The 56,619-nt window shown below is 73.9% G+C and carries 48 protein-coding genes and 2 pseudogenes (1 of these 50 cut by a window edge); 16 read left to right on the forward strand and 34 right to left on the reverse strand.

The annotated features are described in order from the left end of the window. Positions 1-142 precede the first annotated feature (142 nt). On the reverse strand, positions 143-1,036 hold the full coding sequence (locus ACFV6E_RS18350; protein ID WP_385174903.1) for an MEDS domain-containing protein: 894 nt from the start codon (positions 1,034-1,036) through the stop codon (positions 143-145). A gap of 138 nt (positions 1,037-1,174) precedes the next feature. Between ACFV6E_RS18350 and ACFV6E_RS18355 the strand changes: the two genes are divergently transcribed. Continuing rightward, on the forward strand, positions 1,175-3,247 hold the full coding sequence (locus ACFV6E_RS18355; protein WP_385462765.1) for an ATP-binding protein: 2,073 nt from the start codon (positions 1,175-1,177) through the stop codon (positions 3,245-3,247). Between the two features lie 782 nt (positions 3,248-4,029). Then, positions 4,030-4,851 (forward strand): alpha/beta fold hydrolase, encoded by an 822-nt coding sequence (locus ACFV6E_RS18360; RefSeq protein ID WP_385462768.1) that lies wholly within the window; start codon positions 4,030-4,032, stop codon positions 4,849-4,851. Positions 4,852-4,913: 62 nt separating this feature from the next. On the opposite strand, the gene ACFV6E_RS18365 is transcribed toward ACFV6E_RS18360, so the two are convergent. Further along, a complete protein-coding gene (locus ACFV6E_RS18365; RefSeq protein WP_385462771.1) occupies positions 4,914-5,669 on the reverse strand; it encodes a class I SAM-dependent methyltransferase in 756 nt (251 codons plus the stop codon). 55 nt (positions 5,670-5,724) lie between these two features. Between ACFV6E_RS18365 and ACFV6E_RS18370 the strand changes: the two genes are divergently transcribed. Next, positions 5,725-7,323 (forward strand): alpha-amylase family glycosyl hydrolase, encoded by a 1,599-nt coding sequence (locus ACFV6E_RS18370; protein WP_385462774.1) that lies wholly within the window; start codon positions 5,725-5,727, stop codon positions 7,321-7,323. Positions 7,324-7,342: 19 nt separating this feature from the next. Here ACFV6E_RS18370 and ACFV6E_RS18375 read toward each other — a convergent pair whose 3' ends face one another. Further along, positions 7,343-8,539 (reverse strand): flavin-dependent monooxygenase, encoded by a 1,197-nt coding sequence (locus ACFV6E_RS18375; protein ID WP_385462777.1) that lies wholly within the window; start codon positions 8,537-8,539, stop codon positions 7,343-7,345. Between the two features lie 422 nt (positions 8,540-8,961). Between ACFV6E_RS18375 and rho the strand changes: the two genes are divergently transcribed. Together rho and ACFV6E_RS18385 are read left to right on the forward strand one after the other, a co-directional pair. Continuing rightward, complete coding sequence (gene rho, locus ACFV6E_RS18380) at positions 8,962-10,101, forward strand: transcription termination factor Rho (RefSeq protein ID WP_385160193.1); 1,140 nt, start codon at positions 8,962-8,964, stop codon at positions 10,099-10,101. 148 nt (positions 10,102-10,249) lie between these two features. Continuing rightward, positions 10,250-11,449, forward strand: a complete 1,200-nt coding sequence (locus ACFV6E_RS18385) for a D-alanyl-D-alanine carboxypeptidase family protein (protein WP_385160195.1) — start codon at positions 10,250-10,252, stop codon at positions 11,447-11,449. Positions 11,450-11,721: 272 nt separating this feature from the next. On the opposite strand, the pseudogene ACFV6E_RS18390 reads toward ACFV6E_RS18385, so the two are convergent. From ACFV6E_RS18390 to ACFV6E_RS18435, 10 genes and pseudogenes are all read right to left on the reverse strand, one after another. Further along, positions 11,722-12,333, reverse strand: a pseudogene (locus ACFV6E_RS18390) (glycosyltransferase family 87 protein); the annotation flags it as partial. Positions 12,334-12,554: 221 nt separating this feature from the next. After that, positions 12,555-13,943, reverse strand: a complete 1,389-nt coding sequence (mptB, locus tag ACFV6E_RS18395) for a polyprenol phosphomannose-dependent alpha 1,6 mannosyltransferase MptB (protein WP_385160197.1) — start codon at positions 13,941-13,943, stop codon at positions 12,555-12,557. A 110-nt stretch (positions 13,944-14,053) separates the two neighbouring features. Next, a complete protein-coding gene (locus ACFV6E_RS18400; RefSeq protein ID WP_385160199.1) occupies positions 14,054-14,986 on the reverse strand; it encodes a glutaminase in 933 nt (310 codons plus the stop codon). Between the two features lie 97 nt (positions 14,987-15,083). Beyond that, the gene (locus ACFV6E_RS18405; protein WP_385160201.1) at positions 15,084-15,917 is read right to left on the reverse strand and encodes an undecaprenyl-diphosphate phosphatase; all 834 of its coding nucleotides are present in this window, start codon (positions 15,915-15,917) and stop codon (positions 15,084-15,086) included. A gap of 102 nt (positions 15,918-16,019) precedes the next feature. Continuing rightward, positions 16,020-16,388: a fluoride efflux transporter CrcB gene (gene crcB, locus ACFV6E_RS18410; protein ID WP_385160203.1), complete on the reverse strand. Its 369-nt coding sequence runs from the start codon at positions 16,386-16,388 to the stop codon at positions 16,020-16,022. A 9-nt stretch (positions 16,389-16,397) separates the two neighbouring features. Continuing rightward, the gene (gene crcB, locus ACFV6E_RS18415) at positions 16,398-16,925 is read right to left on the reverse strand and encodes a fluoride efflux transporter CrcB (protein WP_385462780.1); all 528 of its coding nucleotides are present in this window, start codon (positions 16,923-16,925) and stop codon (positions 16,398-16,400) included. A gap of 202 nt (positions 16,926-17,127) precedes the next feature. Next, positions 17,128-18,105, reverse strand: a complete 978-nt coding sequence (locus tag ACFV6E_RS18420; RefSeq protein WP_385462783.1) for an SMP-30/gluconolactonase/LRE family protein — start codon at positions 18,103-18,105, stop codon at positions 17,128-17,130. A gap of 141 nt (positions 18,106-18,246) precedes the next feature. Next, a complete protein-coding gene (locus tag ACFV6E_RS18425; RefSeq protein ID WP_385160209.1) occupies positions 18,247-18,534 on the reverse strand; it encodes an ArsR family transcriptional regulator in 288 nt (95 codons plus the stop codon). Between the two features lie 257 nt (positions 18,535-18,791). Then, positions 18,792-19,076, reverse strand: a pseudogene (locus tag ACFV6E_RS18430) (glycosyl hydrolase 53 family protein); the annotation flags it as partial. 138 nt (positions 19,077-19,214) lie between these two features. Continuing rightward, positions 19,215-21,236, reverse strand: a complete 2,022-nt coding sequence (locus ACFV6E_RS18435) for a beta-galactosidase (RefSeq protein WP_385462786.1) — start codon at positions 21,234-21,236, stop codon at positions 19,215-19,217. Between the two features lie 209 nt (positions 21,237-21,445). On the opposite strand from ACFV6E_RS18435, the gene ACFV6E_RS18440 reads away from it, so the two are divergent. From ACFV6E_RS18440 to ACFV6E_RS18460, 5 genes are all read left to right on the forward strand, one after another. Then, complete coding sequence (locus ACFV6E_RS18440) at positions 21,446-22,762, forward strand: extracellular solute-binding protein (protein ID WP_385160213.1); 1,317 nt, start codon at positions 21,446-21,448, stop codon at positions 22,760-22,762. A 119-nt stretch (positions 22,763-22,881) separates the two neighbouring features. Then, positions 22,882-23,748 (forward strand): carbohydrate ABC transporter permease, encoded by an 867-nt coding sequence (locus tag ACFV6E_RS18445; protein ID WP_385160362.1) that lies wholly within the window; start codon positions 22,882-22,884, stop codon positions 23,746-23,748. Further along, positions 23,745-24,662, forward strand: a complete 918-nt coding sequence (locus tag ACFV6E_RS18450) for a carbohydrate ABC transporter permease (protein WP_385160215.1) — start codon at positions 23,745-23,747, stop codon at positions 24,660-24,662. The genes ACFV6E_RS18445 and ACFV6E_RS18450 overlap by 4 nt, the downstream gene beginning before the upstream one ends. Next, entirely contained in the window at positions 24,659-25,690 is a 1,032-nt protein-coding gene (locus tag ACFV6E_RS18455; RefSeq protein WP_385160217.1) for a LacI family DNA-binding transcriptional regulator, read from the forward strand. Before ACFV6E_RS18450 ends, ACFV6E_RS18455 begins: the two co-directional genes overlap by 4 nt. A 108-nt stretch (positions 25,691-25,798) precedes the next feature. Then, a complete protein-coding gene (locus ACFV6E_RS18460; protein WP_385160219.1) occupies positions 25,799-26,200 on the forward strand; it encodes a MarR family transcriptional regulator in 402 nt (133 codons plus the stop codon). Between the two features lie 219 nt (positions 26,201-26,419). On the opposite strand, the gene ACFV6E_RS18465 is transcribed toward ACFV6E_RS18460, so the two are convergent. The 4 genes from ACFV6E_RS18465 to ACFV6E_RS18480 form a co-directional block, all read right to left on the reverse strand. Next, a complete protein-coding gene (locus ACFV6E_RS18465) occupies positions 26,420-26,851 on the reverse strand; it encodes an SseB family protein (RefSeq protein WP_385160221.1) in 432 nt (143 codons plus the stop codon). A gap of 145 nt (positions 26,852-26,996) precedes the next feature. Then, entirely contained in the window at positions 26,997-27,812 is an 816-nt protein-coding gene (locus tag ACFV6E_RS18470) for a hypothetical protein (RefSeq protein WP_385462788.1), read from the reverse strand. Then, a complete protein-coding gene (locus ACFV6E_RS18475; protein ID WP_385462791.1) occupies positions 27,737-28,003 on the reverse strand; it encodes a hypothetical protein in 267 nt (88 codons plus the stop codon). The genes ACFV6E_RS18470 and ACFV6E_RS18475 overlap by 76 nt, the downstream gene beginning before the upstream one ends. A 221-nt stretch (positions 28,004-28,224) precedes the next feature. Next, entirely contained in the window at positions 28,225-28,575 is a 351-nt protein-coding gene (locus ACFV6E_RS18480; protein ID WP_385160227.1) for a helix-turn-helix transcriptional regulator, read from the reverse strand. A gap of 278 nt (positions 28,576-28,853) precedes the next feature. Between ACFV6E_RS18480 and ACFV6E_RS18485 the strand changes: the two genes are divergently transcribed. Continuing rightward, positions 28,854-29,705 carry an STAS domain-containing protein gene (locus ACFV6E_RS18485; protein WP_385462794.1) on the forward strand — a complete coding sequence of 284 codons (852 nt, stop codon included), beginning with the start codon at positions 28,854-28,856 and terminating at the stop codon, positions 29,703-29,705. A gap of 94 nt (positions 29,706-29,799) precedes the next feature. Here ACFV6E_RS18485 and ACFV6E_RS18490 read toward each other — a convergent pair whose 3' ends face one another. The 5 genes from ACFV6E_RS18490 to ACFV6E_RS18510 form a co-directional block, all read right to left on the reverse strand. Then, the gene (locus ACFV6E_RS18490) at positions 29,800-30,174 is read right to left on the reverse strand and encodes a DUF6479 family protein (RefSeq protein ID WP_385160231.1); all 375 of its coding nucleotides are present in this window, start codon (positions 30,172-30,174) and stop codon (positions 29,800-29,802) included. Positions 30,175-30,473: 299 nt separating this feature from the next. Continuing rightward, positions 30,474-31,679, reverse strand: coding sequence for an aromatic acid exporter family protein (locus ACFV6E_RS18495; protein ID WP_385160233.1), 1,206 nt, complete (start codon positions 31,677-31,679; stop codon positions 30,474-30,476). A 22-nt stretch (positions 31,680-31,701) separates the two neighbouring features. Then, the gene (locus tag ACFV6E_RS18500; protein WP_385160235.1) at positions 31,702-32,610 is read right to left on the reverse strand and encodes an SDR family oxidoreductase; all 909 of its coding nucleotides are present in this window, start codon (positions 32,608-32,610) and stop codon (positions 31,702-31,704) included. 50 nt (positions 32,611-32,660) lie between these two features. Further along, positions 32,661-33,686: an SDR family oxidoreductase gene (locus ACFV6E_RS18505; protein ID WP_385462797.1), complete on the reverse strand. Its 1,026-nt coding sequence runs from the start codon at positions 33,684-33,686 to the stop codon at positions 32,661-32,663. 147 nt (positions 33,687-33,833) lie between these two features. Next, positions 33,834-34,847, reverse strand: a complete 1,014-nt coding sequence (locus ACFV6E_RS18510; protein WP_385462799.1) for a DNA topoisomerase IB — start codon at positions 34,845-34,847, stop codon at positions 33,834-33,836. Positions 34,848-35,616: 769 nt separating this feature from the next. Here ACFV6E_RS18510 and ACFV6E_RS18515 point away from each other — a divergent pair. From ACFV6E_RS18515 to ACFV6E_RS18525, 3 genes are all read left to right on the forward strand, one after another. Further along, positions 35,617-36,807: a zinc-dependent alcohol dehydrogenase gene (locus ACFV6E_RS18515; RefSeq protein ID WP_385160241.1), complete on the forward strand. Its 1,191-nt coding sequence runs from the start codon at positions 35,617-35,619 to the stop codon at positions 36,805-36,807. A gap of 375 nt (positions 36,808-37,182) precedes the next feature. Then, the gene (locus tag ACFV6E_RS18520) at positions 37,183-39,453 is read left to right on the forward strand and encodes a catalase (RefSeq protein ID WP_385462802.1); all 2,271 of its coding nucleotides are present in this window, start codon (positions 37,183-37,185) and stop codon (positions 39,451-39,453) included. A gap of 72 nt (positions 39,454-39,525) precedes the next feature. Beyond that, positions 39,526-40,323, forward strand: a complete 798-nt coding sequence (locus ACFV6E_RS18525) for a VOC family protein (RefSeq protein ID WP_385462804.1) — start codon at positions 39,526-39,528, stop codon at positions 40,321-40,323. Between the two features lie 111 nt (positions 40,324-40,434). Here ACFV6E_RS18525 and ACFV6E_RS18530 read toward each other — a convergent pair whose 3' ends face one another. The 6 genes from ACFV6E_RS18530 to ACFV6E_RS18555 all read right to left on the reverse strand — a co-directional run bounded on the left by ACFV6E_RS18530 (position 40,435) and on the right by ACFV6E_RS18555 (position 47,450). Then, entirely contained in the window at positions 40,435-41,634 is a 1,200-nt protein-coding gene (locus ACFV6E_RS18530) for an MFS transporter (protein ID WP_385462806.1), read from the reverse strand. Further along, positions 41,619-42,170 carry a GNAT family N-acetyltransferase gene (locus tag ACFV6E_RS18535; RefSeq protein WP_385160247.1) on the reverse strand — a complete coding sequence of 184 codons (552 nt, stop codon included), beginning with the start codon at positions 42,168-42,170 and terminating at the stop codon, positions 41,619-41,621. The genes ACFV6E_RS18530 and ACFV6E_RS18535 overlap by 16 nt, the downstream gene beginning before the upstream one ends. Then, complete coding sequence (locus ACFV6E_RS18540; RefSeq protein ID WP_385160249.1) at positions 42,167-43,378, reverse strand: type III PLP-dependent enzyme; 1,212 nt, start codon at positions 43,376-43,378, stop codon at positions 42,167-42,169. The genes ACFV6E_RS18535 and ACFV6E_RS18540 overlap by 4 nt, the downstream gene beginning before the upstream one ends. Next, a complete protein-coding gene (locus ACFV6E_RS18545; RefSeq protein WP_385160251.1) occupies positions 43,375-44,712 on the reverse strand; it encodes a DUF6271 family protein in 1,338 nt (445 codons plus the stop codon). The genes ACFV6E_RS18540 and ACFV6E_RS18545 overlap by 4 nt, the downstream gene beginning before the upstream one ends. Before the next feature lie 16 nt (positions 44,713-44,728). Continuing rightward, the gene (locus tag ACFV6E_RS18550) at positions 44,729-45,760 is read right to left on the reverse strand and encodes a phytanoyl-CoA dioxygenase family protein (protein ID WP_385462809.1); all 1,032 of its coding nucleotides are present in this window, start codon (positions 45,758-45,760) and stop codon (positions 44,729-44,731) included. Between the two features lie 169 nt (positions 45,761-45,929). Beyond that, positions 45,930-47,450: a glycoside hydrolase family 3 protein gene (locus ACFV6E_RS18555; protein WP_385462812.1), complete on the reverse strand. Its 1,521-nt coding sequence runs from the start codon at positions 47,448-47,450 to the stop codon at positions 45,930-45,932. A 251-nt stretch (positions 47,451-47,701) separates the two neighbouring features. On the opposite strand from ACFV6E_RS18555, the gene ACFV6E_RS18560 reads away from it, so the two are divergent. Together ACFV6E_RS18560 and ACFV6E_RS18565 are read left to right on the forward strand one after the other, a co-directional pair. Next, positions 47,702-48,697 carry a zinc-binding dehydrogenase gene (locus ACFV6E_RS18560; RefSeq protein WP_385462815.1) on the forward strand — a complete coding sequence of 332 codons (996 nt, stop codon included), beginning with the start codon at positions 47,702-47,704 and terminating at the stop codon, positions 48,695-48,697. A 10-nt stretch (positions 48,698-48,707) separates the two neighbouring features. Continuing rightward, on the forward strand, positions 48,708-49,670 hold the full coding sequence (locus ACFV6E_RS18565) for a Gfo/Idh/MocA family protein (RefSeq protein ID WP_385462818.1): 963 nt from the start codon (positions 48,708-48,710) through the stop codon (positions 49,668-49,670). On the opposite strand, the gene ACFV6E_RS18570 is transcribed toward ACFV6E_RS18565, so the two are convergent. The 6 genes in view from ACFV6E_RS18570 to ACFV6E_RS18595 are tightly spaced (at most 60 nt apart) and all read right to left on the reverse strand, a layout consistent with a single transcriptional unit that may run on beyond the window. After that, a complete protein-coding gene (locus ACFV6E_RS18570; RefSeq protein WP_385462821.1) occupies positions 49,651-50,838 on the reverse strand; it encodes a glycosyltransferase in 1,188 nt (395 codons plus the stop codon). The genes ACFV6E_RS18565 and ACFV6E_RS18570 overlap by 20 nt on opposite strands. A 32-nt stretch (positions 50,839-50,870) precedes the next feature. Beyond that, positions 50,871-51,779 carry a phytanoyl-CoA dioxygenase family protein gene (locus ACFV6E_RS18575; RefSeq protein ID WP_385462824.1) on the reverse strand — a complete coding sequence of 303 codons (909 nt, stop codon included), beginning with the start codon at positions 51,777-51,779 and terminating at the stop codon, positions 50,871-50,873. A gap of 58 nt (positions 51,780-51,837) precedes the next feature. After that, positions 51,838-52,929, reverse strand: a complete 1,092-nt coding sequence (locus ACFV6E_RS18580; RefSeq protein ID WP_385462827.1) for a hypothetical protein — start codon at positions 52,927-52,929, stop codon at positions 51,838-51,840. Further along, on the reverse strand, positions 52,926-54,116 hold the full coding sequence (locus tag ACFV6E_RS18585) for a hypothetical protein (RefSeq protein ID WP_385462830.1): 1,191 nt from the start codon (positions 54,114-54,116) through the stop codon (positions 52,926-52,928). Before ACFV6E_RS18585 ends, ACFV6E_RS18580 begins: the two co-directional genes overlap by 4 nt. Beyond that, on the reverse strand, positions 54,113-56,266 hold the full coding sequence (locus ACFV6E_RS18590; protein WP_385462833.1) for a DegT/DnrJ/EryC1/StrS family aminotransferase: 2,154 nt from the start codon (positions 56,264-56,266) through the stop codon (positions 54,113-54,115). The genes ACFV6E_RS18585 and ACFV6E_RS18590 overlap by 4 nt, the downstream gene beginning before the upstream one ends. 60 nt (positions 56,267-56,326) lie before the next feature. Continuing rightward, positions 56,327-56,619: the end of a radical SAM protein gene (locus ACFV6E_RS18595; protein WP_385160270.1), read on the reverse strand. It continues 748 nt past the right edge of the window; the window shows 293 of its 1,041 coding nt (coding positions 749-1,041); its start codon lies beyond the right edge, outside the window — the gene reads right to left on this strand; it ends in the stop codon at positions 56,327-56,329.

A 56,619-nucleotide genomic window follows, 5' to 3' on the forward strand; every position in this document is an offset into this window, starting at 1 on the left:
GGAGCAGGTCCCGCCGCCTCCGTGCCCGGAGCAGGTCCCGCCGCCTCCGTGCCCGGAGCAGGTCCCGCCGCCTCCGTGCCCGGAGCAGGTCCCGCCGCCTCCGTGCCCGGAGCAGGTCCCGCCGTCTCGCGTCCGGTGCGGGTCACAGCGGATCCGCGTCCGGCTCGAGCCGCAGCCCCGGCACCCGGTCCCAGCCCGCCACCCGCATCACCCGCCGGACATGCGGCGCCACCCCATACAGCACGAGGGTGCCGCCGGCCTCGTGCAGGCCGAGGGCGCTGAAGACCAGCAGCCGCAGCGCGCCGACGTCCACGAAGGACAGCTCGCGCAGGTCGAGGCGGGTCCGCAGGCCGTTCGCCGTGCGGCCGCGGGCGCGCTCCGTCTCGGCGTGCAGCGCGCGGGCCACCGCGGTGACGTTCGTGTCGTCGACCTCGCCGGCCAGGGCCAGGCCCGGTGGTGTGAAGGTGCGGGTGATGGTGAGGAGTTCGTCCTGCCAGACGTGGTCGGCGGCGACCCGGCCGTGGTGCAGGCCGTCGAGCGGGGCGAGCTCGCTGTCGTCGAAGACACGGCGGTCGTACTGGCAGATGCCGAGGACCGGCAGCGAGGCGAAGACGGTGTCCAGGAGCAGTTCGCTGTCGTGCAGCATCTTCAGCCCCGTACCGGCCCGGCCGCGCAGGATCTCCAGGCTGACGCGCAGTCCGAGGAAGCCGTCGCCGACCGCGCGGCGCGCCTCGCGGCGGATCACCTCGTCCAGGTCCCACAGGCCGTCGGGGGAGGCGAGATGCGGGTCGACCAGGAGCCGGCCCGCCGCGATCTCCTCCTCGACCGGGCAGCCGTGCGCCTCCAGGAAGGACAGGGCGAGGGAGGCCGGGATGTCGCCGGGCGGCAGCACCAGTCCGCGGTGCCCGCTGGCCAGCCCGTCCAGCAGGAACACCGCGAGGACGGCCTCCCGCTCCTCGTCGGTGTCGTAGCCGAGCAGCAGGTGGTCCCCCGACCGCATCCGGCCGACCGCTGTCAGTGCAGGTGCGACGGTCATCCCCCACAACTCCAAGGTCGCCGCTGGACGGGCAAGTGCCGGTGCCCTATATGCAAGTGCCCTTCCCACGCTACGCCCGACGCCGCGTCGGCGTCAGAGGGTTATGGTGACCGCCATCGGGTCCGGTGAGGGGGAACGATGGCGGCCTCAGTGCGAAAAGGCATCACCGGCGGCCTCCCGGCCGAGGCCAACGCGTTCGTCGGCCGGCGGGACGAACTCCTCCGTATCTCCGAACTCCTGGCCGCCTCGCGGCTGGTGACGCTCACCGGCCCCGGCGGTGTCGGCAAGTCCCGGCTGGCGCTCAGGGCCGCCCATGCCGTACGGAACGCCTTCCCGGCCGGGGTGTGGCTGGTGGAGCTGTCGGAGCTGCGAAACCCGGACCTGCTGACGAACGCGGTGGCGCAGGCGACGCGGCTGACCGAGCAGACGCTGCTGCCGCTGCTCGACGCGCTCTGCGAGCACCTCGCCGGGGCTCCGCTGCTGCTCGTCCTCGACACCTGCGAGCACGTGCTCGGGGAGTGCGCACGGGTCGTGCAGGAACTGCTGGCGCGCGTCCCGGAGCTGCGGGTGCTGGCCACCAGCCGGCAGCAGCTCGGGGTGCCGGGCGAGCAGTTGCTGTCGGTGCCGCCGCTGCCGCTGGGCGAGCACGCGGACGCGGTGGCGCTGTTCGTGGCGCGGGCGTCGGCCGCCCTGCCGTCGTTCGCGCTCACCGACGCCAACCGGGCGGGCGTCGCCGCCGTCTGCGCCCGGCTCGACGGGATACCGCTGGCGCTCGAACTGGCCGCGGTGCGGCTGCGCGGCTTCCCGCTGGACCGGCTCATCGAGGGCCTCGACTCCCGGTTCGACCTGCTCGTCTCGCCGGCCAGGCCGCGGCTTGCCCGGCACCAGACGCTGCGCACGACGATCGGCTGGAGCCATGAGCTGTGCAGTCCGCTGGAGCGGCTGCTGTGGGCCCGGCTGTCGGTGTTCGCCGGCGGCTGGGACGTGGAGGCGGCCGAGTTCGTGTGCCACGGCGGGCCGCTGGACGCCGAGGAGATCCTCGCGCTGCTCGCCTCGCTCACCGAGAAGTCGATCGTGATCCGGGAGGACGACGGCGCCGCCGTCCGCTACCGCATGCTCGACACGGTGCGCTCCTTCGGCGCCGAGTGGCTGGACGGCCTGGGCGAACGGGCGGCGGTACGGCGCCGGCACCGCGACTACTTCCGCTGGATCGCCCGCCAGGGCGAGGCCGAGTGGCTGGGCCCGGGCCAGCGCATGTGGGCGGAGCGGCTGGCCGCCGAGCATCCGAACATGCGGCTCGCGATGGAGGAGTGCCTCGCGGCGCCGGAGCCGGAGACCGCCCTGGAACTGGCCGGCACCCTGTGGTTCTTCTGGTTCGCCTGCGGCTTCGCGGAGGAGGGGCGCGGCTGTCTTGAGCGGGCGCTGCGCCGGGCGCGCGGCGGCGGGCCCGAGCACACCCTCGCGCTCTGGGCGCACCGCCTGGTCACCGTCGTACCGGACGACCTGGACGCGGCCGAGTCGGTGAGCGCGGCGTACGTGTGGCTCGCCGAGGAGCGCCGGCTGCCGGTGCCCGCGCTGCCGCTGACCGGGGCGAGCCTCGCGGTGCGCGGGGAGTCGGCGCGGTCGGCCGTGCTGTACGGGGCCGCGTCGCCGTGGCCCGGGGGCGGGGGCGGGGCCGAGTTCTTCCAGTTGCTGACGCTGGCGATGCAGGCGTATCTGCTGGCGGGGCAGGGCGCGTTCGTGCGCTGTGCGGCGGTCGCCGAGCGGCTGCGCGCGGACTGCGCGAAGCGGGGCGAGCTGTGGATGCGGTCCTGGGGCGAGTTCTTCCTCGCGCTGTGCGCCCTCGGTCTCGGCCGTCCCGACGACGGTGTGCGCACCGCCCGCGAGGCGCTGGCCGCCAAGTGGCAGGTGCACGACGGGCTCGGTGCGGCGGCCGTCACCGACCTGCTGGTGGCCGCGCACGCCGCGCGCGGCGAGGCGGAGCGCGCCGCGCAGCTGCTCGGGGTCGCCAGGCGCCTGTGGTACGCGACCGGACTGCCCCGGCTCGGCACGTCCCGGACGTCGGTCTTCCGCCGCGAGTACGAACGCCGCCTGCGCGCGACCCTCGGCGAGCCCCGCTTCACCGAAGCGGTACGCGGGGGCCACGCCCTCGCCCCGGAGGCGGCAATCACCCTGGCACTGGACGACACAGACCGGCGACAGAACGGCTGAGCCGCGGCACATCCCGCCGGAAGCACGAGCACCGACTCCGCACGACGCCCCGGCAAACCCCGCCTCACCGAAACGGAACGCACCGGCCACGCCCTCGCCCCGGAAGCGGCAATCACCCTGGCACTGGACGACACAGACCGGCGACAGAACGGCTGAGCCGCGGCGCATCCCGCCGGAAGCACGAGCACCGACTCCGCACGACGCCCCGGCAAACCCCGCCTCACCGAAACGGAACGCACCGGCCACGCCCTCGCCCCGGAAGCGGCAATCACCCTGGCACTGGACGACACAGACCGGCGACAGAACGCACTGGGCGACACGGACCGGCGGCAGGACGCCTGAGACGCGGCGCATCCCCGCTTTCTCCGGCTCTCCCGGCTCCCCCGAGTCCCGGCCGGGTTCCTCGTCGGGTCCCTGGCCGGGTGGCCGCTCGGGTGCCCGGTCGGCCCCGTTCGAGGGGCGGGGCGGTGTGGTCGGCGGCAAGATGCAGTCATCTGACAGATTCGGCGGACGCCGCCGGCGCCTAGCGTGTTCGTCGTGGCCTCCGGCGAGCCGCCCTCCGACGACGCGGGGCGGACCGCGCGGTCTGCACCGCCGACGCGTCACGGCCGTACCGGCCGGACCGCGGCCCTCCCCACCGCCCACCGACCACGCTCCGTCGACCACGCTCCGTCGACCACCGACCAGGGTCCCCGGGACGTCGCCGGCCCCGTGCCGCGCCCGCACCGCGCCGTCCCACCGGCGCACGGGCACGGTCACGTGCACCTCTGAAAGGCACCATCGTGAGCACGTTCACCACCGCCGACGGCACCGAGATCTTCTACAAGGACTGGGGCACCGGCCGCCCGGTCGTCTTCAGCCACGGCTGGCCGCTCAGCGCCGACGCCTGGGACGGCCAGCTCCGCCTGGTCGCCGAGGCCGGTTTCCGCGCCGTCGCCCACGACCGCCGCGGCCACGGCCGCTCCGGCCAGTCCTGGCAGGGCAACCACATGGACCAGTACGCCGACGACCTGGCCGAGCTCCTGGAGAAGCTCGACCTGCGCGACGCGGTGCTGGTCGGGCACTCGACCGGCGGCGGCGAGGTCGCCCGCTACATCGGCCGGCACGGCACCGGGCGGGTCGCCAAGGCGGTTCTGCTCGGCGCGGTGCCGCCGCTGATGCTGAAGACGGACGCCAACCCCGAGGGCACCCCCGTCGAGGCGTTCGACGACATCCGCGCCGGCGTCGAGTCGGACCGTTCGCAGTTCTACCGGACCCTCAGCGAGCCGTTCTACGGTGCCAACCGGCCGGGCAACAAGGTCTCGCAGGGCAAGCGCGACGAGTTCTGGCTCCAGGGCATGCAGGCGGGTCTGAAGGCCGCGTACGACTGCGTCGAGCAGTTCTCGGAGACCGACTTCACCGAGGACCTGAAGCGGATCGACGTACCGACGCTGATCGCGCACGGCGACGACGACCAGATCGTGCCCATCGCCGCGTCGGCCCTGAAGACGGCCGAGCTGGTGAAGGACGCGACGCTCAAGGTCTACCCGGGCGGCTCGCACGGCCTGGTCGGCGACTTCGAGCAGGCGTTCGACGCCGACCTGCTGGAGTTCGTCAAGAGCTGACCCCGAGAGCAGCGGACGGCGGGTCCTCTCGTGCGTAGCCGGTGCGGCCGTGGCCGGGCCGGCTACGGCGTGCCGCGCGTGGCCAGCACCAGCCGGCACCGCGGAGCGCCGTCGCGCCTGCGCCCGAACTCGGGCAGGGCCCGCAGCTCCACCGTGAACCCGGCCCGCGCCAGCTCCCGCCGTACGTCCCCGAGCCGGAACGCGCGGTAGTACATGACGAACGGCGGCCGCCACACGGCGTTGCGCACCCGCATCGCCGTGTCGAAGCCGAGCAGCGCCCAGTACCAGGGGGAGGTCGGCGGGGGCGGCGCCATGACCGGGAACGCGAACCGGCCGCCGGGCCTGAGCACGGACCGCACCTGCCCGAACAGGCCCGGCAGTTCGCACGGCAGGAAGTGCCCGAAGGCGCCGAAGCTGACCACCAGGTCGAAGACGGGGCCGAAGGGCAGCGCGCGGGCGTCGCCGCGCACCCACGAGACCCGGGGCGGCCCGCCCTCCCCCGGCCGTTCCCGCGGCCACTCGCTCTGGCGCTCGCGGGCCACCGTCAGCATGCCCGCGCTGATGTCGACCCCGGTGACCCCCTGCGTACACAGTCCGCGCAGCACCTCCATCCCCGCGCCCGTACCGCAGCACAGGTCGAGCCCGTGCCCGAAGGGCCCGGCGGGGCGGAGGGCCGCCGCCACGGCGTCGAGGACCGCGTCCGGCGTACGGAACGGGGTGTGGTCGAACTTCGGCGCCAGCAGGTCGTAGCCGTGCTCGACGGACGACAGCGCCTGGACGGCGAGTTCGCGGAGGGTGGGCCCGTGCTCAGTGAACATCAGGGGCAGCTTACGGTCTTGCCGCCCACCCGCTCCCTTGACCTATGGTCGCGCAATGACTTCGTTCCGTCCCGCCCCCGGCTGGCTGGCCGACGCCGTCTTCTACCAGATCTATCCGCAGTCGTTCGCCGACTCCGACGGCGACGGCGTCGGCGACTTCGCCGGGATCACCGAGCGCCTCGGCCATCTCGCGTGGCTGGGCGTCAACACCGTGTGGCTCAACCCCTGCTTCGTCTCCCCGTTCCGCGACGCCGGGTACGACGTCGCGGACTATCTGGCCGTCGCGCCCCGCTACGGCTCCGCCGACGGCCTCGCCAAGCTCGTCGACGAGGCCCGCCGGCAGGGCATCCGCGTCCTGCTCGACCTCGTCGCCGGGCACACCTCCGACGCGCACCCGTGGTTCACGGCCTCGGCCGACGACCCGGACGACGACCGCTACATCTGGGCGCCCGAGGGCTGCCCGGACGGGTACGTGCCCTCCCCCGGCGCCCGCCCGGGCGCGTACCTGCCGAACTTCTTCGCCTCGCAGCCCGCCCTGAACTTCGGCCACGCGCGCCAGGACCCGGCGGAGCCGTGGCGCCTGCCGGTGGACGCCGAGGGCCCGCGGGCCAACCGCGCCGCCCTGCGCTCCGTCATCGACCACTGGCTGCGGCTCGGTCTCGCGGGCTTCCGCGTCGACATGGCCGCCTCCCTCGTCAAGGACGACCCCGGCAGGCGGGAGACCGCCGCGATCTGGACGGAACTGCGGCACTGGATGGACCGCGCGCACCCCGAGGCGGTGCTGCTGTCGGAGTGGGGCGACCCCGAGGTGTCCGTGCCGGCGGGCTTCCACGCCGACTTCTTCCTCCAGTTCGGCGGCGCCACGGACGGGCTCGCCCTGCGTTCGCTGTGGAGCAACGGCGAGGGCACGGTCAACGAGGACTGGGATCCCCTGGACTGCTTCTTCGACGCGAGCGGCCGTGGCTCACCGCGTCCCTTCCTCGACGCGTGGCAGCGCGCCTGTGCCGCCCTGGACGGTACGGGCTTCATCTCGCTGCCGACCGCCAACCACGACTTCTCGCGCCTCAACTGCGGCCCGCGCACCGCGGAGCAACTGCCCGTGGCCTTCGCCTTCCAGCTCACCTGGCCGACGCTCCCGGCGATCTACTACGGCGACGAGATCGGCATGCGCTACGTGCCGGGCCTGCCCGACAAGGAGGGCAGCGTCCTCGGCCCCCGCTACAATCGCGCGGGCTCCCGCACCCCGATGCAGTGGGACGACAGCGCCAACGCCGGTTTCTCCACCGCCTCCGCGGACCGGCTCTACCTCCCCGTCGACCCGGACCCGGCCCGTCCCACGGTCGCCGCCCAGCGCGCCGACGACACCTCGCTCCTGCATCTCGTACGCCGCCTCGTCGCGCTGCGCACCAGCCGGCCCGAACTCGGTTCCGCCGGTTCGGTGGAGGTGCTGCACGCGGGCCATCCGTTCGTGTACGTGCGCGGCGGGCGGTATCTGGTGGTGGTCAACCCCCGCCGTGACGGCGCGAGTCACCGCCTCGACGGGTACGGGGCGGCCACGGACGCGCGGCCGCTGGAGGTCTCCGGTGTCCGCGTCGACGGGGACACGGTCACCGCGGAGGGCTTCTCGTACGGGATCTTCGCGCTCGGCCGGTAGCACTGGCCGGTAGCACTGCTCACAGGAAGGGCGTGCCCGGGTCGACTCCCGCCAGCACCCGTCCGAAGATCTCCAGGTTGGTGGCGGGGTTGACGAAGGAGTGCAGGGCGAGGGCGTGGATGTCGCGGGTGATGCGCTGCATGGGCACGTCCTCGTGCAGGGAGGAGGCACCGGCCGCGGCGGCCAGCAGGTCGACGGCCTCCTTGCAGAGCCGGGTCAGATAGCCGCTCTCGGCCCGGATCCGGGCCCGCTCGGTGTCGCTGTACGGCGCGCCGGTGCGGGCCTTGTCCTCGATCTCGGCGGTCAGCCGGCCGGCCATCAGCTCCGCCCCGGAGACCTTCAACTCGGCCTCGGCGAGCTGGAGATGGGTGACGGTCGCCTCGTGCTGCCGCTCGTGGAAGGTGTACGTGATGCCCCGGCGGCGCATGCGCCCGGTGAATTCCCGCATCGCGGCCCGCCCGAGGCCCAGTGCCGCCGGGGCGGCCCAGGCGCAGAACAGCGGCAGCACCGGCATGCGGTAGAAGGGGTCCTCGGCGTTGGCCTTGGACGGGAACTCCCCGGCGAGCAGCGGTCCGACCGGCAGCATCCGGTGGGCGGGTACGGGAATGTCCCGGGCCACGACCGTGTTGCTGCCGGTACCGGCCAGGCCCGTCACATGCCAGTCGTCGAGGATCTCCAGCTCGGACATGGGGACGGCGGCCCACAGCAGCTCCGGCGGCCCGTCGGGCACCCGTCCGTCCGCGGTCGTCACGACGCAGGTGAGCAGGTGCCAGTCAGCGTGGTGGCAGCCGGTCGCGAACGCCGAGGCACCGCTGACCAGCCAGCCGTCGTCGCGCGGGACCGCCCGCGCGCTCGGGATCAGGGTGCCGCCGATCCTGGCGTCGGGGCTGCCCGAGCAGCTGAAGAACTCGTCCTGCGCGTCGTCGGGGTAGAGCGCCGCGATGTAGGAGACCCCTGCCTGGGTCAGCGTGACCCACGCCGTGGAGGCGCACTCGGCGGCGATCTCCGCGAAGGCGGCGACCTGGGTCCGCAGCGGGGTCTGGTATCCGCCGTAGCGCCGGGGCACGTTGACCCGGTGGACGCCGGTGGCGGTGAGCGCAGCGGCGACCTCGTCGGGCACGCGCCGTCCGCGCTCGGCGCGCAGCGCGTTCTCCCTGATCAGCGGCCGTAGCGCGCGTACCCGTTCGACGACTCCGGCATCCTCTGTATACCCCATGCGGTCACCGTCGCGCGGGCCGTCCGCCGTGTCAACGGCACCGTACGTGGAATCGGTCCGCCGCCCGCCACCGGGGACCGGCGGCAGGAATCGGCCTCCTGTGCTATGGTCGTGACAGCACTTGTGTACGCCGCTTCTTCCGGCGCCGGTGCTGAATCCCTTCTCCCGCCGCGACGCCGCCCGTCCTTCACTGACCGGATCGGCGAACCGGCTTCCGGCATCACCTCCCGCGCGGCACGGCCACGGACGCACCCGTACGTCGGTACGTCCGCCGTTCCTCCGCCGTACGCGGGGCGCCGTACGCGGGGTGCTGTCTTCCCGGCCGCACCAGGCGTGACCACGCCGCCTCACGGGCCCTTCCCCGCATCCCTCCCCTCCCCCTCTCCTCTTCCTTCTCCTCTCGCAGTTCGAAAGGACCTCTCATGACCACCACACTCGAACACCCTCCGGTACGGCAGCAGCTTCCCGACCAGGTCTTTGGTGTCCTCGACATCGCGGACGGCGGGCAGGGCCGGCTCCGCGCCGCCGACTGCCTGCCCACCCCGTCCGACGTCCAGGTGCCCGCCGCGCTGATCCGCAGGCACGGTCTGCGCAAGGGCGACACCGTCGAAGGCGTGCGCGGCGGACCCCGTGCCCTCGCCGGGGTGGAGCGGATCAACGGCCGTACGCCCGGGGAACTGCGCCGCCGCCCGCGCTTCGGCGACCTGACCCCGCTGCACCCCCGTGACCGGCTGCGGCTCGAACACCCGGCGAGCGGTCTGGCCGGGCGCGTGGCCGATCTGTTCACGCCCGTCGGCAAGGGGCAGCGCGGTCTGATCGTCGCGCCGCCGAAGACCGGCAAGACGGTGCTGGTCCAGCAGATCGCCGCGGCCGTCGCGGGCAACCACCCCGAGTGCCACCTGATGGTGGTACTGCTGGACGAGCGCCCCGAGGAAGTCACCGACATGCGGCGCTCGGTGCGCGGCGAGGTGTACGCCTCGACCTTCGACCGGACGCCCAGGCAGCACATCGCGCTCGCCGAACTCGTCGTGGAGCGGGCCAAGCGGCTGGTCGAGCAGGGCCAGGACGTCGTGATCCTGCTGGACTCGCTGACCCGGCTGTGCCGGGCGCACAACAACGCGGCGGCGGGCGGCGGCCGCACCCTCAGCGGCGGCGTCGACGCGGCCGCGCTGCACGGGCCCAAGCGGTTCTTCGGCGCCGCGCGGCTCGCCGAGGAGGGCGGTTCGCTCACCATCCTCGCCACCGCCCTGGTGGAGACCGGCTCGCGCGCCGACGACTTCTTCTTCGAGGAGCTCAAGAGCACCGGCAACATGGAACTCCGGCTCGACCGGGGCCTGGCCTCCCGGCGCGTCTTTCCGGCCGTCGACCTGATCCCGTCGGGTACCCGGCGTGAGGAACTCCTGCTGTCCGACGAGGAGTTGGCGGGCGCCCGGGGACTGCGGCGCGCCCTGCGGTCCCGGGAGGGGCAGGCGAACCTGGAGACGCTGCTGGAGCGGATGCGGGCCACTGCGGACAACGCGGCGTTCCTGCGGCAGGTGCGGCCGACGCTGCCCGCCGCCTGACGGCGCGCTCCCGCGCCCGACGCCGCCCGCCGCCCGACGGTGCGTCCCCGCGCCCGGTACCGGCGGACCGTACGGCATCCGGGTGCTCGGTCGCGCGGCCCGGCCCCGGCAGCCGGGTATGTGGCGGATCCCTTCCTACGTTTGCGGTATGACTATCAGATTCTCGCTGCGCTGCTCGTCCCGCGTGGCCGTCTCCTGCCTCGTCGTCTGCGCGGTGGGCGCGCTGGCCGTCGCACCCGGGCACGGCCCGGCCCGCGCGGATCCGGGAGCGCCCGGCTCCGGACCGGTCGCCGCGCAGCCGGAGCCGCTGTACCGCCCCGGCACCCAGGTCCGCGCCCGCGCCGGAGCACCCGCGCTGCCCGCCGTGTCCGCGCTGTCCTGGCTGGTGGCCGACGCGGACTCGGGCGAGGTGCTCGCCGCGCACGACGCGCACCGCCCGCTGCCGCCCGCGAGCACCCTCAAGACCCTTTTCGCGCTCACCGTGCTGCCCGCGCTGCCCGGCGGCGTCCGGCACACCGTCACGCCGGAGGACCTGGAGGGCATCGGCGAGGGCAGCAGCCGGGTCGGCGTCGCCGAGGGCCGCACGTACCGCGTGGACGACCTGTGGCGCGGGGTCTTCCTGAACTCGGGCAACGACGCCGTGCACGTGCTCGCCGCGATGAACGGCGGCTGGCAGGCCACCGCGGAGCGGATGCGGGCCAAGGCCCGCTCGCTCGGCGCGCTCGACACCCAGGTCATGTCCCCCGACGGCTACGACGCGCCCGGGCAGGTGTCGTCGGCGTACGACCTGGCGGTCTTCGGGCAGGCGGGGCTGCGCAACGCGGACTTCGCCCGGTACTGCGCCACCGCCGCGGCCTCGTTCCCCGGTGACGGCTCGTCGTACCCGATCCACAACACCAACCGGCTGCTCACCGGAGCGAAAGGCGTCGAGGCGTACCCGGGGCTGATCGGGGTGAAGAACGGCTACACGAGCAACGCGGGCAGCACGCTGGTCGCCGCCGCCCGCCGGGGCGGCCGCACCCTCGTCGTCACCGTGCTGAACCCGCAGGTCCGCGGCGCGACGACGGTGTACGAGGAGGCGCGCTCGCTGCTCGACTGGGGCTTCGGCGCGGCCGGTCTGGTCACCCCCGTCGGCTCGCTGCACTCCGCGTCCGTGCCGTCCGGCGCCGCGCTGCCGGCCGGCCGCCGCTCGGCTCAGGCCGGTCCCGCGGCGGCGCCCGCCGCACCGGCCGAGGAGGGCGGCAGCGGCTGGCCGGAGACCGGGGCGATCGCGGGCGCCGCCGGGGTGGGCGCCGGAGCCGTGGCCCTGGCGCTGCGGCTGAAGGGCAACCGGCCCTCCCGCGGCTGACCGGCGGGCAGCCGCAGCAGCAGCCCCAGCGTGATCCACACGTAGGTGTTGGAGCCGAGGAACCCGTCGATGCCGGAGGCGTCGTCGTACCAGAGCCAGACCACGCTGCTGCACAGCACCGCGTACAGGGCGCCCGCGGTCCGCAGGTGCCGGCGGCGCACCAGGACGGCGAAGGACGGCAGCAGCCAGACGAGGTGGTGCACCCAGGTGATCGGGCTGACCAGACAGGCGGCGAGGCCGGTGAGCGCGAACGCCGCCGGCCGGTCCCCGGCGGCCGCGGCCCTCGAGGAACGCCACGCCCAGACGCCCAGGACGGCGACGGCGGCCAGCGCCCAGACGGCACGGGACGGCTCCCCGGGAGCGGCCAGCCGGGCCAGTACTCCTTGCAGCGACTGGTTGGAGACGTAGGCGAGACGGCCGATGCGGCTGGTGTCCCAGACCGCGTCCGTCCAGTAGAAGCGCGAGGCGCCCGGTGCCGCCCAGAAGGCCAGCGCGGTGGCGCCGGCCGCGACGGCCGTGGCGGTCCCGGCGGCCCGGCGGCGCCCGGCGAGCAGCAGCAGGCCGATGAAGAGCGCCGGGGTCAGCTTGATCGCCGCCGCGAGGCCGATGCCGACGCCCGCCCACCGGCCGCGTCCGGTGGACAGCAGCCGCATGTCGGCCAGGACCAGGGCGAGCAGTACGAGGTTGACCTGGCCGAAACTGACGGTGTCGCGGACCGGTTCGAGCAGCGCCAGCAGCGGGACCGCCAGGGCCCGGGCGAACCAGCCGTGCCGGCGCAGTCCGTCCCCGGCGAGGCACCACAGCACGGCGCCCGCCGCGGCCAGGTTCAGCAGCAGCGCCGCCGCGATCGCGACCGGCAGCGGGACCAGCGCCATCGGCACCATGCTGACCGCCGCGAACGGCGGATAGGTGAAGCCGTACGTGGTGCCCGGCACCCGGTAGTCGTAGATCCGCCCGCCGTGGTGGATCCAGGTGTCGACGGCCCCGTAGTAGACCCGCAGGTCGAACCAGCCGCGCAGCAGCGGCACGGTGGCGGTGAAGACGCCCACGGCGAGGGCGAACACCAGCAGCAGGACGAGACGTCCCCGGTCGGTGCGCGGCAGCCTCACGCGGTCCGCCCCAGGGCCGGGGCCTGGGCCGTCTGGTGGGCCTGCCACAGGACGACCGCGCCGAGCGCGCCGCCGCAGACGGCGAGCGCGAGCTGTTCGGCGTCCGCGGGATCGCCGCTGGGCAGGACCGCGAGCGCGAGTACCGCGCTGGTGATCGCGAACCGCCGGCGCACCGGCCCCTCGGGCGCCGCCGCGGCGACGAGGAACAGTCCCCACAGCGCGTACCAGGGGCGGACGGCCGGGCCGAACGCGGCCACGGCCGCCAGGCTCAGGCCCAGGGCGTAGACCGGGGCGGGCCGCAGCCGGAACCAGACGATGAGGATCACCAGCAGACCGGCCAGCAGCCCGGCCGCGTGCCACAGGGGCAGGGCGAGCGGGGCCAGACCGCTGCCGAGGTGGTGCAGCAGGGTGCCGGTGGCGTTGCCGAGCACGCTGGTCGGCGACCAGTTGCCCGGGGAGACGGGGGTCTTCAGGCCGGCGATCCAGCCGTATCCCGTGCCGGCCAGGGCGGTCGCCGCCATGGTGGTCGCGGCCGCCGCGGCGGCGGTGGTCAGCAGAGTCCTCGGCAGGCCGTGCCGGCGGCGCAGGGCCACGACCGCGAGCAGGCCGAGCGCGGCCGGTGCCTTGACCAGCGCGGCGAGGGTGATCAGACAGACGCCGAGGACGTGCCACCGGCCGCGCGCGGCGACCAGTCCCGCGCCGAGCAGGCCGAGCATGAGGGCGTCGTTGTGCGCCCCTGCCACCAGGTGCAGCAGGACCAGCGGGTTGAGGGCGCCCAGCCAGAGGGCCGCGGCCGGGTCGGCGCCGCTGTGCCGGGCGAGGCGGGGCAGCGCCACCGCCATCAGCGCCACGCCCGCGAGGGCGACCAGGCGCATGCCGAGCAGTCCGGCGGGCAGCTCGCCGCCGGTCAGCCGGGACAGCCCGGCGGCCACCGCGAGGAAGACCGGCCCGTACGGGGTCGCGGTGTGCTGCCACACCGGTGCCACCTCGTCCGCGAGCGGCCCGCCGAGCTGGGCGGGGCCCTGGGCATGGACGTCGATGCCGGCGTGCACCATGGCGCCCTGCGCGAGGTAGCTGTACACGTCGCGGCTGAACAGCGGGGGCGCGAGCAGCAGGGGTGCGGCCCAGACGGCGAGGACCAGGAGCAGTTCGCGCGGGGTGGGCGGTTCGGGGCCGCGGACGACGGTGCCCAGCAGGGCCCAGGCGGCTATCAGCAGGACGGCACCGAAGTACACGCCGATCAGGCCGAGCGCGGCGCGCCCGGACTCGGGGGCGATCAGCTCTCTGACCGGCAGCGCCCCGGCCGTCTCACCGCCCGCCGTGAGGAAGGCGGTGCCGGCCAGACCGAGTGCCTGGCAGCGGCGGAGATCGACGGGGAGTGCCATGGCCAACACCCGGGGAGCGTGTCACCGCGTGGTGGCCGGGGGGCGAATCGGCGCCCTCGCTCGGGCGGACTGCGTGTGACCGGGACGTGAGCGCGGGCGCGTGGCAGGGCTCAGAACACCGACAGTCCCGTGAGGGTGGTGAAGCGGTCCAGGGCGGCGACGCCCGCGACCGAGTTGCCGCGCTCGTCGAGCCCCGGGCTCCACACGCACAGCGTGCACCGGCCCGGCACCACCGCGACGATGCCGCCGCCGACGCCGCTCTTGCCGGGCAGCCCGACCCGGTAGGCGAAGTCGCCCGCCGCGTCGTAGGTGCCGCAGGTGAGCATGACGGCGTTGACCTGTTTGGCCTGGCTGCGGCTGAGCAGCCGGGTGCCGTCGGCGCGGACGCCGTGCCGGGCCAGGAAGCCGGTGGCGAGCGCGAGGTCGGCGCAGGAGGCCTCGATGGAGCACTGAAGGAAGTACTGCTCCAGGAGCAGCGGCACGGGGTTGCCGATGTTGCCGTAGGAGGCCATGAAGTGCGCGAGGGCCGCGTTGCGGTCGCCGTGCGCGGCCTCGGAGCCGGCCACGTCCCGGTCGAAGCCGAGGCGGGGGTTGCCGCTCTCCTCGCGCAGGAAGGCCAGCAGGGTGCCGGCCGCGTCGCCGGTACGGGACTGGAGCCGGTCGGTGACGACGAGGGCGCCCGCGTTGATGAACGGGTTGCGCGGGATGCCGTTCTCGTACTCGAGCTGGACCAGGGAGTTGAAGGGGTTGCCGGAGGGTTCGCGGCCGACGTGCTCCCACAGCTCGTCGCCCTCGCGGGCCAGGTCCAGGGCGAGGGTGAAGACCTTGGTGACGGACTGCGTGGAGAACGGCTGCCGCCAGTCCCCCACCCCGTACACCGTCCCGTCCAGCTCGGCGACGGCCATCCCGAACCGGCGCGGATCGCAGGCGGCGAGCGCCGGAATGTAGTCCGCGGACCGGCCCCGCCCCGGCGTCTCCTCGATCTCCCCGGCAATGAGCTCGAGAACCGGCTGAAAGGACTCCGTCGACACCATGATCACCATTCTGCCCCGCCCTGAAGGGGCGAGGGGAACTGCGCGACCAGCCACGACGGCGAGGCAGCCGAACGGCGGCGGACCTACCCCGCACAAGCGCTGCCGCTCACCCCAGCGCCCCCGCGCCGAGCAGGCCGAACAGGAGCAGGCCGATGACGATCCGGTAGATCACGAACGCGTTGAACGAGTGCTTGGCGACGAACTTCAGCAGCCAGGCGATGGAGCCGTACGCGACGACGAAGGAGACGACCGTGCCGGCGACGAGCGGCGCCGCGCCGACCCCCGTACCGAGGGCGTCCTTCAGCTCGTACAGCCCGGCGCCGGTCAGGGCGGGGATGCCGAGGAAAAAGGAGAGCCGGGTGGCCGCGACCCGGTCGAGGTCCAGGATCAGCGCGGTCGACATCGTGGCGCCGGAGCGCGAGAAGCCGGGGAAGAGCAGCGCCAGGATCTGCGAGCTGCCGACCAGCATGGCGTCCTTGAAGGACGTGTCGTCCTCGCCCCGCTTGTGCCGGCCCATCCGGTCGGCCGCCCACATCACGCCGCTGCCCACGATCAGGGACCCGGCGACCACCCACAGCGAGGCGAGCGGCCCCTCGATGAGCGGCTTCGCGGCGAGGCCGACGATCACGATCGGGATCGTGGCACAGACGACCCACCAGGCGAACTTGTAGTCGTGGTTGTCCCGCTGGTCGCGGTGGCGCAGCCCGCGCCCCCAGGCGGAGACGATCCGCACGATGTCCTTGAAGAAGTACACGAGCACGGCGGCGATCGCGCCGACCTGGATGACCGCCGAGAACCCGACCACGGCGTCGTCGTCGACGGGGATCCCCATCAGCCCCTCGGTGATCTTGAGGTGCCCGGTCGAGGAGACGGGCAGGAACTCGGTCACCCCCTCGACGGCTCCCAGTACGACGGCCTGACCGACGTTGATGACGCTCATGTGATCCAGTTCTGCTCGGGCTTGTGGTGGGCGGCGGGACAGTCTTACTACACGGACATGACGACGCGCGGCCGGGCCCGGCGGTTGTCCGAAGGCCCGCTCTTACCAGGCGCCGGCCAGCCACACCCCGGCGGACGCGGCGGCCAGACCGGCCGCCACGCTGCCGAACACGTTCGCGGCGGCGTACCCGCGCGCGCCGTCCCCGGCCAGCCGCAGGGTCTCCCAGGAGAAGGTCGAGTACGTGCTCAGCGCCCCGCACAGGCCGGTGCCCAGCAGCAGCTGGACGTGGGAGCCCGCGGCTCCGGCGGCGGCCGCGCCGGTCAGCAGACCGAGGATCAGGGAGCCGGTCACGTTGACCGTGAAGGTGCCCCAGGGGAACACCTTGTCGTGCCGCGCCTGTACCGCGCGGTCGGTGAGGTAGCGCAGCGGCGCACCGACCATGGCGCCGACGACGACGAGCAGCCAGTTCACAACGACCTCTTACCTTCCCTGTCCGTTACGTCCGGTCCGCCGCCGTCCGGCCAGGACGGCCCGCCGGGTCGCCATCGCCGCGAGCCACACCGCCGCGAGCGCCGCGCACGCCGTCCCCGCGAGGTAGCGCAGCGCGGTGCCCGGGTGGCCCGCGTCGAGCAGCCTCTGGATGTCGACCGCGTACGTCGAGAAGGTGGTGAAACCGCCGAGCACCCCGGTGCCGAAGAAGGGGCGGACCAGCCGGTGCACCGCCCGTGCCTCGGTGATCACGACCATGAAGACGCCGATCACCGCGCAGCCGAGGACGTTCACCCAGAACGTCGTCCAGGGGTAGCCGCCGGGCTCCCCCGGCCACAGCAGCCCCGCCGCGTAGCGGGCCGCGGCGCCGATCGCGCCGCCGAGCGCGACCACCGCCACGGCGGAGCCCTGGCCGCGCCATGGGGGCGGGGTCCGGCCGGGCGCGGACGGGGTGGGGGCGGGGACGGGGGCGTCCGGTGACCCGGCGGCGCCGAGTGCCTCGTGCTGCGGGCGTGCCATGAACGTGTCTCTCCTACTCGCCGGGACCCGGCGTGCCGGGCGCGCTCCTCCCGGCCGTGACCAGGAGGTACCGCACTGCAAGTAGGGACCGTTGGCGGCGACGGTGCCGCGGTTGGGTGCGGCGGGCCCCACCGCCGCGCCGCGCATCGGGTCGCGGCCGCAGACCAGGGTAACGCCGTGGGGGTCCGGCCGCGCGTACGGGTCAGCCGGTGGCGGGCGGTTCACAGACGGCGACGCCGGCTTCCCACATGCTGCCGAGGACCAGCCGCCCGCCGGTCTCGCAGACGGCGGTGACCATGCGGAACCCGCCGTGCCTGCGCTCCAGGTGGTGGACGGTGCGGCCGTGGTCGTCGACGGCGAGGACACCGGCGTACCCGGTCGGCCGGTAGGGGACGCGGAGCGCGGCGCGGGCGGCGGCCCGCCGGACACCGGGGCCGCGGCGGTGCAGCAGGTCCAGGCCGGGGACGCGGGGTCCGGCCAGCGCGACCCAGAGGGGGCCGCCGGGGGTGCGCGAGATGTTGTCGGGCGCGCCCGGCAGGTCGTCGGCGAGTACGTCGTGGCGTCCGGCCGCCGGACCGGTGAGCCGGACCCGGGTCAGCCGCCGCGCCCCGGTCTCCGCGACGACGAGGAACGACTCGTCGGCCGAGGCCGCCACCCCGCCTGCGAACCGGAGCCCGTCCACGACGACTTCCGGCTCCTTGTCGTCCGGGGCGAGGCGCAGCAGCCGGCCGGTACCGGTGTGCTCGACCAGGTCCCCGATCCAGTGCTCCAGGGGGTGGCGGCGGCTGGAGACGGTGAAGCAGACGGTGCCGTCGGAGAGCACGGTCGCGTTGCTGCAGAAGCGCAGCGGTTCGCCCGCCGCCGAGTCGGCGAGCACCCGTACGGTCCCGTGCTCCGGGTCGACGGCCAGCAGGCCCCGCTCGGCGTCGCAGACCAGCAGGGAGCCGTCCGGGTGGAGCGCGAGGCCCAGGGGCCTGCCGCCGGTCCTGGCCAGCTCCTCGACGCGCGGGCTGCCGGGGAGGGTGAGCCCGTCGATGCGCAGTACGCGGCCGTCCGCGACGCCGGTCAGCACCCGGCCCCGGTCGTCGGCGACGACGTCCTCGGGTCCCTGCCCGCCGATCCGGACGTACCGCCGGGGTGTGAGCGTGCCGGGGCGAGCGGAGCCGCGGAAGGGGGTCATGCGCTGTACTCCCGTTGGTCGTGGCGGGCGGACGTTCGTCACGGGGACATTCGTCGTGGTGGGCGGGGCGTCTTCCCAGGCTCCGGGTCCGTGCCCCGGGGGCCGAGGGGCTTACCGGCCGTCCTACCGGCCGCTGCCGTCCTACCAGCCCTTCTCGAAGAGGTGCGCGACCTCGGCGATGCGGTACTCGTCGCGGCGGTAGCGGGTGCGGTCCCCGCTGCCCTCGGTCCGCAGCAGGCCCAGCCGGGCGAGGAGTTCGAGGTGTGCGGTGGCGACGGGCAGGCTGATGCCGAGCGCGGCGGCGACGGAGGGCGGGCTGACGCCCTCCGCGACGAGCGCGCCGCCGCCGGACGCCGGGGCGTCCTGTGCGGGGTTGCGCATCCACTCCAGGATGTCCAGGCGGGTCCTGCCGACGGGAAGCTTGAGCATGGAGTCCCCCTCCGTCCACGGCCGTCCCGGCCCCTTGTCCCACGGCCCGACGTGACGCGCACGGCCCGCCGGGGCCCTTCTCCCGAGAGGGCCGGCGGGTGTGGGGGCCGTGTACCGAACGGTAGCGGGCCGAAGGGCCCGGCCGCCGTGTCAACGGCCGGACCCCGGCCTGCCCGGCGGTGGCCGGACCACGACGTGGCCGCGAGCGCCGTGGCGTCGTGGCCGCGCAGCGCCCGGTGCGCCCAGCCCTTGCCCGGGGCCGCGTCCGCGGTGGGATCCCAGCCGTTGCCCCGTGACCGTGGTCCAGTGGTCTCCCGGGGGAGGACGCCCAGGCCACGGCCGTTCGGGACGGCCTCCACGATGTTCGTCACGTCCCGCGGCCGGGCGGTCCGCCCGGCCGTCGGGGCCGTGTGACCGGAGACCGGCTCACCGGTCGTGTCGATGATGTTGGTGAGCGAGTCGTCGCGGCCGGGCCGGAGCGGGTACGCCGTCCCGGCCGCGAACACCGGCTTGTTGTAGCGGGTCGCCGCGTCGTCCGGCATGGCTGGAAGTCCACGAACGAGCCGTGCGGACAACCGTAGTACGACAGACCGGTCGCGCAGAAGCGAATGCCGCAGGACGGACACCGGCCTTCCCCCGGCGAGAGCGACGGCTCGCCGGGGGAAGGGCCGCCGAGCCGGTCAGCCGTCGAGGCGTACGACGCGGACCGCGCCCGCGGGCACCGCGAGGCTTCCGGCGGCGCGCTCGCCGGTGAGGAGTTCGGCGCCGGGCGTCTCCAGCGGCACCTCGGCGTCGGACGCGGTGTGGTTCACGGCGAAGACGAAGGTGCCCGCCTCGCCGGTGCGGCGCACGACCTCGACGTCCCGCGGCAGCTCGGCGCGCGGGGCGGTTCCGGCGTCCCCGGCGGCCAGGCCGAGCACGGCGTCGAGCCCCTGGACGCCGAGCCGGGTGGACACGTACCAGGCCGTGCCGGCGCCGAACCGGTGCCGGGTGACGGCCGGGCGGCCCGCCGCGAGCCCGTCGGCGTAGCGGTACACGGTCTCCGCTCCGCGCTCCACCACGAACTCGCTCCACACGTCACCGCAGAGCTCGGCGCCGTCGGGACCGGTCAGGCGCACCCGGTCGTCCTTCAGCAGCGGCGAGAACTCCTCGACGGTCAGCCCGAGCACGTCCCGCAGCGCCCCCGGGTACGCGCCGTCGTGCACCGCGTCGTGCTCGTCGACGATGCCGGAGAAGTACGAGACGACGAGCGTGCCGCCGTTCTCGACGTAGGCGCGGACGTTGAGCGCCGCGGCCTCGGTCATCAGGTACAGGGCCGGTACGACGACAAGGGGATAGGCCGACAAGTCGGCTTCCGGGTGGGCGAAGTCGACCGTGACGTGGCGGTCGTACAGCGCCTCGTAGAAGGCGTCGGCGCGTTCGCGGGCGTCGTGGTCCTCGCTGGGGCGCCACGGCAGGGTCTGCGCCCACCAGGAGTGCCAGTCCCACAGCAGCGCGGCGTCGGCGACCGTGCGGGTGCCCCTGACCGGGGCCAGGGCCTCGACGGAGGCGCCGAGCTCGACGACCTCGCGCCACACCCGGGAGTCGGTGCCCGCGTGCGGCACCATCGCCGAGTGGAACTTCTCGGCGCCGCGCCGGGACTGCCGCCACTGGAAGAACATGGCGCCCTCGGAGCCGCGGGCCACGTGCGCGAGGGAGTTGCGGGCCATCTGGCCGGGGGCCTTGGCCGGATTGCGGGCCTGCCAGTTGACGCCCGACGTGGAGTGTTCGAGCAGCAGCCAGGGGGCGCCGCCGGCGACGGAGCGGGTGAGGTCGGCGGCCATCGCGAGGTTCACGTGGGTGCGGCGGCCGTCGGTGATCAGGTAGTGGTCGTTGGAGACGAGGTCGACCTCGCGGCCCCAGGCCCAGTAGTCGACGGTCTCGCACTGGCTGAGCGCGGTCATGAAGTTGGTGGTGACCGGGATGCCGGGGGCGAGGCGGTGCAGGATGTCGCGTTCGGCCGTGAAGTTCTCGCGCATGGTGGCGTCGGCGAAGCGCTTGTAGTCGAGCGCCTGGCCGGGGTTGCCGACCGTCGGGGTCAGCCGGGGCGGCTCGATCTGGCCGAAGTCCGCGTAGCGCTGGCCCCAGAAGGCGGTGCCCCAGGCCTCGTTGACCGCGTCGACGGTCCCGTAGGTCCGGGCGAGCCAGCGGCGGAAGTGGGCGGCGCAGCTCTCGCAGTAGCAGGCCGAGACGGGGACGCCGTACTCGTTGTGGACGTGCCAGAGCGCGAGCGCGGGGTGGTCGCCGTACCGGGTGGCCAGTTCGGTGGTGACGGCCGCGGCGGCGGCGCGGTAGTCGGCGTTGCTGTGGCAGATGGCGCCGCGGGAGCCGAACGCGTAGCGGGTGCCGTCGGCGGCGACGGGCAGCGCCTCGGGGTGCTCCCGGTAGAACCAGGCGGGCGGCGCCACCGTGGGCGTGCCGAGGTCGGCGCGGACGCCGTTCTCGTGCAGCAGGTCGAGCAGGCGGTCCAGCCAGCCGAAATCGTGGACCCCCCGGGCCGGTTCGAGCAGCGCCCAGGAGAATATCCCGACGCTCACCATGGTGACGCCCGCCTCGCGCATCAGCCGGACGTCCTCGGCCCAGACGGATTCCGGCCACTGCTCGGGGTTGTAGTCCCCTCCGAAGGCGAGCCGGGTGAGGCCCTTCGGGGTGGTCTCCGACATGGATCTCTCCCGTGAGTCGATCAGTTGGGAACGTGCACAGATATTCCCAGAGGTGGGAGGTCAACTTAGCCGGTCACTAACCTCAGTTGACAAGCGTGCGGGGTGTTTCTCTACTGTGAGCGCTCACAAACGCCCGGCGCTCAGCGCCTGAAGCGTGGCAGGTCGTCCGCAGCAGGCGGAGACCATGGTTGGTCAGGGGAGAACCACTCGTGCCATTTGCAAGATTCCGCCGCCTTGCGGCCAGTACGGTTGCCGTCGCACTCGGCACCACCGGTCTCGCGGCCTGCGGCTCGTCGGACGACACGGCCGAATCGGGTCCGGTGACGCTGACGTACTGGGCCTGGGCGCCGGGCACTGAGAAGGCCGTGGACCTGTGGAACAAGGGACCGGGCAAGGAAGCCCAGATCACGGTCAACTACAAGAAGCAGGTGGGCGGCGACCCCCTCATCACCAAGATCCTCACCGCGCACAAGGCGAAGAAGGCGCCCGACCTGGTGCAGGCCGAGTACCAGGCGCTGCCGACGCTGGTCAGCAATGACGCGGTCGCCGACATATCCAGCAAGGTGGACGGCGTCGACTCCGACTTCGCCGAGGGCGTCTGGCAGCAGACCACGCTGGGCACGGACGCGGTCTACGCGATCCCGCAGGACTCCGGGCCGATGATGTTCTTCTACCGCGAGGACATGTTCAAGAAGTACAAGCTGACCGTCCCGACGACCTGGGACGAGTTCGCCGAGACCGCCCGGACGCTGAAGGAGAAGGCGCCGGACAAGTACCTGACCACGTTCTCCGCCAACGACTCGGGGCTCTTCGCGGGCCTCTCGCAGCAGGCGGGCGCCCAGTGGTGGACCACCTCGGGCGACAAGTGGAAGGTCGCCATCGACGACGCCCCGACGCAGAAGGTCGCCGACTTCTGGGGCGGTCTCGTCAAGGAGGGCGCCATCGACAACCAGCCGATGTACAGCCCGGCCTGGAACAAGGCGCTCAACACCGGCGAGCAGATCGCCTGGGTGAGCGCGGTCTGGGCGCCGAGCGCCCTCGTCACCGCGGCCCCCGACACCAAGAACAAGTGGGCCATGGCGCCGCTCCCGCAGTGGTCGGCCTCCGACGGCATGCTCACCGGTAGCTGGGGCGGTTCCTCGACCGCCGTCACCACGGACTCCAAGCACCAGGACGCCGCGGTCAAGTTCATCAAGTGGCTGAACACGGACCCCGAGTCGCTCACCACGCTCGCCAAGGAGGGCGGCATCTACCCCGCCGCCACCACCGCGCAGACCAGTGAGGCGTTCCAGGAGCCGCCGGCCTTCTTCTCCAACCAGTCGGACTACTACCCGCAGGCCTCCAGGATCGCCGAGCAGACCGCTCCGTCGGCGTGGGGCCCGAACGTCAACGTGGCCTACTCGACGTTCAACGACGCCTTCGGCACCGCCGCGAAGAACAAGTCGGACTTCGGCGCCGCGTTGCAGAAGATGCAGGAGGCCACGGTCGCGGACCTGAAGAAGCAGGGCTTCGAGGTCGCGGAGTGACCACGTCACACCGGCGGGCGTACGGGGCCTCCAAGGCCCCGTACGCCCGCGCTTCGCACGCCCGCACCACGCACACCCGCGTCCCGGAACGGGGGCGCGGCGCGCCCTATCTCTTCCTCGTGCCCGCCGCGGTTCTCTTCCTCCTCTTCTTCGTCCTGCCCATCGGCTACACGGCGTGGCTCAGCCTCCACAAGGTCCAGGTCAGCGGCCTAGGCCTGGGGTCGGGGGCGCGGCACGAGGTGTGGGCGGGCCTGGAGAACTACACGGACGCGCTGCACGACTCCGAGCTGCTGCACGGCGCCCTGCGCGTGCTCGGTTACGGCGCCATCGTGGTACCGGTCATGCTGGGCCTCGCGCTGGTCTTCGCGCTGATGCTCGACTCCGACCGGGTCCGGTTCGCCCCCTTCACCCGGCTCGCGATCTTCCTGCCGTACGCCGTTCCCGGTGTCGTCGCCGCGCTGCTGTGGGGCTTCCTGTACCTGCCGGACGTCAGCCCCTTCTACTTCGTGCTCGACAAGCTCGGCATGCCGCAGCCGGACCTCCTGGACGGCGGCCCGCTGTACCTGGCCCTGTCCAACATCGCGGTCTGGGGCGGTACGGGCTTCAACATGATCGTCATCTACACCTCGCTGCGGTCCATCCCGGCCGAGGTGTACGAGGCGGCGAAGCTGGACGGTGCCACGCCGCTTCAGATCGCCCTGCGGATCAAGGTGCCGATGGTGACGCCCTCGCTGGTGCTCACCTTCTTCTTCTCGGTCATCGCCACGCTCCAGGTGTTCAGCGAGCCGACCACGCTCAAGCCCCTCACCAACTCCGTGCCCACGACCTGGAGCCCGCTGATGAAGGTGTACCAGGACGCCTTCGTCAAGGGTGACATCCATGCGGCGGCCGCCTCCGCGGTGCTGATCGCCGTCGTCACGCTGGTGCTGTCCTTCGGCTTCCTGCGTGTCGCGAACTCCCGTACCAAGCAAGGTGAAGCGCGATGAGTTCTCACGCCGTCCGCAAGCCGGCGACGGCCGCCGGCACCAGGCCCGGTACCAGGCCCGGCGCCAGGCGACGGGCGCCGCGGCGACGCCGGCCCGGTCTCGTTCCGACCGCCACCCTGCTGCTGGGGGCGCTGTACTGCCTGCTCCCCGTGGCCTGGGTGGCGATCGCGGCCACCAAGTCGGGCCGCGAGCTGTTCTCCACCTTCACGTTCTGGCCGGGCACCGGCTTCACCCAGAACGTGAAGGACCTCAACGCCTACCGCGACGGCGTCTACTGGAGGTGGATGGCCAACTCGGCCCTCTACGCGGGCCTCGGCGCCCTGCTCTCCACGGCCGTCTCCGCGCTGAGCGGCTACGCGCTCGCCGTCTACCGCTTCCGAGGCCGCGAGGCCGTCTTCAACGTCCTGCTCACCGGTGTGCTCGTGCCGCCGGTGATCCTGGCGATCCCGCAGTACCTGCTGCTGGCCAAGGCCGACCTCACGGATTCCTACGCCTCCGTGCTGCTGCCCCTGATCCTGTCCCCGTACGGCGTCTACCTCGCGCGGATCTACGCCGCGGCGGCGGTGCCCTCGGACGTGGTGGAGGCCGGGCGGGTGGACGGTGCGAGCGAGTGGCGGATCTTCACCCGGATCGCGCTGCCCATGATGATCCCCGGCCTGGTGACGGTCTTCCTGTTCCAGTTCGTGGCGGTGTGGAACAACTTCCTGCTGCCGTACATCATGCTCAGCGACGACGAGCGGTTCCCGGTCACCGTCGGTCTCTACACCCTCCTCTCGCAGGGCGCCACCGCCCCGGCGCTGTACAGCCTGGTGATCACCGGCGCGCTGCTCGCGGTCCTGCCGCTCATCGCCCTGTTCCTTCTCATCCAGCGGTTCTGGAGCCTCGACCTGCTCTCCGGGGCCGTGAAGTCGTGACCGGGCAGCCGACCGGGGGCAGGCGCAGGCCGCCGACGATCCACGACGTGGCGCGCGAGGCCGGAGTCTCGCGCGGCACCGTCTCCCGGGTCCTGAACGGCGGCCACTACGTCAGCCCGACGGCGCGGGAGGCGGTCGAGGCCGCCATCCGCAGGACGGGTTACGTGGTGAACCGGCACGCCCGCTCCCTGATCACCGGCCGCTCCGACTCCGTCGGCTTCCTTCTGACGGAGCCCCAGGAGCGGTTCTTCGAGGACCCCAACTTCAACGTCCTGCTGCGCGGCTGCACCCAGGCGCTGGCCGCGCACGACGTCCCCCTCTTACTGATGCTCGCGGGCACCAGGGACGAACGGCGCCGCCTGACGCGCTACATCACGGCGGGACACGTCGACGGGGTGCTGCTCGTCTCCAGCCACTCCGGCGACCCGGTGGCCGAGGAGCTGAAGGCGGCCGGGGTGCCGCTGGTCGCCTGCGGCAAGCCCATCGGCCTCGGCTCCAAGGTCAGTTACGTGGCCGCGGACGACCGCGACGGCGCCCGTGACATGGTGCGCCACCTGCTGTCGCTGGGCCGCCGCCGGATCGGTGTGGTGACCGGTCCGCTCGACACCCCGGGCGGTGTCGAGCGGCTCGCGGGCTACCGCGAGGTGCTCGCCGAGGCGGGTGTCGAGGCCGACGAACGGCTCGTCGTCGCCGGTGACTACAGCCGGGACAGCGGCGAGGCGGGCGCCGGGGCGCTGCTGGCGCGGGTCCCGGACATGGACGCGGTCTTCGTCGCCTCCGACCTGATGGCGCAGGGGGTCCTCACCGCGCTGCACCGGGCTGGCCGCCGGGTCCCCGAGGACGTGGCGGTCGGCGGGTTCGACGACTCCCCCGCCGCCGTGGCGGCCTCGCCCGCCCTCACCACGATCCGGCAGCCCTGGGACCGGATCAGCGCCGAGATGGTACGGGTGCTGCTCGCGCAGATCGGCGGCGACGACCCGGCCGCGGTGATCCTGCCCACGGAGCTGGTCCGCCGCCGGTCGGCCTGAGCCGGCCCCGGCTCCGGCCGCGCGTGGAGAAGCCTGCACTCAGCGGTTCGATGCGCCTGCACTAGTTGCATTCTCAACGAACACCGTGATGTCTGTTACCGTGCACACATGGCAGCCAAGAACGCCGGGACCGCCGCCGACCGGCTCGCGGAGCGGTGGCGGGACATCCTGTCGGTGCACGCCCGCACGATGTGCGAGATCGACCGCGCGCTGCATCCGTTCGGCCTCGGCGCCAGTGACTTCGAGGTGCTCGACATCCTCGTCACGGGGGCGGCCGCGCAGGCGGAGGAGCAGTGCCGCGTGCAGAACATCGCCGACCGGGTGCACCTGAGCCAGAGTGCTCTCTCCCGGCTGATCGGCCGGCTGGAGAAGGACGGCCTCGTGGAGCGCACCATCTGCCGGGAGGACCGGCGCGGGGTCTGGGTGGCCCTCACCGACAAGGGCCGCGATCTGCACGCCGAGGCGCTGCCGCGGCAGCGCGAGGCGCTGGCCCGGACGCTGGCCGCCTGAATCCGGCCCTTCGCCCCCGGTCGTCCGGATCCGCCCTCCGGCCGCCCTCTCCGAGGGCGCCTTCCCTCCTCGCCTCCCCGTTGCGTTTTCCGGACAGCAACCGCGTTCCGCGGTGTGCCCGGGGCGGGGTGGGCGCCTACCTTGGTCGCTCGCGGCTTGTGACAAGCCGTCAGCGGGGGCTGAGCGGAGTCGGCGCCGTTCAGCCCCCTGCCGCGCCGGTCAGCCCTGCGGGCGGGCCAGCAGGGTGCGTACGCCCTCCGAGGTGAGCGTCAGGCCGTGCGGCGAGCTGGCGTCGATCGTCAGGGAGAGCTCACCGGCCGGCCACTGCGAGGCCAGCGCGCCCAGCGGGACGAGGCGGTAGCGCGAGACGGAGGGCAGCAGCCCGGCCATCTCCAGCTCCGAGGTGAACACCGGCACCACCTGGTCCCCGCCCGGCGCGTCGAGCACGGGCAGCGCCACGGCCGTGGGGTCGACGGCGTCCTCCTCGGCGGCGTCGTCGGGCACGGGGACGAGCACCTCGCTGCCGGCCAGCGTGTCGAGCGCCGCCGTGTCCTCGGTGTCCCGGGCGAGCGTGTCCAGCGCCTCCTGCGCCGGAGTCGCCGGCACGGAGCCGTTCACGTGCGTGATGCGGTCGTTCGAAGGTGTCTCCATGACGAATTCCCCAGTAGTACGGACAGGCAGTCGGTCGGGAGCGGTCAACATCCGTCCCCGGCGCAACCCCCGTCGCGTACCCGAAGCGGGCCGGGGCATTCATCCCGGTCGGGGCCGGTCCTCGGCCCGGCGCCGAGGCGGGCGCTCAGGGCACCAGCGGGATGTCGTCCGAGGGCAGTCCGAGCCGGTCGCGGCCCACCCGCCGCTGGAGCGGCTCCGCCATACTCGGCCCGACGTGCGTCCAGTACGTGGCCGCGTCACGGAAGTAGCGCTGCGTCCGTTCGCCGTCGCGCGCGTGGCGGTAGCCCGTGGTGCGCAAGAGGATGCCCTGGAGCGCGTTCCAGGCCAGCCGCCCGGCCTCCAGGAAGACCAGGGCCAGGCGGTTGTCGACGGCGGTGGTGAACGGCGCCTCGCCAGAGACGTTGCGCCCGCACGCCTCCGTCCAGTCCTCGGCGGTGCGTTGCAGCGCGGCTTCCGCCAGGTGGACCGTGCCCAGCGCCTCGCCCAGGTGCCGCTGGTAGTCGTGCAGGTCGGCGCGGGTGTGCGCGGGATCGAGGACGAGCGGTCGCGCGGCGACGAGGCGGGCGTACTCGTCGGCCGCCGCGTACGCGGTGCCGATCATGATGGCGGCGAGTTCGCCGTGGAAGAAGGCGGCGGCGCGCCCGGCGTACATGGGGTTGCCGTGCAGCACGGATCCCGGTGAGCCGCCCTCCACCGGCAGGTCGAGCAGGCCGGCCTCCCGCACGACGTGGCCTTCGCCACCGGGCTCGGCGACGCCGACCGGCACCACGGTGGAAGCGGCTCTGAAGTCGCCGTCGGCGCCGAAGAGCTCGTCCTGGGCCTTCTCCTCGAAGAGCGTGGCGACCTGGAGGACGTGCGCGGCGGTCAGAGCGCCCAGCCGGTGGAGGGACAGCCGCGGGGGATCTCGGTGACGACGCGGTAGAAGGCGGGCAGTCCGCACTCGTATCCGCCGTACCCGCGGGGCTGGAGCATCCGGTAGAAGCCGGCCCGCAGGAAGTCGTCGTGGGTCGCCTGCGGACAGTGCGTCAGGCGCTCCGTCTCCGGCTGCCGTTCCGGCAGCGCGGGCCGCATCGACACGGCCCGCCCGACGAGTTCGCGTCCGGTCAGTCCGGGTTCGGGAGCGGCGATCACGGAGCCTCCTCCGGCGGGGCCGGTGCGCGGGCGTGGCCGGTACGTGGACAGGGCCGGTACGTGGACAGGGCCGGTACGTGGACAGGGCCGGTTCGCTGAGCCGGCCGGTCGACAGCCGTGGCTCATTCGATTCAACCCGCAACCGTCGCCCCTGTACCCACCCGATCAGCGCCAATCGCCGTACGCGGGGTGCGGCTCCGCTCGGCGTCGGCGAAGGCGCCCTAGGACCGGTGGTGCGCGTCCCGGTCCTGATCGTCGTGGTCGCCGTGTTCGCGGTCGTGCTGGGCGAGGAGGGACAGCAGGTCGCCCACCGTCAGTCCGGCGTCGGCGGGGTGCCGGAGTATGGTCCCCTCCTCGATGCGGTACTCGTTGGACCGCCCCTGGCGGGTGTGGGTGAGGTAGCCGTCCCGCTCCAGGTCCGCGATGATCTTCTGCACCGCGCGCTCGGTCAGCCGGCACCGCGCGGCGATGTCACGGATCCGCGTGGTGTGGTCCTCGGCGATCGCGGCCATGACGCGCGCGTGATTGGTGAGGAACGTCCACCCCGTGTGTGCCTCAGGTACTTCACCCATGCGCCCCAGCATATGACGTACCATTCAGGCATTCAAAAGGGCGAAACAAAGTTCGTGTATCTATTGACGTGTAACGGCACGGGGCCGACTCTGGGTGAGGCCGGAGTCCGGTGGATGCCTGGGGAGCGAATGCCATGTCGGAACACGCGCCCTCCGCTCGGTTCGGCGGAGGTGGCGGAAGTGGGCACGGGGCCCGGTCGCGGGCGGCGTGGCCGTCGGCCGGCCGTCGGCCCGGGTGGTTGCGGGCCGAGTCGCGTCGGGCGGGCGACCGTGTGCGGGTGACGGTGTCCGGTGACATCGACCTGGACGCGGAAGCGGCCCTCCAGCGGACGCTGGGCGAGGCGCTCACCCGGTCCGCCCGGGGTGTGGACGTCGATCTGAGCGGCGTCGGGTTCTGCGACTGCGCCGGGCTCAACGTGCTGCTGCGGATACGCCGGCGCGCGCTCACCGAGGGCAAGACGGTCACGGTCCCGTCCGCCGCGCCCGCGGTGGACCGGCTGCTGTCACTCACGGGGACGCGGTCGCTGTTCGGCGCCGCGACCCCCGACGCCGGGGCTGGCGGCGGCGCGGGTGACGGAGTCCCGGGCAACGGGGTCCTGAATCACAGCGGCCCGCACAACGGGGTCCCGGACGGCCGGATCCCGGACCAAGGCGGCCCGGACGACCCGGTCGCGGACGGCAGGGTCCCGGACCACGGCGGTCCGCACAACGGGGTCCCGGACGGCCGGATCCCGGACCAAGGCGGCCCGGACGACCGGGTCGCGGACGCCAGGGTCCCGGACCACGGCGGTCCGCGCCACGGGGTCCCGGACTACGGGGACCCGGACCACGGCGGACTGGACGGCGGGGTCCTCGACCACGACGGCCCGGACGGCTGGGTGCCGGACCACGACGGCCCGGCCCCGGATGACGACGGCCCGGACGACCACGAGGACGGGCCGGGCGGGGCAGGCGCAGGACCCGCCCACGGAAGGGCACCCGACACCAGCGGCCCGGCGGCGGGCGGCGGCGTGTGGGGCCGGCGCATCGTGCGCTTCCAGGCCGCCGCGGCCGCAGCGGGCCGGCCGCTCCGTTCCCTCGCGCTGCTGACGGAACGGGCGGGCGGCGGCTGGACGGCCGCACAGGGCTGAGCCCTCCGCGCCGTACGGCCACGGAGAGCCCAACGGGGCTGCTTGTCCGAACCCCAGTACCCGTCCAGTCCCCCGCCCCGCCCGCCCGGGACGGTCAGGTGCGGCCCGGACCGCCGCCGCCGAAGGAGCCGCTGGAACCGCGGTCCCAGCGCGGACGCCCGGCCGGCTGCTCGTCGGCGCGCTTGGTCGGCCACGGGTGGAGGTTGTTCGGCCTGAGCCGCTCGCTCTCGTCGCCTGCGACCGGGATCTCGTCCGGCTCCCGTGTCTCGAGCGTCTCGCCGATGGGACCGCCGTCGGGCAGCCTGGGCTGCTCGTCGGGGCGCGGCGGGGCCGGCTCGCGCCGGCGCACGTCGATGCCCATCCGGACCGCCCAGATCAGGGCGCCCGCGATGATGAGGCCGCAGACGAACGCGATCAGCACGGCCCACGCATGGTTCGAAACAGCCAGCTCATACTCTGTCGCCATCATGGCTGCCGGGTACCCCGCGATCAGCGGGTAACCCGTCGGCTTCAGCCACCTGGCCAGGACCGCGACGCGACACGGCGGTCCGCGTGCGCGCGGGGCCAACGGGCACGCGGGCGCGCGGACCCGGGAGCCCGAGACCGGCGGTCCGGCGGGCCCGCCGGACCGGCCCCCGCCCGCCCGCTCAGTGGCTCCCAGGCCGGCGCGCCGCCGGGCAGGCGGCATGGCAGGGAGCCCTGGCCACCCCGGCGCCCGGGGCCCGCTATCCCGTGGCTCCGCCGCCCGGCGCCCGCCCGCACCCCCGCTCAGCGGCTCGCGTGCTGCCGCGGCGCCCGGTCGGCGGAGGCTGCCGGGGCCGTGGCGGCCGTCGGGTCCGAGACGCGGAGCAGGGCGGTCAGGAGGCGGCGGGTGTCGGCCAGTACGGCTCCGGCCGTCGATGTCAAAGGGACGTCCCGGGCCGCGTACAGGGTGCGCAGGCGGCGGTGCGCGGCCGAGGCGCGGGCCAGGGCGCGCCTGCGTTCGCCCTGCTGTCCGTCCACCCCGCCCTCGCGCGCGTGGTCGGGGTCGCCGCACCGGCACACGTCGCCCGCCGCCCGCAGCACCGCGGACAGCGCGTCCGGCACCCCGGACGGCAGCACGGGCCGCCGGGCCGCATCGGCCAGGGTCCGCATCGTCGTCACGGTGTTCTCGGTGACCTGGTCCCAGGCGAACTCCCAGCCGGCCGGCGGCACGGCGGGCCCGCGGCGCATCCGGCGGCCGGGGTTCACCCGGTAGCTCTCGTCGGACCAGCGGCGCGTGTCGCGCAGATCGGCCACCACGTCGGTGAGCCTGCGCGCCTTCTCGTACCAGCCGTGCGCGTCGTCCTCGCCGTACCCCTCGCTCACCCCGTCGGCGGCCTCATACAGCAACTCGGCGCACCCGTCGGGGAGTTGGGCCCGCAGCCGGCCCACCCGGCGGCCGTGCACCGGGGGCAGCACCAGCGCGTTGACCGCGACGCCGATGCCCGCGCCGAGCAGCGTCTCCAGCAGCCGGTGCACGATGTCGTAGCCGGTGTAGGAGCCGTAGGCGAGGACGAACAGCGCGGCGGTCGGCGCGTAGAGCCCGTGGGTGCCGAGCCGGGCGTAGTTGCCCAGGAGCACCGTCAGCGGGAGGGCCAGCGCCATCGCGGCCATCGCGTTGTGGGTGAGCACCGCGGCCCCGGCGGCGATCAGTGTCCCGATCAGTACCACGACGAACTGCTGGAACGCCGAGAGCAGCGACCGGTAGACGGTGCTGTGCATCAGGAACAGGGCGGTCCACGGCGCCATCAGCGCCATGGGCGCGTCCCACCACCAGCCGGCCACCGCCCAGGCCAGCACCGCCGCCGCGGCCGCCTTGAGCGACTGCACCGCCGTGTCGCGTTCGGGCCCCGCGTCGGTGAACGCCCGCCGCACCGACCACCAGACCGCCCCGGCCTCCCAGGTCAGGGCGCGGACGACGGCCTGCCCGTCCGGTTTCCCCCACTGCTTCATTCGCCTCACTCGTCGCATCCGGTCAGGGCAGTGGCGTGCCGCCGGTGGCGTTCACGATCTCCGCGGTGATGTAACTCGACCGCGGGGAGGCCAGGAACACATAGGCGGGCGCCATCTCGGCGGGCTGCGCGGGCCGTCCCAGCGGTGCCTGCTTGCCGAACTCGGTGGTGTCCGGCAGCGTCGCCGGGATCAGCGGCGTCCAGACCGGGCCCGGCGCCACCGCGTTGACGCGGATGCCGTCGGAGGCGACCATCTGGGCCAGCCCCTGGGTGAAGGTGACGATCGCGCCCTTGGTCGTGGCGTAGTCGAGCAGGTGCGGGCTGGGCTTGTACGCCTGCACCGACGTGGTGTTGATGACCGAGCCGCCCGCGGGCATGTGCGGCAGCGTCAGCTTGCACAGCCAGAACATGCCGTACAGGTTCGTCCGGACCACCCGGTCGAACTGCTCGGTGGTGATGTCCGCGATGCCCCCGGACTGCGCCATCTGGTACGCGGCGTTGTTGACCAGGATGTCGACCCGGCCGAACTCGGCGACGGCGCGGTCCACCAGCCGGCGGCACTGCTCCTCCTCCCGGATGTCGCAGGGCACCGCGACGGCCTTGCGCCCGGCGTCCTCGACGAGGCGGGCGGTCTCGCGGGCCTCGTCCGCCTCGTCCGGCAGATGGGTGAAGACGACGTCCGCGCCCTCCCGGGCGAAGGCGAGCGCGACGGCCCGGCCGATGCCGGAGTCCCCGCCCGTCAGCAGCGCCTTGCGGTCGGCGAGCAGCCCGCTGCCCCGGTAGGACTCCTCGCCGTGGTCGGGCGGCGGGTCCATGGGCCCGGTCCAGCCGGGGTGCTGCTGGTCCTGCTGCGGGAACTCGGGGCGCGGGTGCTTCTCGACGGGGTTCTGAGACCCGCTGTCGACGGGGTTCCTGGGCCCGTTGCCGGTCATAAGTGTCCTTCCACTGCTTGCGACTACTCGGTACGTCGGTACGGGCGGGGTCAGCCCACCTTGTGTCCCTGGAGCGGGGCGGTCTCCAGGCCGGAGCCGCCGCGCACGCCCTCCAGGAACTCCTCCACCGCCTCCAGGGCGGTGTGCCGGGGCGCCCAGCCCAGCTCCGTGCGGGCCCGCGTGCAGTCCATCAGCGGCAGCCGCAGCACGGCGTCGAAGAGACCGGGCGACGCCGGGACGAGGTGCAGCGCCCAGGCCGCCGCGAGCCCGGAGCGCGCCACCGCGCTCGGCAGACGTACGGTCCTGGAGTGGAAGAGCTCGCCGAGCACCCCGGCGTCCAGCGGCGGGTCGGCGGCGATGTTGAAGGCGCCGCGCAGGTCGCGCAGCGCCGCCAGCCGGTACGCCTCCGCGGCGTCCTCCGTGTGCAGGGCCTGGAAGCGCAGTCCCGGGATGTCCGGCACGACCGGCAGCGACTCCGGCTTCAGCAGCGGGCCGGGCAGCATGCGTCCGCCGAAAATGCGCCGCTGTTCGCTGGCCGCCTCCTGCTTGAACAGGAACGCGGGCCGCATCCGTACCACGCGTGTCTCGGGGTGGTCCCTCTCGAAGGTGTCCAGGACCCGTTCCAGATACGCCTTCTCGCGGGTGTACGCCGCCTCGGGCCAGCCGTGCGTGGGCCACGACTCGTCCACGGTCCGGTCGTCCGGGCCCGGCGAGTAGGCGCCCACGGAGGAGGCGTGGATCAGGGCCGGGACGCCCGCCTCGGCGACGGCCTCGAAGACCCGGACGCTGCCCAGCACGTTGCTGCGCCAGGTGACGGCGGGGTTGCGGGCCGGCTGGAACCGCCAGGCCAGGTGGATCACGGCGTCCGCGCCGCGGAACGCCTCGACCGGGTCGACGTCCTCCGAGAGGTCCATCGCCTCCCACGAGACGCCGGGCGGCGACCAGTCCGGAATCCGGCGGGCGAGGCCGAGCACCGAGCCGACCTGCGGATCCTCGCTCAGGCGGCGCACCACGCTGGTGCCCACGTTGCCGGTGGCCCCGGTGACGACGATCTTCTTGCCGGGTGAGTCGGTCACGGCGCGAGTCCTCTCCTGTGCTGTTCCTGTGCTGTGCTGTTCCTGTGCTGTGCTGTGCCGGAAAATCCGGAAACCGGGTTCCCTGCGGCCCGTCCCCCACACCAAGATCCCGGTGCCGCCACATCAAGATCCCCGTGCCGCCCGGCCTCACGTCAGCAGGCGCAGCACGGCCTCCTCGACCGGTCCCTGGGTGGCGGGCTGCCCGAAGGCGGCCCCGTCGCCGAGCCGGTCGAGGTCGGGGGCGATGGTCCGGCCCTGCTCGAAGAGGTCCACCACGCGCGGGTTGATGTACGACGCCCGGCACACCGCCGGGGTGTTCCCGAGGTAGCCGCTGACCTCGCGCACCGCCCGGGCGATCGCGCGTTTGCGGGCGGCCTTGCTGTCCTCGGCGACCTCCCAGGACACGGCGAGGGCGACGGCGGCGAGCACGGTCGCGTGCCAGGTCCTGAAGTCCTTGGCGGTGACGTCGGTGCCCGTGTGGTCGCGCAGATAGGTGTTCAGGTCCTCGGCCCGTATGTCGTGCCAGGTGTCGCCGTCGCGGTAGACGAACAGCCGCGAGCCGCCGCCCTCCCGGCGCAGCAGCGAGCGCATCGCCCGGCAGACCGGCTCGTCGACCAGGGCGCGGGTCTGGGTCTTGGAGAACTTGGCGGGGTACGTGAAGCACACCTCGCCGTGCCGGCAGGCGGCGTGCTCCTTCAGCAGCGTGGTCAGTCCGTAGGTGCCGTTGTCGCGCCGGTAGGACTCGTTGCCGATCCGGAAGAAGCCGAGGTCGAGCAGGCGTACCGCGCAGGACAGCACCCGTTCGCGGCCGAGGCCGCGCGCCGCCAGGTTCTGCCGCATCTCGGCGCGCAGCTCGGGCAGGACGGCGGCGACCTGGAGCACGTGCTCGTGCTTGGCGGCCTCCTGCTGCTCGCGGAACGCGTGGTGGTAGAGGTACTGGCGGCGGCCCGCGGCGTCGGTGCCCACCGCCTGTATGTGGCCCTCGGGCCAGGGGCAGATCCAGACGTCCCGCCAGGCGGGCGGGATGACCAGGCGTTGCAGGCGCTCCCGCTCGGCGGCGTCGGTGATGGTGCGCCCGGCCGGGTCGAGGTAGCGGAAGCCCCGGCCGCACCGCTGCCGGCCCATGCCCGGGCCCTCCACGTCGCTCGTCCTCAGGCGCACGGCACCGGCCCCCGTTCCGCGGGGGACGTCCGCGCGGCGTGCGGGGCCGGCCGCCGTCGCGGGCCGGGACCGGGCCCGGCGGCCGTCTCCGTGCTGCCGCGCCCCGCCGGGCGTCCGCTGTTTCCACCCATGTCACACCGGGTCCCCGTCAACGCACTGTTGACTCACGGCACTTTCGTCACACCGGTACGCGCATGGAGCCGCGGAGCCGCGTCCGGCGAGCGGACGGCCGGAGAGACGCACGCTGCGTCTCTCCGGCCGTACTGTGTCCGGCGCCCTCGCGGGCTCCGGTACCGGTCAGTCCTCGCCCCTGACGATGTTCCAGTCGGGGCCCGCTTCGGTCTGCCGGGCTTCTGTGTCGGCCGTCGCCGGTACACAGGTGCGGATGGGGTGACGGGGCCGGCGGCGGGCCTCGGCCCATCCGCTCTCGGTCCGACGGGAGGAACTTGTCTCGTTTCTGACGTCCGCGGTCACGGCGCCTCATCTTCCTTCTGGTCTCCGGGTCCCGCTCCGGGACCGGTTCCGTTGCGGTGCTGCGGTCCTGTCATGTCTTGCCCGTTCGGTTCCGGGTCCCCCGTTGCGCCCTGGCGGAAACCCCGTTTTGTCCGCATCGGTGAACCCTGTGTGACCGACACCCGCCCCGCCCGGCGGCGGTCGCCGGAAAGCCGCTGACGTGCCGTCTCGGCACCCGGGTCCTGGGTACCCGGCGCCGCGTCGTTCCCGGACGCGGCTTCCGCGCCCGGCGTCACCGAGTGGAAGGAGCGCACCGATGAGGGCGGTCACCTGGCAGGGCAAGCGGAACGTGAGCGTGGACTCCGTACCGGACCCGGCGATCGAGCAGCCCACGGACGCTGTCATCCGCGTCACCTCGACCGGACTGTGCGGCTCCGACCTGCACCTGTACGAGATATTCACGCCGTTCATGACTCCGGGCGACATCCTGGGCCACGAACCCATGGGCATCGTGGAGGAGGTCGGGTCCGAGGTCACGGGGCTGCGGCCCGGGGACCGCGTGGTCGTGCCCTTCCAGATCGCCTGCGGCCACTGCTGGATGTGCGGCGCGGGCCTCCAGACCCAGTGCGAGACCACCCAGGTCACCGAGCAGGGCATGGGCGCGGCGCTCTTCGGCTACACCAAGCTGTACGGCGCGGTGCCCGGCGGCCAGGCCGAGTACCTGCGGGTGCCGCAGGCCCAGTACGGGCCGATCAAGGTGCCCGAGGGACCGGCCGACGACCGCTTCGTGTACCTGTCCGACGTGCTGCCGACGGCCTGGCAGGCGGTGGAGTACGCCGCCGTGCCGCCCGGCGGCTCGGTCGCCGTCCTGGGGCTCGGCCCGATCGGCGACATGGCGTGCCGGATCGCCCTGCACCGGGGGGCGGGACAGGTCTTCGGTGTCGACCTGGTGAGCACCCGGCTGCGCCGGGCGGACGCCCGCGGCGTCGAGACCTTCGACCTCTCGGACTTCGACAGCACCGACGACCTGGTGCAGGCGATCCGCGACCGCACCGGAGGGCGGGGGCCCGACAGCGTCATCGACGCCGTGGGCGCCGAGGCGCACGGCAGCCCCATGGGCCGGCTCGCCCAGCAGGCGGCGGGGCTGCTGCCGCGCGCACTGGGTTCCCGTCTCGCGGAGAAGGCGGGCACGGACCGGCTGGCCGCCCTCCAGACGGCCATCGCGCTGGTACGGCGCGGCGGCACGATCTCGCTCAGCGGCGTCTACGGCGGGGCGGCCGACCCGCTGCCGATGCTGACCATGTTCGACAAGCAGATCCAGTTCCGGATGGGGCAGGCCAACGTCCGCCGCTGGGTGGACGACATCCTGCCGCTGCTGACCGACGAGGACCCGCTCGGCGTGGACACCTTCGCCACCCACCATGTGCCGCTGGAGGAGGCCCCGCACGCGTACGAGATCTTCCAGCACAAGGAGGACGACGCGGTGAAGATCCTCATGCGCCCCTGACCCGCGCCGCCCCGGCCGGACCGCCGCCTTTACGGACATTCGCATCTGCCACGCCTAAAGGCCCGGGCGTGCGGCCCCGGGTCCGCACCGGCCGGGTCGCGGCGCGCGGGCCGGACAACGAGCCCTCGTACCGGTTCCCCGGCCCGCGAGGCCGTCCCCGCCCGCGACACGCTGACGGCGCCCCGGCCCCGCACTCCACGTTCCGCATGGCAACCTCTGACACCCTCTGATTGCCTGTGCGAAGACCTTGTCTTGCCTGTGCGAAGACCTTGTCCGCGCCGACCGCCCCCTCAGGCCGCCGCCTCAGGCCGCCCCGACCGGTTCGGCGGACGGGCCGGGGGTACCCAGGCGGCACCCCGACCCTTGGACTGTGAGATGAGCGAGAAGAACCCCCTGAAGGCCACCGCCGAGAAGGCCGTGGACGCCCTGCGCGGCGACGCCCCCTCCGACAGCGTCCCGGGCACGCCCACCGTCAAGCCGCCGACGGTGGAGGAACCCACCGAACCGGCAGGACCGCTGCCGCCCAAGGCCGACCAGACGGCGCCCGCCCGGCTCAGCGCCACCGGCCGGCCCACCGGCGCCGACCCCGACGTCAGGGCCCAGTCGGACCCGTTCCTGACCACCGCGCAGGGCGCCCGGCTCTACGACACCGACCACTCGCTCAAGGCCGGTGCCCGCGGGCCGGTCCTGCTCCAGGACCACCACCTGCGCGAGAAGATCACCCATTTCGACCACGAGCGCATCCCGGAACGGGTCGTGCACGCGCGTGGCGCCGCCGCCCACGGGGTGTTCAAGGGATACGGCACGGCGGCCAACGTCTCCAAGGCCGCGTTCCTCGGCAAGGACGTCGAGACGCCCGTGTTCGTGCGCTTCTCCACGGTGCTCGGCTCCCGCGGCTCGGCGGACACGGTGCGCGACACCCGCGGCTTCGCCACGAAGTTCTACACCGAAGAGGGCGTCTTCGACCTGGTCGGCAACAACATCCCGGTCTTCTTCATCCAGGACGCCATCAAGTTCCCGGACGTCATCCACGCCGGCAAGCCGCACCCCGACCGGGAGATCCCGCAGGCGCAGAGCGCGCACGACACCTTCTGGGACTTCGTCACCCTGCACACCGAGGCCACCCACCACACCCTGTGGAACATGTCCGACCGGGGCATTCCCCGCTCGTACCGGACGATGGAGGGCTTCGGCGTCCACACCTTCCGGCTGGTGAACGCCGAGGGCGCCTCGGTGCTCGCCAAGTTCCACTGGAAGCCCAAGCTCGGCGTGCACTCCCAGGTGTGGGAGGAAGCGCAGATCACCGGCGGCGTCGACCCCGACTTCCACCGCCGCGATCTGTACGACGCGATCGAGGCGGGCGCCTTCCCGCAGTGGGAGCTGGGCATCCAGGTCTTCCCTGACGACGAGGAGCAGACCTTCGAGGGCATCGACCTGCTCGACGCCACCAAGATCGTGCCCGAGGAGCTGGCGCCCGTCCAGCCGATCGGTCTGCTCACCCTGAACGCGAACCCGACGAACTTCTTCGCCGAGGTCGAGCAGGTCGCCTTCCACCTCGGCCACCTGGTGCCGGGCATCGACGTCACCAACGACCCGCTGCTCCAGGGCCGCCTGTTCTCCTACCTGGACACCCAGCTCACCAGGCTCGGCGGCCCCAACTTCGGGCAGATCCCGATCAACCGCACGCACGCGCCGGTCAACGACATGCTGCGCGACGGCTTCCACCAGCACGCCGTGCACTCGGGCGTCGCACCGTACCGGCCCAACTCCCTCGACGGCGGCTGCCCCTTCCTGGCGGGCGCCGACAACGGCGCGTACATCGAGTTCCCGGAGGTCGTGCCGACCGCGCCGAAGGGCCGCAAGGCGCCTGTCTCCTTCGACGACCACTACAGCCAGCCGCGCCAGTTCTGGCTGAGCATGACGCCGGTGGAGCGGGAGCACATCGTCGCCGCCTACACCTTCGAGCTGGGCAAATGCTACGAGCAGGCGGTCAAGGAGCGGGCGCTGCGGGTGCTCGCGAACATCGACCCTAAGCTGTGCGAGCAGGTCGCCACAGGTCTCGGCCTGCCCGCGCCGCAGGCCGCGGGCCCGCTGCCGTCGCCCGAGCCGAGCCCGGCCCTGTCGCAGCTCGGCAAGCGGTGGCCGCTGGACGGGCGGATCATCGGGATCCTCGCGGACGAGAGCGGTGACCTGGACGGTGTCCGCGCCGTGCGGGAGGCCGTCCTGGACGCCGGCATGGTGCCGCTGGTCGTCGCGCCGTCCGGCGGGAAGCTCACCGGCGGGGGCGAGCCGGTCACCGTGCAGCGGACCTGGGCCACGGCCCGGTCCGTGGAGTTCGACGCGCTGCTCGTCGCCGGGGTGCCCGGCACCGGCAAGGACGCATCCGGGGCACGCGACGCCAAGGTGGACGACGGTCTGCTCGACGCCCCCACCGACCCCCGCGTGCTCCTGCTGCTGTCGGAGGCGTTCCGGCACGGCAAGGCCATCGGCGGCTGGGCGGGCGCGGACGCCGTACTGACCGCCGCGGGCATCCCGGCGGGCGCCGCGGGCGTGGTCACGGCGGACGGGGGTACGGGCGTGCTGGACGAGATCAGCCGGCTGCTGGGCGAGCACCGCGTGTGGGCGCGGTTCGCGCCCCGGCTGTGAGACCGGCGGGCGAGGCGCCCCGGATGCGGGGGTGCCGGTGACCGAGCGAACGGAACGGCGGTGCCGAGGACGATGAACAGCGGCGGAACGCTACCGGCCGCGGGCGAGGCCGTCTCCAGCGAGGTGTTCGGGGCGCCCTGCTGGGTCAGCCTGACCGCCCGTGACCTGCGGGTGACCCAGGACTTCTACCGGGCGGTCCTGGGCTGGCAGTGGCGCCCGGTCGGGCTCGGCGACCAGTTCCGTACGGCGCTGGTCGGCGGCGTGCCCGTCGCCGGGGTCGCGGCGGTGGCCTCCACCTGGCAGATCGCCGCCGCGTGGACGCCGTACTTCGCCGTGCCCGACGCGGACGAGGCGGTCTCCCGCGGTCAGGAGCGCGGCGGTACGCCGGCCGTCGGGCCGATCTCGCTGCCCGGCGGCCGGGCGGCGCTGCTGGCCGACCGGGACGGCGCGGTCTTCGGCGTGTGGGAGGGGCAGCTCGTGGCGGGCTGGGAGAAGTGGCGCCGGGCGGCGCCCGCCTTCGTGCGGCTGCACACCCGGGACGCCTTCGACGCCGCGATCTTCTACGGCCAGGTCCTCGACTGGGCGTCCGAGCGCCCGGGACACTGCGAGGTCGGCTACGAGGAGAACGAGGTGGTGCTGCGCAACGAGGGCGACGTGGTGGCCCGGATCTTCTCCGGGGCGCTGGGCTCCGCGCCGGATCCGACGCTGCGCCCGCACTGGGAGATCCACTTCACGGTCTCCGACGTGGCGGCCTGCGTCCGGGCGGCGCGCGACAACGGCGGCACCGCCCTGCACGGCGGACCCGACGCCCGGGAGGCGGTCATCGCCGACCCGGACGGCGCGCACTTCACCGTGACGGCGGGCGGCTGAACCGGCCCGCGCCTGAATCGGCGTACGGCTGGATCGGCGTACGGCTGGATCGGCGACGGCACCGGCAATGGGCGTGGGCCCCGGCACACCGGCCGGGGCCCACTCCCGTTTTCACGCCACCGGCTCGGCGACGTCCTTCGCGTCCGGGGAGGTGAACCGGATGCGGGTGGTGCACAGCGACACCAGTACGGCCGAGGCCGCCACCACGGCCATCCCCCACACCAGGCTGCTGACCCCGGCCACGAAGCCGATCACCGCGGGGCCCGCCAGCAGTCCGGTGGTACCGGTGGCGGCGACCAGGGCCAGCGCGTTGGGGCCCTCGGCCGCCGCGGCGACGTACAGGCAGGGGGTCACGGCGGCGACGCCGAGGCCGACGCAGGCGAAGCCGATGAGCGCGGGGACCACCCCGCCCGCCAGCAGGGCGAGCGCGAGGCCGAGGCCCGCCACCGCGCTGCCGACGCGGACCACGCGGGCGTCGCCCCAGCGGCTGCGCCAGCCGTCGCCGAGGACGCGGGCCAGCACCATCGTGACCGAGACGACGGCGATGCCCATCGGCGCGAGCTGCGACGGTGCGTGGGCCACGTCCTTCATGTAGAGCGCCGACCAGTCGTTCATGGCGCCCTCGGTGACGGTGCCGAACACCATGGCGCAGCCCAGCCAGAGCGTGACCCGGGAGGGCAGCGTGAGCCTGCGCCGGGACTTCTTCTCCCGCTCGCCGGTCTCAGCGGGCTGCCGGTCCCGCTCATCGTCCGGGAGCAGTCTCGGCCGCGCGCACGCCAGGAGCAGCAGGAGCAGGACGGACGCGGCCGTGAAGTGGGGTACGAGGGCGGAGGTCAGGGCGTTGGAACCGGACGCCACCAGCGCGGCCACGAACGAACCGCCGCTGAACGTCGCGTGCAGCTGGGCCATGGCGGTGCGCTCGTAGGCCGCTTCGAGGGCTGCGCCCTGCGCGTTCATCGCGACGTTGAGACAGCCGACGGCCACCCCGTCGGCGCAGATGATGAGCAGGGCCACCGGATAGTCGGGCGCCGCGGACAGCGCCAGGAGCAGCGCCACCATGCACAGTCCGGACAGCAGGGCGAGCCGCCCGGAGCCCAGGCGCCGCATCAGGTACGTGACGAGCGGGAACGAGACCGCCGCCCCCACGCCGCAGGCCATCAGCAGCAGCCCGATCTGCGTCTCGTCCAGACCCAGTTCGCTCTTGAGCGTGGGCAGCCGGGAGGCCCAGGTGGCGTACTGGAAGCCGAGGAAGCAGAACAGCGCCGCGATCGCCAACTGCGCGCGCCGGAAGTCGTCTAGGACGCCGAGCATGGGTGGAAGTCCGTTTCCCTCAGGCCGTCGGTACGCGTGCTGCCGGGCACCTCGGCGGACATGTAGACGGCGTCGTCGCCGTAGCTGTGCGGGAGCCCGACCTCCGCGTGGGGCCGGTAGCCGCGTCTGGCCCAGAAGTCCGCCATGCCGCCCACGGCGACCAGGGACATCCGCTCGTAGGCGGGCCGGGCCGCCGCGGTGAGGACGCCGAGCAGCCGGGTGCCGAGGCCCCTGCCGCGCAGCTCCGCCGCGACGACCATGTCGTGCAGGTGCAGATTGCGCGAGCGGAAGGCGGTCCGCTCGGCGCGGGCCAGGTCCGGGTACTGGAACACCGGGTAGGGCAGGGCGAGTACGTATCCGCCGACGCGTTCGCCGACGTCGAGCACGAAGCAGGTGGCGGGCGAGATGCGGCCCCGTGACTCCAGTGCCTCCTGCCCCTCGGAGAGGGAGCTGCTCGCGTAGGCGGCGGCCTCCAGCGCCGCGATGTCCGGCCAGTCGGCGTCGCAGATGGGGCGGACGCGCACGTCGTGGCTCACTGCTCCCGCCTCCCCGCGCCGGTCCCGGCGGGGTCGGCGTCGCCGCGCACGCAGGTGTACGGCAGCGGTCCGAAGCCGTTGAAGCCGCGCGTCATGTAGCTGACGGCGTAGGCGCCGCTGGACAGCACCCAGACCGGGTCGCCGGACGCGGCGGCCTTCGGCACCCGGACCCGGTGGTGCTCGTGCGCGTAGGCGTCGTCGCTGTCGCAGGTGGGCCCCGCGACGACGGCGGGCACGTACTCGGCGGCGCTCTCGTCGCGGTGGGTGGGCAGGACCAGCGGGTACTGCAACTCGTCCATCTCGTACAGGCCGTTGAACTTGCCGCAGCTCAGGTACAGCCAGTACTCCTGCGCGCCGTCCGGCTGCCGGCGGGAGGTCAGCCGGGCGACGTGCGCCCTGACCGCTCCGTGGTCGGCGACGAGGTGCCGTCCGGGCTCCACGAGGAAGTCGAGCGGGGACGGGGAGAGGTCCCGCAGGGTGCGCATGCCCTCCCGGATCACCGCGAAGATCTTGTCCAGCGGGGGTTCGAGGCGGCGGCCCCGGCGGTCGGTGTAGCCGAGGGCGGGCAGGCCGCCGCCGAGGTTGATGTGGTCGGGGGTGATGCCCCGGGCGCCCAGCTCCACGAGCGTGTCCGCGAGGTCGTCGAAGACGCGGCGCCATGCCTCGGCGGTCATCTGCTGCGATCCGACGTGCACGGACAGGCCCGCCGGGGTCAGCCCGGCGTCGCGCGCCGCCTGGAGCACCCGTACGGCGTCGTCCCGCGAGCAGCCGAACTTGCGGCTCAGACCCCACAGGGCCCCGTATCCGCTGGTGGCCAGGCGGCAGAAGACCCGGGCGCCGGGTGCGCGGTCGGCCAGCGCCGCCACGTCCTGGACGCTGTCGGTGGCGAAGTCCCGGATGCCGAGCCGGTACGCCGCGGCGATGTGCTCGTCGGACTTGACGGTGTTGCCGTAGTGGATCCGGTGGGCGGGCACGCCGGTGGCGAGGGCCTGGGCGATCTCGTCGGGGCTCGCCGCGTCGAAGCCGGCCCCGCGGTCCGCGAGGCACTGGAGCACCTCGTCCACGGGACACGCCTTCATGGCGAACCGGACCCCGACGCCGGGCAGTTCGCCGGTCAGCGCGTCGTACTGGGCCGTCACCCCGTCCAGGTCGAAGAAGATCCGGTCCTCGGTGGCGGCGGCGAGTGCGGCACGCAGCCGTGGGTTCACGTCGCCGCCCCCGGTACCGTCGCTCCCGGTGTCGCCGCCTCCGGGACCGCCGTCTCCCGGCTCGCCCCGACCAGGGCGCCCCAGGTCTCGGTCAGCAGCGCGAAGTCCTCGGTGTCGCGCCGGGCCTCGGCCAGCAGCTCCGTGCGGCGCTCGGTCAGGAGATCGGCGAACTCGGCGTAGCCGCCGCCCAGTTTCCGGTAGGCGACGTCGAGGACGTCGAGCCTGCGTTCGTTCTCCGCGGTGTCCAGGCCGACGCTCTCACGCAGAAGTTGTACGACGGCCGTCGGCCTGAGCACGCCGGCGTCGTCCAGCAGGGCGGTGCCGGTCGCCGCCATCCGCTCGTAGACGGCGTTGAAGTAGAGCATCGACAGCAGGAACTTGGCGAACCGGAGCTGGTAGGCGAGGAACCCGGCACGGGTGCGCCGTTCGCCGGTGTAGTAGTTCTCGATCGTGCGGTTGTGCAGCACTCCGGGCAGCCCGGCGTCGTGGACGGCGTGGATGAGGAAGTAGTCGCTGCCGATGGTGTCGGTCGCGGGCGGCAGCGGCACCCGCTCGTACACGCCGTGGCCGAAGGCGATGTTGCACATGTCCACGCGCATCGGGTCGACCACGGTGAGCGTCGAGCGGTCCCCGGTGAAGGGGGCGGTGCCCGCTCCGGTGAAGGACTCCTCGACCAGTTCCCGCTTGGCCTCGGCCGGCCAGTGCTCGGGCGCCCACAGGGAGACGACCTCGTGGTAGACGGCCTCGTCCAGGTCGCGCATCCGGCCGATGTCCACGGACAGCTCGCCGATGAAGGAGCTGCCCACCATGGAGACCGGGAGGTGGGCGCGCGCCGGGTCGAGGTCCGTCTCCGACACGCCCGCGACGGCGTCCCGGGCGCGCTTGCCGAGGGACATCAGCTCGTGGTGGACGGGGAAGACGGGCTCGCCCTCGTACACCTGGTACCGGCTGTCCGAGTCCCTGCGGTGCACGGATTCGCAGCCGAGGGCGGCGGCGATCAGGAAGGCGCGGTTGGTGCAGGCCCCGTACGAGACGGCGTCGGGGAGCATCAGGCCGAGCAGCCGGCCGGGGTCGGCGGTCCCGGCGCGTTCGGTCACCCGGCGCAGGAAGTCCCGCTGCCGGGCCTCGTCCAGGTGGTGCACGACGACCCGTGGGGACGGGGGCAGTTCCGCGAGGGCGCGGGCGTGGGCGGCGTAGTCGGCGGAGGAGTCGAGGACCAGCAGGTGCACCTCGACGTCGAAGCGGCCGGCCGCGTAGGCGGCCTCCGCGCCGATGGCCGGGATGGTGGCGGAGCATTCCCGGTTGGTGGGCAGCGTCAGGCAGATCTTGCGCATCTGTGTGGTCTCCGCTTCACCGGGCGTCGCGCGGTGTGCTCCAGGACTCGGCCCCGAGGAGCCGCTTGCCGAGACCGGTCAGCTCGGCGCTGCCGTACCGCTCGGACTCGTGCTTCCTGACGTCGCCGAGCAGGGTGGCGTTCCAGTCCGGGGTGCCGAGGGTGCGCCAGGACTCGACGCGCGAGTCCCGCAGCTTCTCGTGCTCTTCCAGGGCGGGCATCATCGACAGGTACTGGACGGCGCGCACACCCTGCTCGGAGGTGTTGGGCGCGACGCCGTGCGCGAGCAGGCCGTTGAAGATGAGCAGGTCACCGGCCTGGAGCTGGGGCCGCACCACGGGGAACTCGGTCCGGTCGGCGTTGGGCCTGATCGGGTCGCGGCCGGCGGGCCGGCCGAAGCGCCACTCGTCGAACCGGCGGAACAGCTCCGGGGAGCACTGGAAGCCGCCCAGTTCCGGCTGGGTGTCGTTGAGCGCGATGATGCCCTGCACCCGCTGCGGCAGTACGCCGAGGGTGGTGTCGACGTCCCAGTGCAGCTCGATGTCGAAGCCCTCGTCGGTGGGGTCGATCAGGGAGCGGGAGCGGTTGCGGACGTTGGGCGGGTTGAGGTTGAGCCGGTCCAGGGTGACCCACAGCTCCTCGCAGTCCCAGACGTCCACGAAGGCGTCGTAGACCCGCTGATGCTGCCGGCTGTCCCACAGGAGCTGGTGGTGGTACGCCTCCACGAAGCCGTAGACGTGCAGGTCGCGGTCGAGGTCGGAGCGGAACTCGCGCTCCTCGTACCAGGTGTCGGGCCGGTCGGGGTCCAGGCCCTGGAAGTCCCAGGTGAAGTCGAGCAGGCTCTTCGCGGCGGCGGCGGGTATGGCCTCCTTGACCACCACGTACCCGTTGGTCTGCCAGAAGGCGTGGTCCTCCTTGGAGAGCACGCGCAGGGGCTCCGTCTTGCGGATGTCCCTGAGCTGCGTCTGCGCCAGGTAGGTCTCCCCGTCGTTGCTGAAGTACGGGCGCTCGGAGGCGGCCCGGTACAGGTGGGGATGGTGCGTGGTCATTGCGATCACTCCAGGGTCGGTTCTCTGCGGTGGCCGGGGCCGCCGGTCGCAGGGGCACCGCGGGCGCGGGTCAGGGGCGCGGGTCGAGCACGTGACACGGCCGGGCGGTGCGGCGGCCGGCGCGGCGCGGACTTCGGGGCGCGGCCGGCGGGCTCCGGGCAGGGTGGGTTCAGACGGCACCCACGAGGACTTCGGCGGCGGCGATGCCGGAGACACGGGTGGCGCCGTGCGTGGTCAGGTGCACCGCGCCCGGCCGGTCGCCCGCGGGCAGGCCCATCTCCACCACGACGGCGTCGGGGCGCCGGCGCAGCAGTCCGGTCAGTGCGCGCGCCATCCAGCCGTAGCGGGCCGCGTCGCGCACGACGACGACGAGGGCGCGGCCGTCCGCCGGGGCCAGGGCGAGACGGCGCAGTACGTCGTCGATGTCCGCGACGTCGAGTTCCGGTTCGCCGAGCCGGACGGAGGTGGTGCCCGCGCGCAGTGCCTTCAGCGGGTCGGCCACCCCCCAGGGGGTGCTGTTGTCGATGGCGAGGTTGGTCGTGGGGGACAGCTCGACCACGTGCGCGGCGCGGCGCAGCGGGAACGGGGCGGTGCTGCCCGGCCGGTGGTGAACGTGGACGGCGCGCCGGGCGGCCACCAGGCCGATGCCGGGGGCGTCGTCGCCCTCGCCGGGGTGCCGGGAGGCCGTGCCCGACCAGGCGGCGAAGTCCGTGACCCGGACCGCCGCGTCCGCGAGCCGCTCCTCGGGGAGGCTGCCGTCGAGCACGCCGGCCACCAGCGCGTCGGCCAGTTTGACGGTCGTGCCGTCGTCGGCGTTCTCGCCGCCGACGCAGACCGCGTCGGCGCCGGCGGCGACCGCCTTCACCGCGGCGCCCGCGATGCCGTAGCGGTCGGCGACGGCCCCCATCTCGATGGCGTCGGTCACGATCAGTCCGGTGAAGCCGAGTTCGCCGCGCAGCAGGTCGTTGATGATGCGGCGGCTGAGGGTCGCGGGCAGTTCCTCGTCGAAGGCGGGGACGAGCATGTGGGCGGTCATGACGGCGCGCACCCCGGCGTCCATCGCGGCGATGAACGGCGGCAGGGCGGTGAGCGCGATGGTGTCGGCGTGCGCCGAGACCTGCGGCAGGCCGTGGTGCGAGTCGACCACGGTGTCTCCGTGGCCGGGGAAGTGCTTGGCGCAGGCGGCGACCCCCGCGGACTGAAGGCCGCGGATCCACGCGGCGGCATGGCGGGAGACGACGTCGGTGCGCGCGCCGAACGCGCGCACCCCGATGACCGGGTTCCTCGGGTTGGTGTTGACGTCGACGCTGGGCGCGTAGTTCAACGACACGCCGAGGGAGCGCAGTTCGCGGCCGATGTCGCGGGCGACCTCCTCGGTGAGGTCGATGTCGTCGATGACGCCCAGGGCCAGATTGCCCGGCCGGGACGAGCCGGTGCGCACCTCGAGGCGGGTGACGTCACCGGCCTCCTCGTCGATGGCGATGATCAGGTCGGGGTTCTCGGCCCGCAGCGACGCGGTGAGCGCGGCGACCTGTTCGGGGCCCTGGATGTTGCGCCCGAACAGGACGACGGAGGCGAGCCCTTCGGAGATCCGGCGCCGTACCCAGTCCGGCGCCGTGGTGCCCTCGAATCCCGGCTGGAGCACGGCGTTGGCCAACCGCTCGAGTGCCGGGTGGCTCCTTACGGCCATGCAGGGACCTCCGACGGGAGAAGAGCGCGGGACCGGGTACGGACGAACCGCGACAGGATTGGTGTAGGCCAACCGAGTATTGGCCTGTACCAATCCGGCTGTCAAGGCTCCCCAATGATCCAACTCGTCCCGATGACAACGTTGTTGTACCGGGCCCCGCGAAGGCCTCCGGCGTGATTGACGCACCGGTGGACGTGTGCGAGCCTCCCGGGATCGACTCGTGGGGCTCTCGCGCCGAGGGGACGGAAGCGATGCGACGCTACGAACTGGCCGGCCGGCGTGACATCCGCCTGACGGGCGACGCCCCGGTGCCGGAACCCGGCCCGCTGGAAGTCCTGGTGAGGGTCCGGGCCTGCACCGTCTGCAACCGCAGCGACCTGGCGTACTACCACTACTACGGCCTGCGCGAGCACTGCGCGCAGGGCTGCTTCGGGCACGAGATCGCGGGCCTGGTCGAGGCGGTCGGCCCCGGCGTCACCAGGGTCGCACCCGGACAGCGGGTCTTCGTCCGCACGCCGCTGAGCACCGGCTACGCGGAGTTCGCGCTCGCCCGCGAGGTGTCCGTGGGCGCCCTGCCCGAGGAGGTGCCCTTCGAGCAGGGCGCGATCCTGCAACTGCTGCCGCTCGCCGTGCACGCCACCCGTGGCGTCCGGCTCGGGGACCGCGTCGCGGTCGTCGGCCAGGGCCCCGTCGGCCTGATGGCGCTGCGCATGGCGGCCCTGCGCGGCGCCTCGCACCTCACCGCGGTCGACCTCGACCCCTGGCGCCTCGAGCGCTCGGCCCTGCTCGGCGCGGACGCCACCCACCGCGTCGACGGCTCCCGGGACCAACTCCTCGGCGTCGGCGCCCAGTTCGACGTGGCCATCGACGCCGTGGGCACACCCGGCACGCTCAACGCCTGCGTGGAGCTGGTCCGGCAGAACGGTCTCGTCGTCCTGCTCGGCACCCACCACATCGACACGCACGTCACCGTCGACCTGGTGACCTGGGAACGCAAGGGCCTCAGGGTGCACAGCTCCGCCGAGCCGCTCGACACCTCCCGCGCCGAGGCCCTCGCGGTCGCCGAACGCCTCGCCCGCACCCGCGAGCTGTACCTGCCCGTCCTGCTCACCCACACCTACGCCCTCGACGATCTGCCGAAGGCGATGGAGCAGCTGTCGGCGAGCCGGGCCCTGTACCCGGACGGCGAGCCGGCGCCGTACGACGGTCCGCCGCGCGAGACGCTCAAGGTCGCGATCGTCCCGTGAGGCACCGGGCGTGAGGTGGGGCGTCGCGGGCCACGGCGACGTGGTCGCCCGCCGGGTGCTGCCCGCGCTGCGCCGGCTCGGCGAGGACCCGGTCTTCCTGTGGGGCCGCGACGCGCGGCGGGCGGAGCGCGCCGCGCGGGACTGGGGCGTCCCCGCGTCCGGCACCGACCCGCGCGGCCTCACCGACGGCACCGACGCCGTGTACGTGGCCACCCCCGTCGTGCATCATGTGCCGCTGGCCGTGCGGGCGTTGGCGGCCGGGCTCCCGGTGCTGGTCGAGAAGCCGCTGGCCGGGGCGCTCGGCCCGGCCGACGCGGCGCTGCACGCCGCCGGGGCCCGGACCGGCGTCGCCTACTACCGCCGTCTCGCGCCCGCCGTGACGCGGCTGCGCGCGGAACTCGCCGGGTGGCGGCCCGAGCGGGTGGAGGTGCGCTTCCGGTGCGCCTTCGCACCGGGGCCCGGCCATCCGATGCGCTGGCGCACCGACCCGGCGGTGTCCGGCGGCGGCGTACTCGCCGACGCGGGCAGCCACCGCCTGGACCTGCTGCTGATGCTGTTCGGACGGCCCGCGGAGGTACGGGCGCGGCTGGGCGACCGGTTCCCGGCGGGCGCCGAGCGCCGGGCCGGGCTGGACCTCACCTGGCCCGGCACCCGCGCGCACCTCTGCTTCGAGTGGAGCGACGCGCCGCCCGCCGACCGTCTGGCCTTCCACGGCGCGGGCCGCTCCGTCGTCCTCGACCCGCTGGACTCGGGCACGCTGACCGTGCGCGGCCCCGGGGGCGTACGGCGCGAGACGGCGGGCCGGCCCGCCAACCCGCACGTCCCGCTGATCGCCGACTTCGCCGCCGCGGTGGCCGGCGGTCGGCCGCCGGTGTGCACGGCGGCCGACGCGGCCCTGGTGGACGAGGTCATCGCGGCGGCCGGGCGCTCCACCGCCCGGGGCGGCGCCCCGGTCAGCCTCCGGCCGTCGTGAACTTGCCCCGGTCCCCGAAGGACTGGGCCGGGGTCCAGCTCATCGGCTCGATGTGCGCGTTGAACGGGGCGCCGTCGCTGCGGGTCATCTCCGGCCGCGGGTGGTTGAGGTGCAGCAGGGCGTCGTCGTAGCGCACCAGCGGGGCGGCGGCGGCCAGCCGGGCCACCACGTCGTCGTCCTCGCCGCCCCAGCCCTCGTAGCGTTCGTCGAAGCCGCCGATGGCGTGGAACACCTCGGTGCGCAGCCAGACGCAGCCGCCGGGGGGCTCGCGCAGCAGCAGGCCGCGCAGCACGGACTCGGGCACGTCCGCGGCGCCCGCGTCGACGCGGGCCGCGATGGCCCGCAGCGTGGAGGGCTCGTCCAGGGAGAGCGACCAGCGGAACGGCAGGTGCGTGCCGTGCCCGCTGTCGTGCAGCCGGGTGGTGTTGCGGGCGACGAAGTACCGGTCGACCAGGATGTCGGCGTCCAGGACGCAGACCACCTCGGTCTCGGCGGGTGTCGAGACGACGCCGACGTTCACCGCCCACGCCTTGTTGAACAGGCCGTCCTTGTGGGCGAAGAGGTAGTCGTCCACGAGCCCTTCGAGCACGTCGCGGCTGCGCGGCCCGCTGTCGGTCTCCACCACCGTCACCCGGTGGGCGGGGCCGCCCTCCTGGTCGGCGAGGGCCCGTAGACAGGCCACCAGGTTGCGGGTGCGCAGCCCGCCCTCGCGGTCCCGGAAGGGGATCACGATGTGCACCGGCGCGGGGCGTCCCGCGGAGACCAGGGCGGCGCTGCCCGGCCCGTCCGCGGGCTCGGGCGCCTCGGTGGTGTAGTCGGCCCCGAGGTGGTAGTCGATCCAGATCCGCCGGTCGGCGTCCGCGACCTGCCGCTCCAGCGGTCCGAGCGCCCCGGGGCGCTCGGCCAGCAGCCCGGTGAGCGCCTCGCGCAGCTCGTGCTGCGCGGCGGCCCGCACCGGCTCCCGGATCACGTCCGCGTACGGCGCTTCGGCGGGAGTGTGCGCGACCAGCGCGGCGAGTTCGGCGTCGACCGCGCGGTAGTAGAGCTCGCTCTTCTCCCAGTAGTCCGCGGCGATCGCCGGGACGGCCGGGTCGTGCGCCAGGACGGCGTAGGCGGTGAGCCGGTCGGCGACCCGGTGGAGGTCGTACTGCGGGGGTGGGGTGGCCATCTGAGGACTCCGTTCGTCGGCGGCCGGTGGGTTCACGCTCCGTCGTCCGCCGACCAGGGCCGCAGCCAGCGCGGGTCCGGGGCGTGACCCGAGCGGACGAACCTGACGTCGGCGGACAGACGCATGGCGTCGGTGGTCGTGTCCAGGGAGGCGTGGATGATCTGCGGTACGTGCACCATGAGGTCGCCGGCCGCGAAGTCCGTGCACAGCCAGCGGCGCCCCAGGCTACGGGCCGTCCACGCGAGATCGTGGGAGATGGGCCGCCGGTCGCCGGGGCGGTCGGTGACGTCGCGCAGCGGCTCGTACTCGCCGGGCGTGAGGGTGTGTGAGCCCTCCAGGTAGACCAGCGGGCCGGTGCGCCCGGGGCAGTCGCCGACCGGTATCCACAGCGTGATCACCGCGGGCGTGGCGGGGCCGCCGTGCTCCATGCGGTCCATGTAGTCGAGGTCGACGTGGGCGCGCGAGGCGCGGTGCGAGCCGCGGTGGTAGTGCCGCAGGATCCGGCGCGGCAGCAGCTCGGCCCGGCCGCCGAGCAGGGTCTCCGCGAGGGTGCGCAGCCGGGGGTCGTCCACGAACCGCGCGAAGGTCGCCGACCGCACGAAGCCGTGCGCGGGGTGCCCGGCGACGCCGTACTCCGGCAGGCCCGGCGGGACGGTGCCGGAGAAGACGCCGTCCTCGGGCGCGGTGCCCCCGGCGAGATAGCCCGCGGGGAAGCGGGCGAAGTAGGCGCCGCGCAGCCGCCGCACCCCGGCCGGGTCGAGGAAGCCCGGCAGATACAGGTAGCCGTCGCGGCGCAGGCGCGCGCGGAGCGTCGCGGGGTCCGCCGCGTGGTGGGCGGTGGGTCTGAGCGGGCCGAAGCAGTCCGGGGTGAGCGGTATGGGCAGCCCGTTGGAGTACAGCGGCTCCGGCGTCTCGGTGCGGGGCTGTGCGTCGAGCGTCACTGGTCGGTCCTTCGCGTCGCGGACGGGCGGGCCTTGCCTTGCCTTGCGGCGGTTCCGGTCAGTAGACGCCCTCCACCGCGTCCTCCGGGTCGTCCTCGTACGGCCGTACCGCCGCCACCCCGTCCCAGGGGAACCAGGGGTGCGGTCCGGTCCTGACGGCGCTGTCGCGCTCCAGCAGGTTGGGCAGGAACAGGTCTTCCAGAAGCGTGGTCACCCGGACCCGGCCGCGCTCCCCCACGGCGGCTTCGCGCCACGGGTCGTCCGGATCGACGACGGTCATCGCGGCGAACGGCGGGGGCAGGTGGTAGGAGTGCGTGACGTCCGGCGGCAGTACGGCGCCCGGCACCGCGTCCCCCTGGAGCGCGTGCCCGACGAGCGTGTTGCCGTAGGTGTCGATCCACCGCACGCCCTGAAGGTGCTCCGCGCGCAGGAACTGGGCCTCGGCGGGGGTGCAGGAGGTGCCGCCGGTGCACACGGCCCGGACCCCGTAGGTGTGCAGCGGCCGGGGCAGCCGCATCGCCAGTTCCACCAGCAGCCGGGGCGTGGTGAACAGCAGGCCCGGCCGCTCGCCAATGAGCAGCGGAAGCGTCTGCGCGATCAGGTGCTCGGTGTACGGTTCCGCGCCGGCGCCCGAGCGCAGCGCCGTCTTGACCCAGCGCGGATCGAAGTCGATGGCGTGCACGGCGCCGTGCCAGCTGTCGGCGAGCCCCTCCACGAAGTGCCCGTAGGCGTGCGGCCCCATGGGGGTCATCGCCAGGATGTCGCCCCCGGCCAGACCCCGCGCCTCCAGCACCGTCCGGTAGATCTCCACGTCGTACGCGAGGCGCGTGACGTTGACGACGCGGAAGGGCCGGCCCCGGTAGCCGCGCGGCAGCAGCTCGCGGGGGTGGGCCGCGCGCAGCTCGGCCTTGTCGAAGAGCCCGAAGAGCCGCAGCGCCGCGAAGCCGTCGACGTCCCCGATCGGCTCAAAGCCGAGTGTGTCGCGGCGGGCGAGCCAGAAGTCGGAGCCCGTCTCGGGCGAGAAGTGCCAGCGCATCATCCGGCGGGTCCAGGTGTCGAGGTCGATGCCGAGCTCCGGGACCCGCTCGCGCAGGGCGGCGTGGAGCGTCGCGGGGTCGCGCCGGGCGGTGGCGGGTGCGGTCGACGTCATGCGGTGCGCCTCTTCTCCTGTGCCGCTGGTGAGCGGGACGGCGGGTGGTGCACGAACAGGGAGCCGGCCGCGATCGCGGCGGCGTCGCGGCCGGTGGCCCGCACGACGGCGGCGAACGGGAACGGCACCTCGTGCCCGACCAGCGGGTGCCGCGCCGGGTCGCCGGTGCGGTCGGCGATCAGTACGAGGTGCGGCGGGACGACGGCTGCCTCGCCCGCGGGGTCCGTGGGTGTCAGCAGCCGGTCGCCCGGGCGCATGCGTACCGTGATTGATTCGATCGCGCGCCGCGCGGCGCCGGGCTCCCGGAAGGCGGTCAACGGCCAGTCACCGTGCGGTAGTTGACCGAGTCTCGCGGCCAGCGCCGCGGCCAGGGGTGCGGCCGGTCCCGGGCACACCACCGTACGGACGTTGGTGCAGAACCGCCCCGAGTCCGCGGCGATCAGCGGCATCAGCCAGTCCGCCGCGGCCTGAGTGTCCATGCCGTCCGGGACGAGCGCGCAGCCGCGTCCCGGGCCGTGCAGGGTGAGGTCCGGGGCGGCGCGCACGGCGGCGGTCAGGCCCGCGCCGCCGTAGACCACCTGCCGGTCCGTGAGCCGGATCAGTCCGCCGAGCGCTGCCTGTCCGGTCGGGTACAGCGCGATCCGCTCGGCGGGCCAGCCCGCCGCCGCCAGGGCCGCGACCAGCCGCGCGGCGGACAGCGGCTCGCGGCGGCTGGGCCGCATCCATACACAGGCCGAGCGCTCGGCCTGCTCCAGTACGGCGGCCATGCAGGTGAAGGTGTTGCCGGGCAGCGCCACCAGGGCCAGCGCGCCGTCGCCCACCGGCACCGGCCGCTCGGTCAGCGCGGTGCGCAGCATGCCGGTCCAGCGGTCGGTGAGCGCTGCGGGGACGCCCGCGGTACGCCACAGGGCGGCGGCGAAGTCGTCGCGGCTCTGCGGTCCGAGGCCGCCGACGGTGAGCACGGCGTGCTCGAACAGGTCGAGGGCGCGCAGCAGCAGCGCCCGCCGGTCGGCCGGTGCCGGGGGCAGGCCGGGGGCCGTCGCGTCCCAGTGGCGCCGGTCGGCGGCGGCCACGATCTCGGGGACCAGGGCCAGCCGCAGGCCGGTGTCCCCCGGCAGCGGTCCGGTGTCGAGGGACGGCTGCCAGGAGCCCCGGCGGAAGGCGTGCAGCAGTCCGGCGGCCGTCACGACAGCTCGCCGCGCAGCGCCGTGACCACCCGGATCTGCTCGTCGTGGGTGAGAGAGGGGTGGAGCGGCAGGGCGATGTGGTGCCGGGCGAACCGGCGGGCCCGGGGGTACGGCCCGTCCGGCTCCGTGCCCGTGTCCGCTCCCCCGCTGCCGTCGGCAGCGGCGTCGGCGAAGTACGGGTGGTCGCACAGCAGATGGTCGTAGACCTCGCCCGCGAGCCGCACGCCGTGCCGTTCCCGCAGCCGCTTCTTCAGCAGCGCCCGGTCCGCCGGCTCGTCGAGGTGGACCAGGTACTTGTAGTAGTTGCTGTGTGTCCCGCCGGGCACGGTGTGCGGCCGCAGCCGTGGCACGCCGGCGAGCAGGTCGTCGTAGTGGGCGGCGCGTTCGCGGCGCGCGGCCAGGGTGACGGCGAAGCGCTCCAGGTCGACGGTGCCGACGGCGGCGTGCAGTTCGCTCATCCGCCAGTTGCTTCCCGGCCGGTCGTGCAGGGTCGACCCGGGTGCGCTTCTGCCGTGGTCCCGCCAGCGGCGTACGTGTTCCAGATCGCCACCGTCCCGGCCGGTCAGCAGGCCGCCCTCGCCGCTGGTCGCGACCTTCGTCGGGAAGAAGGAGAAGGCGCCGAACCGGCCGAGGCTCCCGGCCGGGCGGTCGCCGAGCGCGCTGCCGAATGCGTGGGCGGCGTCCTCCAGGACGGGGATGCCGCGCTCCCGGCACTGTTCGAGGACGCCGTCGAGGGACGGCGCGACGATGCCGCCGATGTGCACGGGCACCACGGCGGCCGTGTCCGGGTACCGGTCGAGGGCGGTGCGCAACGCGTCCGGGTCCATGCCGAGACCGTCGAGTTCGAGGTCGGCGAAGCGGACCCGGGCGGCTCCGGCCCGTACGGCCGCCGCCGCCGTCGCGAAGAAGGTGTTGGCCGGGACGAGGACGGTCCGTCCTGTCACGCCGATGATCCGCAGGGCGATCTCCAGGGCGGCGGAGCCGGACGCCACCGCCGCGCCGGGGGTCGCGGTCCAGGCGCGGGACAGTTGCTCGAAGCGGGCGACCAGCGGGCCCTGGGTGAGAACGCCCGTGTCGAGCGCGGCGTCGACGCGGTCGAGCACGCGGCGGCGCTCGGCGACGTCGAAGCGGATGCGCTGGGCGGGTACGGGCGGGGGTGCACCGATTCCAAAGGGGGCCAGTTCGCGGGTGAAGAAGTCCACGGCGTGCCCCACATGGGTGCCGTGGCCCATGGCGATCTCCAGGACCTCGGGACGGGGTGCGTCCGCCGCCTCGTACGCCGTGGTCACCGCGTGCCCCGCGGCGCGGGCGTCGGCGGTCTCCAGGAACGGGTCCTCGGTGCCGTACTGGAGCTGGAGCGGTGCCGGTGCGAGGGCGGCGTACAGGCCCGGCAGGTCGGTGTACTCCAGGATGCCGGGCAGGGCCGCGCCCTCGAAGCCGGTCAGCAGGCGGGCGTACAGCGCCGGGTAGCTGCCGAGGTGGCCGGCCGCGCAGAGCGGCAGCGGGGTCCCGGAGAGCAGCGCGGTGTGCAGGGCGACGGCCGCGCCCAGGCTGTGCCCGAAGAGGCCGAGGCGCCCGGGGTCGGCTAGCGGGTGTCCCCGCAGCACGTCGAGGGCGCCGAGCGCGTCGCCGGTGAGCGCGCCGAGCAGCGAGCGGCCGGTGAGCGCGAAGGCGTGGGCGAGCAGCGCCCCTTCGTCGCGTCCGGCGAGCCGTCCGGGTTCGAGGCCGCCGCCGATGGCGTACTCGAAGGCGAGCGTGGTGAACCCGGCGCGGGCGAGCCGTTCGGCGACGTTGCGGTCCGGGTGGTCCGGGGCGACCTCGCCGGTGAGCTGGTCGCGGTGGGCGTTCTTCCCGCCGAGCACCAGGACCGCGGGGCACGGGCCGCCGTCCTCGGGCGCCAGCACGGTGGCCCCGAACTCGCCGCGCACGGGCGAGTGCAGGGTCAGCCGCTCGCGCCGCAGCCCGTCGCGCACGGCGACGGCGGTGCCGGTGACGCGCAGCGGCGCGGGCTCGGCGCGGGCCAGCCGCGCGACGGTCGCCCGGACCCGGCGGGCCCGGTCGGCGGCCCCCTCGGATCCGCTGTCGTGTCTCGGTGCGGTGTCGTATCTCGGTGCGGTGTCGAGGAGCCGTCTCAAGTGATGGATCTGCATGGGTGATCGACAACCCTGTTCCGTACGGGCGCCCCGGGGGCGGCGGCGGATGGCGGCTCGTCAGATGAAGTCGGCGTGCAGGGTGGCGGGGACCTCCACCGCGTAGGAGTCCAGCGCCTGGTCGAGCTGGATCCGCCCGCGGTGCAGGTGTTCGAGGAGTTCGTTCTGCGGCCGGTAGAAGCAGGACTTGCACAGGTCGGTGCGGCGCGGGTTGGCCGCCTCCCACTCGGCGCGGGGGCCACCCTCCAGGACCGTCTCGTACCCCTGGTCGAGCACGTTGCCGATCAGATAGCGGCTGTTGAGGTGCACCTGCGGGCAGGGGTAGAGGTTGCCGTCGGCGCCGACGGCCGTGA

The sequence above is a fragment of the Streptomyces sp. NPDC059785 genome (genome assembly GCF_042732375.1).
Lineage (GTDB): Bacteria > Actinomycetota > Actinomycetes > Streptomycetales > Streptomycetaceae > Streptomyces.

Bases quoted from the DNA above. Each gene is read 5' to 3' on its own strand.
- ACFV6E_RS18350 (WP_385174903.1), bottom strand. From the start codon at position 1,036: ATGACCGTCGCACCTGCACTGACAGCGGTCGGCCGGATGCGGTCGGGG.
- ACFV6E_RS18355 (WP_385462765.1), top strand. From the start codon at position 1,175: ATGGCGGCCTCAGTGCGAAAAGGCATCACCGGCGGCCTCCCGGCCGAG.
- ACFV6E_RS18365 (WP_385462771.1), bottom strand. From the start codon at position 5,669: ATGTTCACTGAGCACGGGCCCACCCTCCGCGAACTCGCCGTCCAGGCG.
- ACFV6E_RS18370 (WP_385462774.1), top strand. From the start codon at position 5,725: ATGACTTCGTTCCGTCCCGCCCCCGGCTGGCTGGCCGACGCCGTCTTC.
- ACFV6E_RS18375 (WP_385462777.1), bottom strand. From the start codon at position 8,539: ATGGGGTATACAGAGGATGCCGGAGTCGTCGAACGGGTACGCGCGCTA.
- rho (WP_385160193.1), top strand. From the start codon at position 8,962: ATGACCACCACACTCGAACACCCTCCGGTACGGCAGCAGCTTCCCGAC.
- ACFV6E_RS18385 (WP_385160195.1), top strand. From the start codon at position 10,250: ATGACTATCAGATTCTCGCTGCGCTGCTCGTCCCGCGTGGCCGTCTCC.
- mptB (WP_385160197.1), bottom strand. From the start codon at position 13,943: ATGGCACTCCCCGTCGATCTCCGCCGCTGCCAGGCACTCGGTCTGGCC.
- ACFV6E_RS18400 (WP_385160199.1), bottom strand. From the start codon at position 14,986: ATGGTGATCATGGTGTCGACGGAGTCCTTTCAGCCGGTTCTCGAGCTC.
- ACFV6E_RS18405 (WP_385160201.1), bottom strand. From the start codon at position 15,917: ATGAGCGTCATCAACGTCGGTCAGGCCGTCGTACTGGGAGCCGTCGAG.
- crcB (WP_385462780.1), bottom strand. From the start codon at position 16,925: ATGGCACGCCCGCAGCACGAGGCACTCGGCGCCGCCGGGTCACCGGAC.
- ACFV6E_RS18420 (WP_385462783.1), bottom strand. From the start codon at position 18,105: ATGACCCCCTTCCGCGGCTCCGCTCGCCCCGGCACGCTCACACCCCGG.
- ACFV6E_RS18425 (WP_385160209.1), bottom strand. From the start codon at position 18,534: ATGCTCAAGCTTCCCGTCGGCAGGACCCGCCTGGACATCCTGGAGTGG.
- ACFV6E_RS18435 (WP_385462786.1), bottom strand. From the start codon at position 21,236: ATGTCGGAGACCACCCCGAAGGGCCTCACCCGGCTCGCCTTCGGAGGG.
- ACFV6E_RS18450 (WP_385160215.1), top strand. From the start codon at position 23,745: ATGAGTTCTCACGCCGTCCGCAAGCCGGCGACGGCCGCCGGCACCAGG.
- ACFV6E_RS18460 (WP_385160219.1), top strand. From the start codon at position 25,799: ATGGCAGCCAAGAACGCCGGGACCGCCGCCGACCGGCTCGCGGAGCGG.
- ACFV6E_RS18465 (WP_385160221.1), bottom strand. From the start codon at position 26,851: ATGGAGACACCTTCGAACGACCGCATCACGCACGTGAACGGCTCCGTG.
- ACFV6E_RS18480 (WP_385160227.1), bottom strand. From the start codon at position 28,575: ATGGGTGAAGTACCTGAGGCACACACGGGGTGGACGTTCCTCACCAAT.
- ACFV6E_RS18490 (WP_385160231.1), bottom strand. From the start codon at position 30,174: ATGATGGCGACAGAGTATGAGCTGGCTGTTTCGAACCATGCGTGGGCC.
- ACFV6E_RS18495 (WP_385160233.1), bottom strand. From the start codon at position 31,679: ATGAAGCAGTGGGGGAAACCGGACGGGCAGGCCGTCGTCCGCGCCCTG.
- ACFV6E_RS18500 (WP_385160235.1), bottom strand. From the start codon at position 32,610: ATGACCGGCAACGGGCCCAGGAACCCCGTCGACAGCGGGTCTCAGAAC.
- ACFV6E_RS18515 (WP_385160241.1), top strand. From the start codon at position 35,617: ATGAGGGCGGTCACCTGGCAGGGCAAGCGGAACGTGAGCGTGGACTCC.
- ACFV6E_RS18520 (WP_385462802.1), top strand. From the start codon at position 37,183: ATGAGCGAGAAGAACCCCCTGAAGGCCACCGCCGAGAAGGCCGTGGAC.
- ACFV6E_RS18525 (WP_385462804.1), top strand. From the start codon at position 39,526: ATGAACAGCGGCGGAACGCTACCGGCCGCGGGCGAGGCCGTCTCCAGC.
- ACFV6E_RS18530 (WP_385462806.1), bottom strand. From the start codon at position 41,634: ATGCTCGGCGTCCTAGACGACTTCCGGCGCGCGCAGTTGGCGATCGCG.
- ACFV6E_RS18545 (WP_385160251.1), bottom strand. From the start codon at position 44,712: ATGCGCAAGATCTGCCTGACGCTGCCCACCAACCGGGAATGCTCCGCC.
- ACFV6E_RS18550 (WP_385462809.1), bottom strand. From the start codon at position 45,760: ATGACCACGCACCATCCCCACCTGTACCGGGCCGCCTCCGAGCGCCCG.
- ACFV6E_RS18555 (WP_385462812.1), bottom strand. From the start codon at position 47,450: ATGGCCGTAAGGAGCCACCCGGCACTCGAGCGGTTGGCCAACGCCGTG.
- ACFV6E_RS18560 (WP_385462815.1), top strand. From the start codon at position 47,702: ATGCGACGCTACGAACTGGCCGGCCGGCGTGACATCCGCCTGACGGGC.
- ACFV6E_RS18570 (WP_385462821.1), bottom strand. From the start codon at position 50,838: ATGGCCACCCCACCCCCGCAGTACGACCTCCACCGGGTCGCCGACCGG.
- ACFV6E_RS18580 (WP_385462827.1), bottom strand. From the start codon at position 52,929: ATGACGTCGACCGCACCCGCCACCGCCCGGCGCGACCCCGCGACGCTC.
- ACFV6E_RS18590 (WP_385462833.1), bottom strand. From the start codon at position 56,266: ATGCAGATCCATCACTTGAGACGGCTCCTCGACACCGCACCGAGATAC.